This window comes from Parabacteroides sp. AF27-14, from assembly GCF_003635425.1.
Classification (GTDB): domain Bacteria; phylum Bacteroidota; class Bacteroidia; order Bacteroidales; family Tannerellaceae; genus Parabacteroides; species Parabacteroides distasonis.
The window spans coordinates 151360-209030 of record NZ_QTLZ01000002.1 but is presented as its reverse complement, the minus strand read 5'-3'; the positions used below and the strand labels follow the sequence as shown (position 1 = coordinate 209030).

Annotated in this window: 62 protein-coding genes (2 of these 62 only partly in view); 24 read left to right on the top strand and 38 right to left on the bottom strand. The window is 45.0% G+C overall.

Annotation, left to right across the window (positions count from 1 at the left end; translation table 11 throughout):
* The 3 genes from DWY79_RS03160 to DWY79_RS03150 all read right to left on the bottom strand — a co-directional run.
* Positions 1–711, bottom strand: partial view of a TolC family protein gene (locus tag DWY79_RS03160; protein ID WP_005854697.1) — the beginning only. The gene continues 774 nt to the left of window position 1, outside the view; 711 of the gene's 1485 nt are visible here — the first part of the coding sequence; it begins with the start codon at positions 709–711; its stop codon lies off the left edge, out of view.
* A 125-nt stretch (positions 712–836) separates the two neighbouring features.
* Entirely contained in the window at positions 837–1541 is a 705-nt protein-coding gene (locus tag DWY79_RS03155) for a LytTR family DNA-binding domain-containing protein (protein WP_005864793.1), read from the bottom strand.
* Position 1542: 1 nt separating this feature from the next.
* On the bottom strand, positions 1543–2583 hold the full coding sequence (locus DWY79_RS03150) for a sensor histidine kinase (protein WP_122368838.1): 1041 nt from the start codon (positions 2581–2583) through the stop codon (positions 1543–1545).
* A gap of 218 nt (positions 2584–2801) precedes the next feature.
* Between DWY79_RS03150 and DWY79_RS03145 the strand changes: the two genes are divergently transcribed.
* Positions 2802–3179: a diacylglycerol kinase family protein gene (locus DWY79_RS03145; protein ID WP_005854690.1), complete on the top strand. Its 378-nt coding sequence runs from the start codon at positions 2802–2804 to the stop codon at positions 3177–3179.
* Positions 3180–3183: 4 nt separating this feature from the next.
* Complete coding sequence (locus DWY79_RS03140; RefSeq protein ID WP_008773430.1) at positions 3184–3741, top strand: phosphatase PAP2 family protein; 558 nt, start codon at positions 3184–3186, stop codon at positions 3739–3741.
* Between the two features lie 98 nt (positions 3742–3839).
* On the opposite strand, the gene DWY79_RS03135 is transcribed toward DWY79_RS03140, so the two are convergent.
* The 6 genes from DWY79_RS03135 to DWY79_RS03110 form a co-directional block, all read right to left on the bottom strand.
* Entirely contained in the window at positions 3840–5102 is a 1263-nt protein-coding gene (locus DWY79_RS03135) for an ABC transporter permease (protein ID WP_122368837.1), read from the bottom strand.
* A 43-nt stretch (positions 5103–5145) separates the two neighbouring features.
* The gene (locus DWY79_RS03130; RefSeq protein ID WP_122368836.1) at positions 5146–6435 is read right to left on the bottom strand and encodes an ABC transporter permease; all 1290 of its coding nucleotides are present in this window, start codon (positions 6433–6435) and stop codon (positions 5146–5148) included.
* A gap of 53 nt (positions 6436–6488) precedes the next feature.
* Complete coding sequence (locus tag DWY79_RS03125) at positions 6489–7787, bottom strand: ABC transporter permease (protein ID WP_048927622.1); 1299 nt, start codon at positions 7785–7787, stop codon at positions 6489–6491.
* A gap of 17 nt (positions 7788–7804) precedes the next feature.
* A complete protein-coding gene (locus DWY79_RS03120) occupies positions 7805–9124 on the bottom strand; it encodes an ABC transporter permease (protein WP_008778171.1) in 1320 nt (439 codons plus the stop codon).
* Between the two features lie 77 nt (positions 9125–9201).
* Positions 9202–10470 carry an ABC transporter permease gene (locus DWY79_RS03115; protein ID WP_122368835.1) on the bottom strand — a complete coding sequence of 423 codons (1269 nt, stop codon included), beginning with the start codon at positions 10468–10470 and terminating at the stop codon, positions 9202–9204.
* A gap of 9 nt (positions 10471–10479) precedes the next feature.
* A complete protein-coding gene (locus tag DWY79_RS03110; protein ID WP_005864774.1) occupies positions 10480–11781 on the bottom strand; it encodes an ABC transporter permease in 1302 nt (433 codons plus the stop codon).
* Between the two features lie 141 nt (positions 11782–11922).
* On the opposite strand from DWY79_RS03110, the gene DWY79_RS03105 reads away from it, so the two are divergent.
* Positions 11923–12258 (top strand): DNA-binding domain-containing protein, encoded by a 336-nt coding sequence (locus DWY79_RS03105; protein ID WP_005864772.1) that lies wholly within the window; start codon positions 11923–11925, stop codon positions 12256–12258.
* 121 nt (positions 12259–12379) lie between these two features.
* Here the strand turns inward: DWY79_RS03105 and DWY79_RS03100 are convergent, their stop codons facing one another.
* From DWY79_RS03100 to DWY79_RS03055, 10 genes are all read right to left on the bottom strand, one after another.
* Complete coding sequence (locus DWY79_RS03100) at positions 12380–13045, bottom strand: ABC transporter ATP-binding protein (protein ID WP_005854666.1); 666 nt, start codon at positions 13043–13045, stop codon at positions 12380–12382.
* A gap of 227 nt (positions 13046–13272) precedes the next feature.
* Positions 13273–14544 carry an ABC transporter permease gene (locus DWY79_RS03095; protein ID WP_122368892.1) on the bottom strand — a complete coding sequence of 424 codons (1272 nt, stop codon included), beginning with the start codon at positions 14542–14544 and terminating at the stop codon, positions 13273–13275.
* A gap of 4 nt (positions 14545–14548) precedes the next feature.
* Positions 14549–15811: an ABC transporter permease gene (locus DWY79_RS03090; RefSeq protein WP_005864764.1), complete on the bottom strand. Its 1263-nt coding sequence runs from the start codon at positions 15809–15811 to the stop codon at positions 14549–14551.
* A gap of 198 nt (positions 15812–16009) precedes the next feature.
* Positions 16010–16288: a hypothetical protein gene (locus DWY79_RS03085; RefSeq protein WP_005864762.1), complete on the bottom strand. Its 279-nt coding sequence runs from the start codon at positions 16286–16288 to the stop codon at positions 16010–16012.
* A gap of 61 nt (positions 16289–16349) precedes the next feature.
* Positions 16350–16631 carry a hypothetical protein gene (locus DWY79_RS03080; RefSeq protein ID WP_005864759.1) on the bottom strand — a complete coding sequence of 94 codons (282 nt, stop codon included), beginning with the start codon at positions 16629–16631 and terminating at the stop codon, positions 16350–16352.
* A 50-nt stretch (positions 16632–16681) separates the two neighbouring features.
* The gene (locus tag DWY79_RS03075) at positions 16682–17950 is read right to left on the bottom strand and encodes an ABC transporter permease (protein ID WP_005864757.1); all 1269 of its coding nucleotides are present in this window, start codon (positions 17948–17950) and stop codon (positions 16682–16684) included.
* A gap of 62 nt (positions 17951–18012) precedes the next feature.
* Positions 18013–19284, bottom strand: a complete 1272-nt coding sequence (locus DWY79_RS03070) for an ABC transporter permease (protein ID WP_005864755.1) — start codon at positions 19282–19284, stop codon at positions 18013–18015.
* Between the two features lie 30 nt (positions 19285–19314).
* Entirely contained in the window at positions 19315–20568 is a 1254-nt protein-coding gene (locus DWY79_RS03065; RefSeq protein ID WP_005864752.1) for an ABC transporter permease, read from the bottom strand.
* A gap of 25 nt (positions 20569–20593) precedes the next feature.
* Complete coding sequence (locus tag DWY79_RS03060) at positions 20594–21865, bottom strand: ABC transporter permease (protein ID WP_005864750.1); 1272 nt, start codon at positions 21863–21865, stop codon at positions 20594–20596.
* Between the two features lie 3 nt (positions 21866–21868).
* A complete protein-coding gene (locus DWY79_RS03055) occupies positions 21869–23113 on the bottom strand; it encodes an efflux RND transporter periplasmic adaptor subunit (RefSeq protein WP_122368834.1) in 1245 nt (414 codons plus the stop codon).
* A 183-nt stretch (positions 23114–23296) separates the two neighbouring features.
* On the opposite strand from DWY79_RS03055, the gene DWY79_RS03050 reads away from it, so the two are divergent.
* Positions 23297–24130, top strand: a complete 834-nt coding sequence (locus DWY79_RS03050; protein ID WP_122368833.1) for a PepSY-like domain-containing protein — start codon at positions 23297–23299, stop codon at positions 24128–24130.
* Positions 24131–24198: 68 nt separating this feature from the next.
* Here DWY79_RS03050 and galB read toward each other — a convergent pair whose 3' ends face one another.
* Positions 24199–26703: a beta-galactosidase GalB gene (gene galB / locus DWY79_RS03045; RefSeq protein ID WP_121961154.1), complete on the bottom strand. Its 2505-nt coding sequence runs from the start codon at positions 26701–26703 to the stop codon at positions 24199–24201.
* Between the two features lie 87 nt (positions 26704–26790).
* On the opposite strand from galB, the gene DWY79_RS03040 reads away from it, so the two are divergent.
* Positions 26791–28101: an anaerobic C4-dicarboxylate transporter family protein gene (locus DWY79_RS03040; protein WP_122368832.1), complete on the top strand. Its 1311-nt coding sequence runs from the start codon at positions 26791–26793 to the stop codon at positions 28099–28101.
* A gap of 70 nt (positions 28102–28171) precedes the next feature.
* Here DWY79_RS03040 and DWY79_RS03035 read toward each other — a convergent pair whose 3' ends face one another.
* Positions 28172–28531, bottom strand: a complete 360-nt coding sequence (locus tag DWY79_RS03035; protein ID WP_122368831.1) for a thioredoxin domain-containing protein — start codon at positions 28529–28531, stop codon at positions 28172–28174.
* A 97-nt stretch (positions 28532–28628) separates the two neighbouring features.
* Here DWY79_RS03035 and ilvA point away from each other — a divergent pair, with 97 nt between their 5' ends.
* The gene (gene ilvA, locus DWY79_RS03030; protein ID WP_008773447.1) at positions 28629–29828 is read left to right on the top strand and encodes a threonine ammonia-lyase; all 1200 of its coding nucleotides are present in this window, start codon (positions 28629–28631) and stop codon (positions 29826–29828) included.
* Between the two features lie 162 nt (positions 29829–29990).
* Here ilvA and DWY79_RS03025 read toward each other — a convergent pair whose 3' ends face one another.
* Genes DWY79_RS03025 through DWY79_RS03010 form a run of 4 tightly spaced genes read right to left on the bottom strand, consistent with a single transcriptional unit; the run spans position 29991 to position 33662 of the window.
* Entirely contained in the window at positions 29991–30275 is a 285-nt protein-coding gene (locus DWY79_RS03025) for a transcriptional regulator (RefSeq protein WP_005864739.1), read from the bottom strand.
* Positions 30260–30889, bottom strand: a complete 630-nt coding sequence (locus DWY79_RS03020) for a hypothetical protein (protein ID WP_005864737.1) — start codon at positions 30887–30889, stop codon at positions 30260–30262. The genes DWY79_RS03025 and DWY79_RS03020 overlap by 16 nt, the downstream gene beginning before the upstream one ends.
* A gap of 18 nt (positions 30890–30907) precedes the next feature.
* Positions 30908–33286 (bottom strand): outer membrane beta-barrel family protein, encoded by a 2379-nt coding sequence (locus DWY79_RS03015; RefSeq protein ID WP_122368830.1) that lies wholly within the window; start codon positions 33284–33286, stop codon positions 30908–30910.
* Positions 33287–33290: 4 nt separating this feature from the next.
* Positions 33291–33662: a DUF2141 domain-containing protein gene (locus DWY79_RS03010; RefSeq protein WP_008773449.1), complete on the bottom strand. Its 372-nt coding sequence runs from the start codon at positions 33660–33662 to the stop codon at positions 33291–33293.
* Positions 33663–33996: 334 nt separating this feature from the next.
* Between DWY79_RS03010 and DWY79_RS03005 the strand changes: the two genes are divergently transcribed.
* Positions 33997–34524 carry an O-acetyl-ADP-ribose deacetylase gene (locus DWY79_RS03005; protein WP_057329027.1) on the top strand — a complete coding sequence of 176 codons (528 nt, stop codon included), beginning with the start codon at positions 33997–33999 and terminating at the stop codon, positions 34522–34524.
* Here the strand turns inward: DWY79_RS03005 and DWY79_RS03000 are convergent.
* The gene (locus tag DWY79_RS03000) at positions 34505–35164 is read right to left on the bottom strand and encodes a DUF5715 family protein (RefSeq protein WP_008773450.1); all 660 of its coding nucleotides are present in this window, start codon (positions 35162–35164) and stop codon (positions 34505–34507) included. The genes DWY79_RS03005 and DWY79_RS03000 overlap by 20 nt on opposite strands.
* A 226-nt stretch (positions 35165–35390) precedes the next feature.
* Here DWY79_RS03000 and DWY79_RS02995 point away from each other — a divergent pair, with 226 nt between their 5' ends.
* Genes DWY79_RS02995 through DWY79_RS02980 form a run of 4 tightly spaced genes read left to right on the top strand, consistent with a single transcriptional unit; the run spans position 35391 to position 38857 of the window.
* The gene (locus DWY79_RS02995) at positions 35391–36383 is read left to right on the top strand and encodes a PhoH family protein (RefSeq protein WP_005854625.1); all 993 of its coding nucleotides are present in this window, start codon (positions 35391–35393) and stop codon (positions 36381–36383) included.
* A gap of 11 nt (positions 36384–36394) precedes the next feature.
* Entirely contained in the window at positions 36395–37345 is a 951-nt protein-coding gene (locus tag DWY79_RS02990; protein WP_005864727.1) for a phosphoribosylaminoimidazolesuccinocarboxamide synthase, read from the top strand.
* 10 nt (positions 37346–37355) lie between these two features.
* On the top strand, positions 37356–38099 hold the full coding sequence (gene ubiE, locus DWY79_RS02985; RefSeq protein ID WP_008773451.1) for a bifunctional demethylmenaquinone methyltransferase/2-methoxy-6-polyprenyl-1,4-benzoquinol methylase UbiE: 744 nt from the start codon (positions 37356–37358) through the stop codon (positions 38097–38099).
* Between the two features lie 14 nt (positions 38100–38113).
* A complete protein-coding gene (locus DWY79_RS02980; RefSeq protein WP_005854619.1) occupies positions 38114–38857 on the top strand; it encodes a shikimate dehydrogenase in 744 nt (247 codons plus the stop codon).
* A gap of 87 nt (positions 38858–38944) precedes the next feature.
* Here the strand turns inward: DWY79_RS02980 and DWY79_RS02975 are convergent, their stop codons facing one another.
* Genes DWY79_RS02975 through DWY79_RS02960 form a run of 4 tightly spaced genes read right to left on the bottom strand, consistent with a single transcriptional unit; the run spans position 38945 to position 42039 of the window.
* On the bottom strand, positions 38945–39562 hold the full coding sequence (locus tag DWY79_RS02975) for a 4'-phosphopantetheinyl transferase superfamily protein (RefSeq protein WP_005864721.1): 618 nt from the start codon (positions 39560–39562) through the stop codon (positions 38945–38947).
* A gap of 1 nt (position 39563) precedes the next feature.
* Positions 39564–40145: a hypothetical protein gene (locus tag DWY79_RS02970; protein WP_005864719.1), complete on the bottom strand. Its 582-nt coding sequence runs from the start codon at positions 40143–40145 to the stop codon at positions 39564–39566.
* Positions 40146–40151: 6 nt separating this feature from the next.
* Complete coding sequence (gene gldE / locus DWY79_RS02965) at positions 40152–41504, bottom strand: gliding motility-associated protein GldE (RefSeq protein ID WP_122368829.1); 1353 nt, start codon at positions 41502–41504, stop codon at positions 40152–40154.
* 25 nt (positions 41505–41529) lie between these two features.
* A complete protein-coding gene (locus DWY79_RS02960) occupies positions 41530–42039 on the bottom strand; it encodes a single-stranded DNA-binding protein (RefSeq protein WP_005864715.1) in 510 nt (169 codons plus the stop codon).
* 208 nt (positions 42040–42247) lie between these two features.
* On the opposite strand from DWY79_RS02960, the gene DWY79_RS02955 reads away from it, so the two are divergent.
* On the top strand, positions 42248–44032 hold the full coding sequence (locus DWY79_RS02955; RefSeq protein ID WP_122145252.1) for a tyrosine-type recombinase/integrase: 1785 nt from the start codon (positions 42248–42250) through the stop codon (positions 44030–44032).
* Between the two features lie 84 nt (positions 44033–44116).
* On the opposite strand, the gene DWY79_RS02950 is transcribed toward DWY79_RS02955, so the two are convergent.
* The 5 genes from DWY79_RS02950 to DWY79_RS02935 all read right to left on the bottom strand — a co-directional run bounded on the left by DWY79_RS02950 (position 44117) and on the right by DWY79_RS02935 (position 48516).
* Complete coding sequence (locus DWY79_RS02950; RefSeq protein ID WP_122145253.1) at positions 44117–44593, bottom strand: hypothetical protein; 477 nt, start codon at positions 44591–44593, stop codon at positions 44117–44119.
* 93 nt (positions 44594–44686) lie between these two features.
* Entirely contained in the window at positions 44687–44821 is a 135-nt protein-coding gene (locus DWY79_RS23265; protein ID WP_255420369.1) for a hypothetical protein, read from the bottom strand.
* Positions 44822–45418: 597 nt separating this feature from the next.
* Positions 45419–45760, bottom strand: a complete 342-nt coding sequence (locus tag DWY79_RS02945; RefSeq protein ID WP_122145650.1) for a hypothetical protein — start codon at positions 45758–45760, stop codon at positions 45419–45421.
* Between the two features lie 3 nt (positions 45761–45763).
* On the bottom strand, positions 45764–47548 hold the full coding sequence (locus DWY79_RS02940; RefSeq protein ID WP_122145649.1) for a DEAD/DEAH box helicase family protein: 1785 nt from the start codon (positions 47546–47548) through the stop codon (positions 45764–45766).
* 476 nt (positions 47549–48024) lie between these two features.
* Complete coding sequence (locus DWY79_RS02935) at positions 48025–48516, bottom strand: helix-turn-helix domain-containing protein (protein ID WP_122145648.1); 492 nt, start codon at positions 48514–48516, stop codon at positions 48025–48027.
* 65 nt (positions 48517–48581) lie between these two features.
* On the opposite strand from DWY79_RS02935, the gene DWY79_RS02930 reads away from it, so the two are divergent.
* The gene (locus tag DWY79_RS02930; protein ID WP_147431801.1) at positions 48582–49286 is read left to right on the top strand and encodes a hypothetical protein; all 705 of its coding nucleotides are present in this window, start codon (positions 48582–48584) and stop codon (positions 49284–49286) included.
* On the opposite strand, the gene DWY79_RS22955 is transcribed toward DWY79_RS02930, so the two are convergent.
* The 3 genes from DWY79_RS22955 to DWY79_RS02915 all read right to left on the bottom strand — a co-directional run bounded on the left by DWY79_RS22955 (position 49273) and on the right by DWY79_RS02915 (position 50321).
* Entirely contained in the window at positions 49273–49464 is a 192-nt protein-coding gene (locus tag DWY79_RS22955; RefSeq protein ID WP_229055196.1) for an HNH endonuclease, read from the bottom strand. The two genes, DWY79_RS02930 and DWY79_RS22955, sit on opposite strands and share 14 nt — an antisense overlap.
* Positions 49465–49549: 85 nt before the next feature.
* The gene (locus DWY79_RS02920; RefSeq protein ID WP_122145645.1) at positions 49550–50053 is read right to left on the bottom strand and encodes a hypothetical protein; all 504 of its coding nucleotides are present in this window, start codon (positions 50051–50053) and stop codon (positions 49550–49552) included.
* Positions 50037–50321 carry a hypothetical protein gene (locus DWY79_RS02915; protein WP_122145644.1) on the bottom strand — a complete coding sequence of 95 codons (285 nt, stop codon included), beginning with the start codon at positions 50319–50321 and terminating at the stop codon, positions 50037–50039. Before DWY79_RS02915 ends, DWY79_RS02920 begins: the two co-directional genes overlap by 17 nt.
* Before the next feature lie 154 nt (positions 50322–50475).
* Between DWY79_RS02915 and DWY79_RS02910 the strand changes: the two genes are divergently transcribed.
* The 11 genes in view from DWY79_RS02910 to DWY79_RS02860 are tightly spaced (at most 28 nt apart) and all read left to right on the top strand, a layout consistent with a single transcriptional unit that may run on beyond the window.
* The gene (locus tag DWY79_RS02910) at positions 50476–50853 is read left to right on the top strand and encodes a phage terminase small subunit P27 family (RefSeq protein ID WP_122145643.1); all 378 of its coding nucleotides are present in this window, start codon (positions 50476–50478) and stop codon (positions 50851–50853) included.
* The gene (locus DWY79_RS02905) at positions 50853–52481 is read left to right on the top strand and encodes a terminase large subunit (RefSeq protein ID WP_122368828.1); all 1629 of its coding nucleotides are present in this window, start codon (positions 50853–50855) and stop codon (positions 52479–52481) included. Before DWY79_RS02910 ends, DWY79_RS02905 begins: the two co-directional genes overlap by 1 nt.
* A complete protein-coding gene (locus DWY79_RS02900; protein WP_122145642.1) occupies positions 52481–53713 on the top strand; it encodes a phage portal protein in 1233 nt (410 codons plus the stop codon). The genes DWY79_RS02905 and DWY79_RS02900 overlap by 1 nt, the downstream gene beginning before the upstream one ends.
* Positions 53685–54026: a hypothetical protein gene (locus DWY79_RS02895; protein ID WP_008780130.1), complete on the top strand. Its 342-nt coding sequence runs from the start codon at positions 53685–53687 to the stop codon at positions 54024–54026. Before DWY79_RS02900 ends, DWY79_RS02895 begins: the two co-directional genes overlap by 29 nt.
* Positions 54026–54526: a hypothetical protein gene (locus DWY79_RS02890; protein WP_008780129.1), complete on the top strand. Its 501-nt coding sequence runs from the start codon at positions 54026–54028 to the stop codon at positions 54524–54526. Before DWY79_RS02895 ends, DWY79_RS02890 begins: the two co-directional genes overlap by 1 nt.
* A 7-nt stretch (positions 54527–54533) precedes the next feature.
* On the top strand, positions 54534–55097 hold the full coding sequence (locus DWY79_RS02885) for an HK97 family phage prohead protease (protein ID WP_122368827.1): 564 nt from the start codon (positions 54534–54536) through the stop codon (positions 55095–55097).
* On the top strand, positions 55097–56284 hold the full coding sequence (locus DWY79_RS02880; RefSeq protein ID WP_122368826.1) for a phage major capsid protein: 1188 nt from the start codon (positions 55097–55099) through the stop codon (positions 56282–56284). The genes DWY79_RS02885 and DWY79_RS02880 overlap by 1 nt, the downstream gene beginning before the upstream one ends.
* 28 nt (positions 56285–56312) lie before the next feature.
* Entirely contained in the window at positions 56313–56615 is a 303-nt protein-coding gene (locus DWY79_RS02875) for a head-tail connector protein (protein WP_122368825.1), read from the top strand.
* Complete coding sequence (locus DWY79_RS02870) at positions 56612–56929, top strand: phage head closure protein (RefSeq protein ID WP_122368824.1); 318 nt, start codon at positions 56612–56614, stop codon at positions 56927–56929. Before DWY79_RS02875 ends, DWY79_RS02870 begins: the two co-directional genes overlap by 4 nt.
* On the top strand, positions 56922–57422 hold the full coding sequence (locus tag DWY79_RS02865; RefSeq protein ID WP_122368823.1) for a hypothetical protein: 501 nt from the start codon (positions 56922–56924) through the stop codon (positions 57420–57422). Before DWY79_RS02870 ends, DWY79_RS02865 begins: the two co-directional genes overlap by 8 nt.
* A protein-coding gene (locus DWY79_RS02860) for a DUF3168 domain-containing protein (protein WP_122145636.1) crosses the window boundary here: on the top strand, positions 57419–57671 show its 5' portion. 149 nt of this gene lie beyond the right edge of the window; the window shows 253 of its 402 coding nt (coding positions 1–253); the start codon lies at positions 57419–57421; its stop codon lies beyond the right edge, outside the window. Before DWY79_RS02865 ends, DWY79_RS02860 begins: the two co-directional genes overlap by 4 nt.

The following is a 57671-nucleotide window of genomic DNA, read 5'->3' as shown; positions in this document are numbered from 1 at the left end:
TTTCAAACGCATCAACTCGCTCTCCGAGATATGCCCGATCTTACGCTTCGCTACCGCTATGTCATAGAGTTTATTGGCGTTCAGCAAGTTCTGATTACAGATATCCAGATTATCTTCCGCCAACAGTAAGTTGAAGTAATTCGTGATGGTAGCGATCGTTACATTCTCCACGTTCTCCATATAAGCGGCCTTAGCCTCTTGGTAACGAACAGGCTCGATACGACGTTTCCATTTTTGGTCATTCACGCCGAAGATCGGTTGCGTCAATGTCAAACTAACAGGTACGCTCATAAACTCGTTGTAAGCGCCACTACCTAGCTGACGGGTAAAATCCAAAGAGGTATTCAAGGCGATCTTACCTCCGGTCAAGGCTATGTTCTGGGCGATAGAGATCTCTCCATTTAAGCCTAAGGCATTGTTTTGCACATAGGTATAAGAACCATCCGATTGCTGGTACTTCGAGTATTGCTTGCTATATGAAGGCAGAGTCCCCGTAAATATCACTTCCGGCAACTGATCCGCCCGATGCGTACGGAATTCCCAATAGGCCGTTCGCAACTCATTGAGCGCCACGGCAGCGTCTACGGATTGAAGCTGTGCGATCTGGATCGCTTGCCGCAGGGTTATTCGAACTTTATTCGTATTGTCTTGGGCACATACTCCCGAAATCCCCGCCCACAGACAACACATCGCTATATAGATCCTTCTCATCTTAGTATAAGTTTTTTTATCCTGCCTAAGGCAAAAGGCATGCCAAAAACATATACTATTGATAATCCGACAAATAGGAATATTTAAAGTGTTCGATAATGAACAGTGTGTCCGTTTTTGGATACTTATCTTTGAATGAGTTGATTATTGACGATCGATTTATAGACCTCTTCCCGTAAAGGGCGCGACACCGGTATTTTATGCTCCCCAATGATTAATAGATTTCCTTCTATCGCTTGTACATAAGAAAGATTCACGATGAAAGAGCGGTGCACTTGCATAAAAATTTGTGCCGGCAACGTTTCCAATATACTCTTCAACCGGAGATGAACGATCTCTTTGGAAGTGAGGGTATGGATAACAATATAGTTCTCCATGCCCTCTATAAATTGAATCTCCTTTAAATAAAGCCTTTTAAGTTGCTTCTCCGTCTTGACAAAGATATAAGCAGGCTCCTCGCTTTTCGATGTAGATTCCATCAACGCATGTGCTTTATTGACCGATTTCAGGAAACGGGAAAAAGAGATTGGTTTCAATAAATAGTCCACCACGTCAAACTCATATCCTCTCAACGCATACCGCTCGTATGCCGAGGTGATAATTACCTTAGGAGCGTTCTGAGCACTCTCCAAAAAGTCCAGTCCAGACATATCCGGCATCTCTATATCCAGAAAAAGCAAATCCGCTTGAACCGAATTCAGCATATTATTGAGTTGTATAGCGTCCTCACATTCTCCGACGATGGTCAGAAAATCAATTTTACCGATGTGTCGCCGAAGTCCTTTTCTGGCGATTGGCTCATCATCCGTTATGATACACTTTATTTCCATATTATTCTGATAAATCAATACATAACTCAACCCTAAAACGGGTATTGTCTTTTTTTATACGTAGCTCATGTTTATCCGGGTACAATAGCTCCAATCGTTTTCTCAGATTGTCGATCCCAATGCCTTTCCCCTTTCTTTGTTCCAAGGAGTCCGGATTGAAAGTATTGCTTACTCCAAAGCAGACCTTTGACCTCTCTTTCCGCATAGATACTTGTATCCAATACGCTTCGCCCACATATTTAAACGCATTCTCCAATAATGGAAGGAAAAGCAACGGATGTATTTTTTGTCCGGTCAATTCCGGGTCAAAGGACTCCTCGAACTGTAAGCGTTTCGTCATACGAAGTCGCTGGAATTGAATATATGTTCGCAAATAATCAATCTCCTCTTCGATCGTCACTTTCGTATTTATATCATATAATTGATAACGGAGTAAGTCCGAAAGTAACTCTACAGCCTCAATCGCTTCCTCATTTTCCTCATCAATCAAGAAATAGATCGTATTCAAGGCATTAAACAGGAAATGGGGATGGTATTGCATCTTCAGCAACTTTAATTGGGTTTCCAATTGATCTACTTTCATTTTCTCCAATTGGACGATTTTCTCCGAATAGCGTTTGGCTAATATATTATTACGGATCAAGAAATAGTATAGGAGAAAGATCGGCACAGCTACCGCATTGATCATTAACGCCTCTCCCCACCGATAGGTCGTTCCATTTATAGAATAGATCACGATATACAAGCCGATATTGAGCACGACTAAATTAAACAAGACCACCCACAGATATTCCCGGAACACCGGACGGGACCTCCGCTCTTTATTCCTATCTAAAAAAGTATTAACCAAGTAATTAAAAAACAAATAAGATAAGCTAACGCCGATCAATATAATAGCAAGGGCCTTGATACGCCCGATCCACGCATCCACTCCCAGTTCCCACATGCGAACACCATAAGCGACATCCGTAACAATCCACAGGCAACAGATCGCCAATATCGCCATTAGCAACGGACTTAGAAAGTTATATTTTATCTTCATATCTGATTTCAAGCCATAAATTTATTCTTTTACTTTGATCTATGCTCGTATCACGGGCACTTTTTTAATCAACGAAGTTATCGTTCCAGATAAAAACCAACAAGTAATCTTGACGAATTGCGGAATATGAAAGGTGAATATCCTGTTTGTTCGTCAGGATATGCGATAAAGGCAAAAAATACCTATATTTGCCCTCCTCAATAAGAGATGCTATAAAAATGAAGAATGACGGTTTCACATTTCGAAAGAGAGCCAGAAGCTTTAAATTCGCTTTCAACGGAATCAAGCTATTGATCACGAAGGAGCATAACGCTTGGATCCATTGTTTCGCGGCTGTTTGTGTACTTATAGCCGGGGTGGTATTCGGACTTTCCCGCATGGAATGGATCGCAGTAACGATCGTGATCGGAGCGGTATTAGCTGCCGAGGCGGTCAATTCATCCATCGAGGCCCTAGCAGATTTGGTCTCCCCTGAGTATAATGAGGCTATCAAGCGAACGAAAGACTTGGCGGCGGGAGCCGTATTATTGATGGCGATAGCGGCAGCCATCGTCGGGTTTATCATTTTTATACCTAAAATAGCAACTATATTTTAAATCTATGAGACATATCCTTTTCGCAATTACAATGCTCATGCTGTGTCTGTCCGTTAACGGACAAGAATTGAAGGTGACCGGTAGCCGGAAAGCCATACGGACCTCGGGAGACGTATTGGTGTTTATCACTCCGGTGGCGAGTCTAGCAACCGTATTGGCAACCCAAGACTGGCAAGGGCTGAAACAAGGCGTATTCACCGGGGTTACGACATTGGGCGTAACCTATGCGCTGAAATACCTAGTGAAGAAAGAGCGGCCCGACTTCAGCGATAATCATTCGTTCCCATCCATGCATACCTCCGTATCCTTCGCGGGAGCCGCTTTTATCCAAAGGCGTTATGGATGGAAATGGGGTATTCCGGCTTATGCCGTGTCTACCTACGTGGGTTGGAGCCGGGTCTATGGAAAGAAGCATGATTGGTGGGACGTGGCGGCGGGAGCCGTTATCGGCGCCGGTAGCGCCTATATCTTTACCCGCCCGTTCGCAAAGAAACATAACCTGTCTATCAGCCCGGTAGCGGGAGACGGGCATTATGGGGTATATGCGTCAATGACGTTTTAACTAGCGGATTTTTGCCAAGCACGAAAACAGCCCGGCCATGTATCACTACAAGACCGGGCTTTCAATTGTGTGTATGTGTGAAATATGTAAGTTAACTCTTATTCATAATGCAACGCCTCCGCTGGCTCCAAGCGGGCTGTCGAGCGGGCGGGATACCATACGCCACAGATGATCATGAGGACGATCAAGACAAACGTAATCCCTCCGCAAATCGCAAAGCGCAGCCACGTGAACGAAAGCTGATAGGTATCTATCAAATCCATATGGGCGATGTTGAAGCTGATGACTAAGGACGGGATGAACGCCAAGACCAGCAATAGGACACCCTCTCCCACCATGATCGAGTTCAACTGACGGCGGGTAGAGCCTAAGGCCATCCTAAGCCCCATCTCGCCTTTGCGATATTCCGTACGGAACCAGAAGGTACCGATGATACCGAGGAATATATTCGCCAATAGGAAGCAGGCTACCGCCACACGGGTTTTCACCTCGTTCTCTACGCCGATCGAACGGATATAACCGTCGCGAATATATGACAAGGGCTGTACGTCTAGCAGATAGAGGTTGCCTAGCCGAAGCTGTTCGGCCATATCCTTGCGGAAGCGTGCGGGGAAATCAGCATTATCGACATCCGGACGGACACGTACGCAGAGTCGCACGGCATCTATCATCCCCTCATAGTATCCTTCCTCCATCCGGCTTAGCCGCAGGGCCCTATAGACGTTGGGTTCCGCCTTGGTGTACTCATGACGGCGGATGGGGACACTGATACCACGGATCGTCTCCTCGATCTCGTCGGTCACATTCCCCCGGTACGCCTTTTGCCCGAGTAGGGAAAGGCCGGGATTCATCGTCTCCACGTCGGCGGAGATTACGATGGAGTTGTTATCCTCGATGGCCCGTTTCAAGGAAGCCGTCTTGCCGTCCTTATCATAGATACGGAACACGTCGAAGAACTCCGGGGTGACGAAAGCATAGCGGCAGGGCACCTGCAATGTATCAATCCGCCAAACGAGGTTACGGCTTCCCATATAATAAGGCATCCCCCCATCCGTAAGGCAGGCCGATTCCACGCCGGGATAGGTGCGGATGCGATCCAACGCCGTCAGCAGATGAACACCATCCGGCCGCTCCCGCTTCTCCTTCGGGATATAATCCGGGCTTCTTTCCGAGAGGCTGCTGATCACGATGCTGTACGTATGCCGGATATCGAAGCCCAGAGGAGCCGTATACGTGCGCCCCATCACATACAGGTAGTCCACAAGGAACCAAAGGAAGACCGAAACCAGCAATAACTCAGCCCACAACCAAGTGTTTTGCTTGCGCTGGTTCCAGATCAATTGTAATAAATGTCGTATCATATCTTTCTATTATTTTAGTATAGCTATCATCCAATGCGGGAGATTAATGAACATTCTCGTTGAGAGCCGAGATGATACGCATCCGTGAGGCTCGCCAAGCCGGGATTCCGGCGCTCAGCAGGTTCAACGCGAGACAAGCAAGGAACGCGTAAAGGAAGATCACCGGATTGAACATCATCTCCGCATTGACGAAGGTGCGACCGATACCCATCGATGCCGTGCCCGTATCTAGCAACCAATCGGACAAGAGCAATACGGAGGCGTATGAGAAAAACAGACCTAACACACCTCCCAGCAAGGTCTGCAACAGATTCCCGTAGAGTACCTGCGTCAGTAATTCCGAGCGTGTCGCCCCGAACGCCTTCCTCACCCCGATCTCCGCCATACGTTTACGCATCCGGCTTTGCGTGATACCGCTCATGTTGATGGCAGGGATCAGCAAAAGGACAAGAACGATGATAACATATTTCATGACCAGTTCCCGTACATTCGGCTCAGAGAAAGCATCCTCGCGAGCCAAATCGCCCAAATGGGTATCAGGTCCTCCTCCAATTTTCAGTAGGTGCGTGCTTTGCGATTCGTTAAGGCGAGCGATATTCGCCTCAGCCTCGGAGTGGATCGCATCAAAGTCGGCGGACGAACTTGCGAGGATATAACAACGGAAGCCCCCGACGAGACGGTCGGAACCATTATCATACAGGGAATTGTCGGTGGTATAAGGCAACCAGACATCGCCATAGGCAGACTCGGCTAGCAGGGAGACATCCCGCACGACGGCACGGATGGTATAGGGCACGTAGCTGATCTCGACGGTACGGCCTACAACCTCGGTCGTGCCATACAACCGGCGTGCCACGGACTCGCTTACCACAGCATCCATGATGCCACTTTGTACTTCTTCCTCGCCATAAGGCTTACCGGAGAGGAAACGAAAGTTGAAGATATTCCAGAACGCCGCATCCGTAAAGGTCACGTCGCACTTGAACTCCACCGTATGATCCGCCACTGCCGCCAAGCGTTGCACGCCATGATAGGCCATGCCTACCTTCTCGGCAGAGCGCAAGGGATAGAAACAATCTTTCACCACACGGGAAGCAAGAAAGTAGCAGTCGTTATAAGATTCGTTCTCTTTGTAGGAGGCACGGGTATCACTGACGTACATCATCCGGTCTCGATAGTCTTCCGGTGAGTAATTGGCGGTACGCATCTGCCATACGATCACGATCACCATGATCATGCAAATCGCCAAGGCCGTACCGAAGATAGAGACTCCGGAAAGGAGCTTGTTCTCTTTCAATAAGGCCCAGGCTTGTTTTAGATAGATCTTGTACATATTCATTTGATTTAATTATACGATTCAGTCGGTGGGAGACGGGGCATTATCTGTTATCCGTCATACCGCAGCGCCTCGGCCGGCTCCATCTCGGCGGCCTTGCTGGCGGGAAGCCAGACGGCGAGCAGGATGACGATAGCCAGCAGTATCCATGTCAGGATATTCACCAGCAAGAAACGGAGCGGCAGGATCGCCGGCCAGTAAAGCTCCGGCAAGGTCCCTTTGGGGATGTCCAAGAAGCCGACCATCACGAATTGGGCCTCTATCAACAAGGCGAGCGGGGTAGCCATGAGTAACAGGCATATGCCCTCACGAGCCATCTGGCTACGTATCTCTTCACGGGGCGAACCGATCGCCATGCGCAACCCGATCTCTCCCCGGCGCATCCGCACCCGGTACCAGAACGTACCCATCACGCAAAGCAGGATATTCAAGCCCAAGAAGGCCATCAACGCCATACGGACCCGGTAATCGTAGGTAACGCCAAAGGAATAATCGGTATCGGCCTTGATCCGTTCATAGGAGGTCAGGCGTTTCAGGTAGAAGTTCCCCACCCGAAGCTCACGGCTCATCTTCTCCCGGAACGTATCGGCGAAACGAGGGCCTGCCACGGCAGGATCGATCCGTATGAAATAATTCATCTCGGGGATCTCCTCCGCCGAGGGACGGATCGCCAAGAAGGCGGCACCTTGGGGTAGGCTATTGTCAAAACGCTTGATATCCTCTAATACGCCCTTTACGATATAAGTCGGGCCCTCCTCGTCGAAAGGGTCTTTCACCTCACGCCCAACGGCGGATGCCTCTCCAAATACCTTTCGCTCCACCATCCGGGTGGTTACTATAGCGCGGGGGTCTCCCCAATCAAAATCGGATGTAGATACCGGACAGCCGTCTTTGGCGTACGAATGGTTGAAGACCGACAGGAAATCCGTGGTAGGATCCATCTCATACCTCATGACCGCTTCCCGCTTGCTCGTATCGGCCGCGTTCGCCAAACCGATACCGTAATAACAGCCCGTATAAGGCGTGGAGTAACAGCCCGAGGCCGCGCCCATCGCCTGCACTCCCGGATAATCACGCAAGCGGTCTTTTATCCGCTCATAATTTCCCAGCATGGCGATCGAGTCGCTCTCGGTGGCTCGATAGTCGGGGGAGGTTTCCGGCAAGAGGCCCATTTCTACCTGCCAGACATCGGCGTAGTCGCGCCCGGAGGGGAGGCTACGGTTATAGATCTCCACGAAGAAGTAATCCACCATGTACCACGCCAAGCAAAAGGCGAGCAGCAACTCCACGCACACCCACACGTTGCTACGCCAGCGGTTCATCAATTGTATCCAAGTCATTTTCCACATATCTTTCTTCCCTCCATTTAAGCGTTCAACGAATCAACGATAGGCCGTCTTGACGCACGCCAAGCGGGCCACAACGCCGACATCAGGTTTAACAGGAAACATACGCACAAGGCGATCAAGAAGACCCACGGGTTGAACAGCATCCCCATGGAGAGCGATACGTCCACGCCATCCGGGGCGGCATCCGAGAAGCCGTTGCCGATCTTGAAGACCCACGAGCTGGCGAACGTCACCAGCAGGAAGGAGGACAGCAGTCCCACCAAGCCGCCCAGCAGCGTATACAGGAAGTTCTCCATCAAGACCTGCCCGATCAACGCCCCCTTGGGAGCCCCGAAAGCACGCCGCACGCCCAGCTCGCCCAGACGCCGCTCCATACGGGAATCGGCCATGCCCGAGAGGCTGACGGCGGGGACGAGCAGCAGGAGCAGGAAAATCACCCCATAACGGCTCAAGTCTCCCACGATATCCGGCTCCACGTTCGACCAATACCGGAAGATACTCTCCCAATGGCGATCCGGCTGCCCAAGAAGGGAGAACTCACGTTTGCCATCCACGTTCAACGATTGGTTGAAGCGACGCACGTTATCCGCCACCGCCTCCCGCACCTTGCCGATATCGGCCTTGTCCTTCACGAGCATATAGACCTTCAAGGGGCCTAGCCCGGGCATACGCGCCTCCGAGTATCGGACCCGCTCCTCGAAGTCGGGCACTTGGGTATATGGGTACCAGACCTGCGAGAAAACCCGATCCATCAGGTAAGATACGTCATCCACCACGCCCACCACACGAAATGAGGTAAAGTCGAGGCTCAAGGTCTGCCCCACGGCACTACCTTCTCCATAAAGCCTCTTGGCCAGTGAGCGGGCGATTACCGCCACGGGCATCCCCGACCGGAAATCGGCCTCGGTGAAAGGCTTGCCCTCCAGGAAACGGAAGGAGAATACTTTCCAGAACCCATCGTTTACCCCCATCTTCATGACCGGTATCTGCACGGGACTGCCCACCGGCTGCACGAAAGCGGAGGCAGCGTCATCGCAACATAGCGCCAACGCCTCCAAGCCGGGCACCCCCGCAAGGCACTCTTCCACGAAGCGGGGCGATACCGGGCCACTGCTCGTGCCCCCTTTCTCATTCTTCAGCGCAGCGCTCTTCACGGTCAGCAACCGGTCCCGGTCCATCTCCGGATAAATAGAGGCCATTTTCACGTAAAACACGATGGACAGCACCATCACCAGCGAGATCGCCAATCCCGTCCCCACGATATAGACCGAGCTGAACAGCCGTTCTTGCCGGATCAGGGCCCATGCTTGTTTTAAGTAGATCTTATACATATTCAGTCGATTTAATTATACGATTCAGTCGGTGAGAGACGGGGCACGCCCCGTCTCTACAACCGGGTGTTACCTGTTTTCTATTATCCGTCATACCGTAATGCGTCAGCCGGTTCCTGCCGGGCCGCCTTACGGGCCGGGTACCAGATAGCCAAGAAGACGATGAGCGCCAAGACACCCCCTGTCAGCAGGCTAATGGCCGTGAAGCGGATCACGCCGCAGGGCACGATATCGGCCACCGCCAGATTCAGGCAGATCAGCAAGCCCGGCACGGAAGCGATCGCCAGCAGCAACAAGCCCTCGCCGATCATCAGCCCCTCTATACCCTTGCGGGTGGAGCCCATCGCCATACGTAGCCCCAACTCCGAACGGCGACGGCTCACGTGAAACCAGAACGTACCGATCACCGCCAGAAACACGTTCACCAAGAAGAACAATCCCATGGCCGATACCAGCCGATGGGCGCTCGTCCGCTCCGAGTTCTCGAGATAAAAGGCCCGTATCCCTTCGTAGTCCCTCACTTCCGATACCCAGTAATTACCCACCATCAAAGATCTACTCATTTCCTTACGGAACTTGGCGGCGTAGTTGGAGGTAGAGACCTCCGGACGGGTGCGGAACGTGATCTGCACTCGCGTGAGTCCCTTCTCGTCCAACTGGCCCTTGCCAGACATCCCCCGCAAGTCCAGTGGAGAGAAGACACTATGCTGATTCCGGGAATCGTACTCGGAGTTTCGTACCGGCTCCGTAACCGCTATCACGTGACAGGGCACGGTATCGTTGTAATTATAGATCTCGGCCCCGATCACGTCGGTATGGCCGTATAGCTTGCTCGCCAGATCGGCGGAGAGGATCATCTCCCTCCCCTCCCGAAGCCCCGACAGGGTCTGCCCCAGTCTCTCCGGGCTTTCTCCCGTAGCGGAGCGGATGCCGAACACCCGGAAATACCCCGGCGAGACGATCATTGCCCGCACCCGCTGGTTGATCGAGTCTTTCAAGACTCTGCTGCCGATGTTCGAGTCGGTATAAGGCAGCGAATAATACGAGAGCCCTACCACCTCCACGTCGGGATGCCGCTCGATACGCTCCACGATACGCTCGATGTTCCGCACCGGCTCCTCGCTCCCCTCCTCGTAGGCGATGAACGAGGGACTGTCGGACGGCCGTATGGCGAGCGTCACGTTGTACACGTGATCCAGCTTGAAGCCCACCGGCATCCGCGTCAGCATCCCTTGCGCCACGAAGTAGTACATCATGAACCACAGGATCACGAATACGACCAGCAGTTCCACCAGTATCCAGCAGCTTCCTCCCAAACGGGACCTTATCAACTTTAATAGATGTATTACCATAGCCGTATCCTATTTATCGTTCAACGCATCCGTTATACTCACCCGCACGGTACGCCAAGCGGGTATCATCGAAGAGAGCAGGTTCAGCGCCACGCAGACAGCGAACGCATAGGCGAACACCTCCATATTCAGCAGCATCCCCGGCGAGAGGAAGATATCGTTACCCGCCCCGGAGCCCATGCTATGCAAACCGGGGGAAAGAAGGATGCCCCGGAATACGGACACCAGCACGTACGAGAACAGCAATCCCGCCATGCCCCCGGGCAACATCAGCAGCATGTTCTCCCAGAAGACCTGCCCCATCAACGTCTTCCGCGACGCCCCGAAGGCCTTGCGTACGCCTAGCTCAGACACCCGGTCTTGCATCCTCGAGGCGTTCAGGCCCGAGAGGTTCAGCGCCGGGACTAGCAGGAAGAGGAAGAGGGCGACGCCCAAGACGATATACGTCTCCGGCCCGAACAACCGCGACAATAACTGGTCGCCGAACGAGCAGGGCGGCTCCACTCTCACCTGTCCCTCCCGCAAGCCGCTGTTGTAGCGTCTTACTCCCTTCTCCAACTCGGCGGAGAGGGCCGGAAGGTCCGAGGCGTCACGCAGCAGGCAGTTGGCGAGCAGCAGTCCCACCGAGCCTTCCCGCTCCTCCAAGGCGGTATCCATGATACTTGCCATCGAGGTGTAGGGTACCCACGCCTCGGCGTAAACGTCGGAAGCGACGGCGGATATATCCTCCACCACGCCGCTAATCGTATATTCTATATCGTTGATCAAGACGGTCTGACCGGCTACCTCGGTACGCCCGAGCAGGCGGCGTGCCAAGGAACGGTCGAGCACCACGCGGGGCATCCCGGAAAGGAACTCGGCACTGGCGAACGGCTTCCCGTCCAAGAAGCTGAAACGGTAGACTTGCCAGAACGCGTCGTCGCATCCCATCAATTGTACTTTCGGCGACTCGTCGCTACCCGGCGCTTGGATGAAGATGTCCCCCACCTCATAAGGCATGATGGCGGCGTTGGTGGTGACCGCCACTTTCTCGGGTGTCTCGAGGCCGTAGAGGACCTCCTTCACGAACCGGGGCCCGCAACCGCTGTTCAACGAGCCTTTGCCCCCGTTGAACTCATACGATACGTTCGATACGTAGCCCATCCGGTCCCTGCTCACCTCCGGGGCGATATTCGCCGTCCGGATATGGTAGACCACCGCTATGGCCATCACCATCGAGATCGCCAAGCCCGTACCGATGATATAAACGGCGGTGAAGAAGCGATTCTGCCCCATCAAGGCCCAAGCTTGTTTAAGGTATACCTTGTACATCGTTCATTATTTGTTAGTTTGTTTTATGGGTATCTGCCGCCTGCTTTCCGTAATTATTATACGCTTAGCATGTATTTCCAAATACTATTCATGTTATCTTTCTTATCTTTGCCACTTAATCATTCATTAAACCACGAGATCATGGATAAAGAAATACCTAAGTCGGAGCTGCCCAAGCCGTTTCGCAAGCAGAGCATCCGCGTCAGCAAGAGCCACCTGCCCGGTAACACGAGCTACAAGGGAAGCGTCGTATGGCAACGTACGCTCAGCATCGATGACATCGCCGCCCGTGTCGTAGACAAACGGAGCGAGTATCGCAAGGAGACGCTCGTCAACAGCGGGCAGCGGCTCTGCTTCGTCCCCGGCTTCGCTTTCGGGGCAGGCGAGTGGGAAGCCATCGTCTGCACCCAGTTCACCCCTACTTATCACCTTTATAAAGAGCCCCGGTATGGTACGCTTACCTTCACCGTGATGTGAGGTATCGAGACACCACGGGTGATACCTTGCCTCATACGTTTGAGGTATCGTACCTCATAGCTATGAGGCAAGGTGCCACCAGTAGTGCCTCACACATGGAGATCCTCCGTATACGGCTCCCTTACTGCACCTGCCTTCCATCGAAGAAGCGCACGGTGCGGCTGGTTTGCTTGGCCTGCGCCTCGTTGTGGGTTACCATTACGATGGTGCGGCCGTCCTCCTTGTTGAGTTGGTGAAGCAGGTCCATGACCTCGATACCCATCTTGGAGTCCAAGTTACCGGTCGGCTCATCGGCGAGGATGATGTCGGGGTTACCTACGATCGCACGGGCGATGGCCACGCGCTGGCACTGGCCGCCGGAGAGCTGCGTCGGGAAATGGCGCATACGGTGGCTGAGGCCGACCTTCTCCAGCACGGCCTCGGCCAGCTTGCGGCGCTCCGAGGAAGAGACCTTGCGATAGAGCAAGGGAAGCTCCACGTTGTCCAGCACGTTCAGGGAATTGATCAAGTGGAAGCTCTGGAACACGAAACCCAGTTGCTTGTTACGGAAAGCGGCCAACTCCTTGTCGCTCATGCCCACCGTGTTCACGCCGTTGATCTCGACCGTGCCGGAGGTAGGCAAGTCCAGCAGGCCCATGATGTTCAATAAGGTGGATTTCCCGCATCCGGAGGGTCCCATAATGCTGAGAAACTCGCCTTGCTGTACCTCTAGGTTCACGTTTTCCAACGCGACTGTCTCTATCTCTTTCGTACGGTAAATCTTCTGTAAATTCGTTAGTTTGATCATGACTGTAATATTTTAATTGTTATTGTTTGACTCTTGTTATTGTTAAACTCTTGCTATCGCTAGGCTTTGCCACCTAAAAGCAAATTACGTGCCAGAAACGTATCTCATTGATTCCATGACATCTCCATAAAAAAGTACTGTCCGTTATCGAACAGTCGATTCATTTCCGAACAGTCGGTTCGTTTCCGGACACGGATGCCCGTGCCATCCGTGCCGTCCGTGTCCGATCATTCCTGCCGCAAGGCGTCCGCCGGATGCATCCGCATGGCCCGGTAAGACGGGAAACTAATTCCCACGACAATCATCGCGGCCATCACCGCATACGAGAACACGAAGCCGAACAACAGGCGTGAGGCCATGTCGGGCGGTATCTCCGAGCCTTGCGTCACCTCCATATACAGCAGGTTGGCGAAGATGGCGGCGGAGGGGATGAAAGCGATGGTGAGTAGCGCCAAGCCCTCCTTCACCAATTGCCAGAATATGCCCTTGCGGGTGGCTCCCATCGCCATGCGGAGGCCGATCTCGGCGCTCCTTTGTTGCGTACGATACCAGAAGGTTCCCACCACGCCGAGCAGGACATTCAGCAGGAAGAAGGCGATGCCCGCCACGTAAAGGCGGACTTGATCCAACCAACGCTCAAGGAACTGGTCCCGGTAATGGGACATCGGGAAAACATCCTTCAAATAGATATTACCCACGCGCAATTGCTGCTCCATCTCCTTCCGGAAATCGGCGGCGAAAGCGGCGCCGTCCGCGCCGGGCTTCACCCGGATGAAGGTATTCAAGCCCTCTCCGACCCAATCGCCCTCCTCGGCCACCTTGTTCTCGTCCACCAGCTTATAGTAAGCGTAATCATAGCCGGTGAACTCGCAGTAACGTTGTTTCTCGCAGACACCACCGATACGGTAGGCCACGCTATCACGAGAGCCTTGGTCGGTGATATAGATCTCTTGGCGCACGGCCGCCGCAAGATCGCCGAAGAAGCTGTCGGCGACCGTACCCGTCACCACCACTTGGTTGTCACGCAGGGCGTCCACCAACTCCGAGGGGGACCCGCCTTGTGCCGTCTTTACGTCGAACACCTCGAAATAGGTGGGCGATACGTAACGCACGAAGCCATTACGGATCAACGAGTCCTTCCGGAACGTGGCGTATTGGTTCGATCCCCGGTAATGGAAATGCACGCCGGTGGTGAAACAGATTGATTCCACGGAGGGGTTCCGGCGGATGCGATCCATCAAGGTCAGATAATCCCCGCCTCCCCGTTCGCTATGCACGGAGGTCGTGTCATAATCGGGACTTTCCTCCGGGATCACGCCGAAACTCACATGATACGTATGCTCGATGTTAAAGCCCAAGGGCTGCGAGTAGAGTCTGTACATCACGAACAAGGCGTCCGCCGCATACCAAAGGAAGATAGAGACCACGAGCATTTCCAACCAGATAAACAAGTTCCCCTTGCGCTCGTTCCAGAGTTGTTTTAGAATCATCTTATACATAGCGTCAACCATTTATAGAGTCCGTAATATTCAATCTTGACATTCGCCAAGCCGGGAGGCCGGCGGAAAACAGGTTCAGCACGAGGCAGAACAGGAAGGCGGCGATAAAGACCGCCCCGTTAAACATCCCGGTGGAAAGCCCCGTCTTCCCCAGCGAGGTGACCAGCAACCAGTCCCTCAGCAACAACATGGCGCCGTACGACATCGCCAATCCCAGCAGTCCGCCGAGCAGGGTCAAGACCATGTTCTCGGACAGCACTTGCCAGAGGATGGTGCCTTGCGTGGCCCCGAAAGCCCGACGTACGCCAAGCTCGGCCATCCGGCGGCGCATCCTCGACAGGGTGATGCCCGATAGGTTCAAGGCCGGAACCAGCAGGAGGATGAAAAGGATGATGCCGTAACGGACGTAGAGATAGAAGAGGTTCGCCCCGAACTCGCTACCGCCGCCGATCCATTCCTCGATCTGGGTGGAGGGCTGGTGAAGGATATCGGCCTTGACATCCCGGGTCTTGGCGTTGAACTCCTCGACCTTCCGCAACGCCTCGGTCCTCAACTCCTCCCTCGTGACGCCCGGTTTCAGCAGGACGCAACAGCTATACGAGCCGTTGATACCCTCTTGGTATCCCCCGTCGTCCCGCACCGTGTAAGGGATCCAGACCTCCGCCCACGCTTTCGAGGCGAACCGGGATACGTCCTTCACGACCCCGCAGATATTGTAGACGATGAAATCGAGCTTCATCTCCCGCCCCACGACTTGGTCCGTGCCGAAAAGGGCCAAGGCCACGCTCTCGCTGATCACGGCGTCGCGGATACCGCTCGTGAAAGCCGCCGGGCTGAAGGGGCCTCCTTGCAGGAAATCGAACTGGAAGATCTTCCAGAAGGCGGTATCCGTATAAGAGATGTAACTCGTCCGGTTCTTAAGCCCGTCCATGGACGAGGCGGTCAACGGCCTGTAGCGATCCATATTGATGGCGGTAACGGCCTCCGCCCCTTTCAGCGGATAGCAGCATTCCTTCACCAAGGGCAGTCCCAGCGACGAGTAGGAGATGCGCCGGTTATCATCCTTGCCATTGCTCATGACGGTCGTTATGTAGCAGGTGCGGCCACGGTTTACCTCCGGCTTGAAACTCGCCGTATTCACGACATACAGGATGACGATCACCATGATCATGCAAATGGCCAAGGCGGTACCGAGTATCGAGATCACGCTCAACAGCTTGTTCTCCCCGATCATCCTCAACGCTTGTTTAATGTATTGCTTTATCATAAACCTTTGTATTATAAATTATCTATTACCCGACCTAAACAGCGATTGTTTGTTATCATCCGACTTTGTGCCCCTACGGAGGCAAATAACGTGCCAAAAACGTAACCACCTGATTCCTAACATCACCCCGTAAAAAAAGCTGTCCGATAACGAACACTTGATTCGTTATCGGACAGCGATTATGGACAGTTTCAGATTTTATAATTCCCAACGTAAGGATCTCAGCAGTTCATCGATCTCGGCTGCCGAAATGGAGTCACGGTCGGCCTTATCGTAGATCGTGAGGAGAACAACCGTACCCTCATTATCTGCGCAGACAATGGCCTCCGTGTAAGTAATCACTCTCGCCCCATGGCTCTTTCCTTTTCCCTTGGAGGCGATGGCCATGCGTACCTTGCGAACGCCTTTGCCTAAGCTCGTCCCTTGATCGGGGTTCTCGCTCAAAGACTTACCCAAAGCCGATAAATCAGCCTTCAATGAGCTATACTTCTTACAGAGACGTTTGAACTCTTTATCGAAGTCTTAATGGGTTTTTATCCTATACCTCATTGAGCAACTCACTTAAGTCTCTAAACTTATGCCCCACATCCTTGCCCTCACGCAAATCCTTCACGTCTTGCAGGGCATTCCTTAGCCCCGCCAAGATCTCCTCCTTGGTAGGCTCCACGTAATCGTCTGCCGGCTTCTCTACCGGGGTTGCCTTACCGAAGGCAGCCATCTTCATACGGCGGACACTGTCGAGGGCCTTCTTGATCAACTGTTCATCCTCCAAAGACATCACCTCTTGCAGTAACGACATTTTTAATTCTATAGCTGTCATAAGCTTGCTCCTTTCTCATTAATAAATTGACAGACGCAAAGATAGACAATTTATTCGTAATGCAACGCCTCCGCCGGAGCCATCTTTACCGCCTTGCGGACAGGGAACCAGATTCCCATGCAGATCATGCCGGCCATCAGGAGGTAGGAGACGCTGAGGGTTACTAGAAAGCGGAGGATGGAGAGGGGCTCGCGGTAGGAATCCAGCTTATCCAAAAAGGCCATATTGAAGACGAAGACCAGTAGAATCGGAACAGTGATCGCCAAGAGACCCAGACCTTCCAGATACATGTACTCGCCCAGCCTGCCCCGGCTGGAACCGATCGCCATGCGGAGACCGATCTCGCTACGCCGCCGCTCGGTACGCAACCAGAACGTGCCTACGATACCGAAGAATACGTTCACGAGCAGGAAGGCCATCATGGAGAGTTTCTTGCTGTTCTCGTTCTTGGTAAACCGGAGTTGGTCATCACGCTGGTCGGCAAGGAGGGTGACACCGTGGACGAAGATGTTATTTACCGTCATCCGATCCGCTGTTTTCTCCAAGAAAGCGTACATCTCATCCTCGGTCATCGGGCGTTTCGTACGTACCGATAGTTCAGCGCTCCTTACGCCGAAATTCTTCACGAACTCCCGCAAGGACTCACCTTTCAATATCGTGAAAGCGCAGTTCTCCGGACGGTCGAAGTCATTGCTACGGAAGGTAGGAAGGACAGCGGCGATCGTGAAAGGCTCGGAAAGGTCGTCATTCTCCGAGATCTGCCGGCCTATGGCGGACTGCCCCCCGAAGAAGAAATCCTCCGCCTCCGCCGTCACGACGAGCGGGCGGTAAGCGTTCTCCACCAGCGGGGTGATGGCACGGCCCTCCTTATCCTTCATACGGAATACATCGAAATAAGAAGGAGATACTTTCAGCTTGTGGTAGTTCTGTCCTACCGCCTTCGAGGTATCAGCGCCCAAGGGAAGGAGCGTACCCCACGAACTTCCGTTTGAATAAGGCATGGACCAATACGTAACACATACTTCCTCGACCTCCTGCTCTTGGCGGATACGTTCCATAAGCTTCAACAAATCCTGTGTTGCGTTCGAGTCGTAAAGTGAGTCGGGCACATAACCCGGGGCGTTCGACGAGAGCGTGGAAAGCTTGAAACGCCACGTATTCGAGATATCATATCCCATCGGGGCGTTATAGCAGCGCACATCCACCCATAACTTATCCATCATAAACCAAAGGGCGCACATCACGATAACCAACTCGCCCAGTATCCAGCCGTTGCTCTTGCGCTGGGCCCATATTATTTTAAATATATGCTTAATCATAATTTGATAGTTGATAGTTGATAGTTGACAATTGACAACTCATTGTTCATTATTCATTGGATTCACTCATTCCCCTTTAACGCTTCTACGATCGGTTGCCGTGTCGTACGCCATGCCGGTATCCCGGCGCTTAATATATTCAGCAAGAACGTAAAGATAAGGGCGGAGATAAATAAGCCCGGTTTAATAAGCATAGGCGCCGTAAGGCTCACGTTCTCGCTCAACATGAAAGGCTTCCCTACCACCAGCAACACCATCGAGAGACCGATACCGATCACGCCACCGATCAAGGTCAGCACAAAGTTCTCCGATAAGATCTGCATCAAAAGATTCTGCCCCGTAGCCCCGAAAGCCTTACGTAAACCGATCTCTTCTTTCCGCTTCTGCACGGACGATTGGATCACGCCCGTTAAGTTCAGCGCCGGGACCAAGAGCAAAAAGAATAGGAAAGCGCCCGATCCGGCCAAGAAGGTAGGCCAGTCCACCTTTTGAAAAGCGCCGCTTCCCATGGCCGTATCCAACTGGGAAAGTAGCCCGGAAGGGAAACCTACGTTATAATCGGTCTTGCTGTCATTGTAGCGACGGACCTGTTGGTCTAGCTCCGAGCGTATGGCATCGAAGTCGGAAGAGGAACGAGCCAATAAGGCCACGCTGAAATAACCGGCCATATTCTCCCCATACTCCCCATTTACACGGGTCAGGGCCTCATTGCTGCTATAGGGTATCCATACCTGAGCGTAGGAGCTCATCAATGAAGAAGGTACGTCACGCACCACACCGCAGACGGTGAAAGTGATAAAATCCATCACGACCTGCCGCCCGACGGCCTGTCCCGTTCCGAACAAATCGGTCGCCACTTGTTCCGACAGCACCATCTTCGGTATACCGGATTGAAAATCAGCCTCGCTAAAGGGGCCCCCTTCCAAGAAAGGATGGTCGAATATTTTCCAATGGCCCGCGTCCGTATAACAAATCTCATACTCCTTGAAGAGCCGTCTATTGGGCAATGACAAGGAATGGCTATCACTACAATAGCCGGATACGGCCTCTGGTTTCCGCAAGGTGTAGAAACATTCCTTCACGACCTCGCTGGACATACCTCCACGGTTATACTCCGGGCCATTGGGATTTTTCGTACCGACTTCCGTACCCCAGACATACATAAACCTAGACCGATTGGACTCAGGGGCATATCCCGTGGATTTAATCTGGAACACCAATACCATCACCAACACCATGGCGATCGCAAGGGCCGTTCCCGAAATAGAGATTACGCTTACGAGCGTATTTTCACGCAGCATTTGAACCGCTTGTTTGATGTACTGCTTATACATAAATCTAATCGTTTGTTATTATTCTACATATTATTCGTAATGCAACGCCTCCGCCGGGACCATTCGGGTAACCTTGCGCACAGGCAACCAGATACCGAGGCAGATCATGCCGCTCATCATTAAATAAGTTATACCGAAAGAGATAGCGAAACGCCCCGTCGTAAACGGCAGGCGATAGGTATCTATAGCATCCGTCGCCACCATATTGATAGCGAAGAGGGCGATAAACGGAAGGGTTAACGCCAATAGGCAAAGACCTTCCAGATACAGATACCGCCGTAACGTGCCATCGTAAGCACCCAGCGCCATCCTCAAGCCGATCTCTCCCCGGCGATTCTGCGCACGGAGCCAGAACGTACCGATAATGCCGAAAAAGACGTTTACCAGCATGAAGGCCATCAAGGAGAACTTATTGCTCATCTCACGCCCCTTACCATCCAGATGAATATCCCGGAACTCCCTGATATTGCTGATGCCATAGACAAATAGATTGTCCGCCGCCAACCGGTCTCCCATCTCATTCAGAAAACGATTCATGTCGTCCCGTGTATAGTTTCTTTTCATCCGGACGCAAAGCTCCGCATTCCGGGCTCCAAACTGATTGACAGTCTCGTTAAACAATTCCCCCTCAAGGCTCTGGAAAAAACATGGCTCCGGAGATTTATACTCGTCGGTCCGGATAGAGGTTGATACGGAGGCGACCGTAAAGGTATTATCCAATTTACTATGCCTCACCTTCCTTCCACGAGCCAGCCGGCCATGATAAAACACGTCTGCCATCTCCTTGGACAAGACCAAGGCGTTATGTATCCCGGCGATCTCGTCCGCTACAGGTTTCCCCTCCGGAGTCTTGATCCGGAAAAGCTTGAAATATTCCGGGGTGACATTCCGGATCTGGAAATTCTCCCCAGATGTTAAGCTCGTGTCACCATCCAGAGGCTCTATCTCCCTCCAAGAATTTCCCATCGAGTAGGGACAGGAGTAATAAGTAGCGCAAACTTCCTCCACCTCGGACCATTGGCGTATTTGCGACATCAAGCGGGTCAGCTTCTCCGGCTCGGATAGCCCGGGAAGCGAATCCGAAGGGTTCCGTTCCTGCTCGCTTAACTTGAAACGCCATACGTTCGTGATATCGAATCCGAGGGGAGAGTAATAGGTTCGCGTGTCCACATAAAACATATCGACCATCAGCCAGAACACACCGGCCACCACCAACAACTCCGCGAATATCCAACCGTTACTTCGGCGCTGGTTCCATATTATACTTAGTATATGCTTGATCATATCATTCCTTTTCAGTAGTTATTTTTCACACGTTCGCATCCTTCAACGATTCCACGATCCGCTCCCTCGCTATCCGGAATGCGGGTAATCCCGAGCTTAGTACATTCAATACCAACGTAAAGAACAGGGCCGCCACAAACAACAAGGGCTGGAAAAGCATGCCAAAAGTTATCACCGTATCTTTTGTCAGCAAGAACGACCGGCCTACATAGAGCAATACGACCGACAAACCTACCCCCAAAACACCTCCTATCAACGTAATGATCAGGTTCTCGCAAACAACCTGCGTAAACAGACGTTCACCGGTAGCCCCAAAAGCCTTGCGAAGCCCCATCTCCGGCCGCCTTTTCTGTACGGCGGATTGTACGATCCCTGTCAGGTTCAAGGTCGGTACCAGCAGCAGGAACAGAAGCACCCAGCCAGTTGTCTTCAGGTATTCGCCCCAACCTACCCGGTTATAGCCATACCGACTACCGGAACCTAAGGCCAGTTCCAGATGGGTGAAAGGCTTGGGAATCGTCAAGATGAAATCCGCTTTGCCGGCGTTGTAGCGGGCTACCCCTTGCTGGATCTCCGCATATATGGAATCGATGTCCGAGAGCTTATGCGCCAAGATCTCCGCCCCGAAAGGGCCACACATCCCGTCGCAACCTCCGCTATTGGTGTACAGGGTATTCGCCGTATAAGGCATCCATACATCGGCGAATGCCTCGCTGGCCGCTTTCGACGGGCGCTTTACCACTCCCGCGATCGTGCAAGGCATCACGTTATTTACCAAGATATCACGACCGACCACGTCTTGGGTACCGAACAGGATACCCGCCAACTTATCGGAAATAACCACGTGAGGCAGACCGGAATTGAAATCGGCCTCCGTAAAAGGCTTGCCGGAAAGGAACTTGAAGTCAAATACTTTCCAAAAGGCGGGATCGGTATAATAGACAGTATATTCCTCGAACAATCGTTTACCCGGAATGGAGATAACGTGGCTATTCTGTGCCGTCACGGTTACGGCCTCGGGCTTTTTCAGCGTATAGAGGCATTCACGTATCGTCTCGGCGGAAAGGCCCGTATTGTTATTCTCGCTCCCATCCTTCGATTTAGTGTTCACGGAGTAGATATAAAGCATCCGGTCTCGCTTCGATACGGGGCTATAACCTACCAGCTTGATTTGGAATTGCAACACGACAACCAAGATCATGGCCACCGACAGCATCGTACCCAAGATAGAAACCACGCTTGTAAGACGATTCTCTCTCAGCGCATGGATGGCTTGTTTAAAGTATTGCTTGAACATCCTTTATTTCAATTTCAGTTTATTCTTTTCCTTGAAGCTTGTCATATCGGAAACGACTACCTCGTCGCCCGGTTCCAAGCCATTGACTACTTCGACATACTCAAAGTTGCTGTCTCCCAGCTGTACCTTCCGCTTGATCAATTGGTTTCCGTTGACAACAAACAACTCATACTCTCCTTTCCCGACGTAGAACGAGGCGTTGGAAATACGCAGCACATCGTCCTTGATGGCATTCATCACGTATACATCGGTCTTCAAACCGGAGCGCAAGCGGCGATGATTATCCTCCTCCAACTGTACCGTGAAAGAGATTACACCGTTCTTCGATAAGGGGGTAACATCGCTAACCACCCCATCCTGTTTATCGTTGCCGATCTTTACAACGGCTTTGCTACCGGCGGCGATCCGGTCACCATAGGTATCGGCGATCTCCCCCTCTATCTTGAAATGGGACAAGTCGGAGACGATAGCGACACGACTGCCTTGAGAGACTTGGGCACCTACCTCGTTGTTCACGTAGGTCAGGATCGCCTTGCGGGGAGAGCGTATCTGGGCGTCTTCCAAGGTACGCTTCGTCTCGGCTAGGCTCTTTCGGAAGATGTTCAGGTCGAGTTCTTTCACTTTATAATCGGCATCCGTCAAGGATTTCTCGTTCTCATATTTTTGCTCATCCTCTTTCAGTTTCAAGACGCTAACGTTATAGTCCAGTTCCACTTGACGGACCTTATCGGTCGTTCCGGCGCCTAGGCTATCCAGATAACGCTCGTTGCGCAACTCCACTTCCTTTCGGTTCAGTTCCATGCGAGAGACTTTCAATTGCATCTCCATCTCGGAAAGCTTATTGCGGTTTTGGATACGGAGTTGATCCAATTGGAGGCGTTTCATTTGCTCCTCGTCCAATTGTTTCTTATAATCCGTCTCGGCGCTGAGCAAGTCCAGTTTCAAGATCGGAGTACCTACATCCACGGAATCGCCTCCCTTTTTATAAATCTCGACGATACGGGAGTTGATCGGTGAGTTGATGATTTCCTCGAAAGCAGGAACCACCTTGCCTGACGCGCTAACGGAAACCTCGATCACTCCTTTATCTACCGTTGAAAAAACCAAGTCCTTCCGTTGCAGGCTGGTTTGCATGAAACCGATCACCCCGCCTATTAAGACAACGGCAATACCAATCCCCGCCCCCAGCTTTATAAACTGTTTACGCTGCTCCTTCTGCCGAACCTCTTTTGATATCTCTCTGTCCATATTTCGTTTGTTTTTATTTTCCACCCTCCAAAGAGCAAACCCCGTGCCAAAAACGTAAGTAACTGATTCTATGAGAATATCCATTTTTAGTACTGTTCGATTTCGGACACTGTGTTCGGTTTCGCTCAAAACTTTTCCGATAGGCCTGTTGTTCTATGCCCAAAACTTATAAACGCAAAATGTATGAACACAAGACTTATCCTATTCACATGTATAGCCGGTCTGACTCTCTTTTTCTCTGGCTGTAGCAAAAATGATGATGATCATCAAGGTATTATCCCTCTCCCCCCGGTAGAGAACGCTTTTCAAGAGAAATATCCCGATGCCAAGAACCCTGTTTTTGAGATCGAAGGTAACTATTATGTGGTAGATTTCAATAATGAAGGTTCCGAGACAACCGCTTGGTTCACGGATCAAGGCGTATGGATGATGGAAAAGATAGACATCTCTTTCGCCCAATTACCGGCAGCGGTATCCACCGCCTTCAAACAAGGCTTTTACTCAAATTGGACCGTGGATGACACGTACGCCATCAATCGCCTAAATATGGGAATCGTTTACAAGATCGAGGCGGAGCAGTCCAATAGCGAAGTAGACCTGTATTATTCACAGTATGGAAACCTGATCAAAGCCGTGGACGATGAGATCAATAATGACGCGCCGATCGTTATCCCGAAAGAGGTCAGCAACCTGATGGAGATCACTTTCGCCAACGCCGAGTTGCTGGATATCCAACAGAACAGCCTAGGTTACGAGCTGGATATGATCGATAACCAGATTTATAAAGTGGCGCAATTGAATAAGGATTACAGGTGGCAAAGTACCACATGGGCCATGTCCGAGCAAGAGGTTCCGCAGATCGTGATGCAAGGCTTCGAATCCTCCGCTTACGCTAGCGACAAGGTACAGTCCATATATACGTTATTGAATGCCAATGGCACCTTCTACCTATTCAAGGTTTCACATAACGGGCAGGACGAGACGATTACCTTTGATGTATTCGGGAATATCGTATAAAAAAGCCGCGCGATTCACAGCCGTCTCCGGACTTGAATCGCGCGGTTTGCGTTATATGATAATCAAGCTTATTTACTGATCAATTCCAAGGTCGCCCCTTTTACTCCCGGTGCGGAAGCCTCGAAATAGATCGTTCCCGGTTCCTCGGCCGTCTGCACGATAGCGGTAAGTTGCCCGCTAAACAGTTTCATTTCCGGAAGATGGAAGAGTTCCAGACTGGCGCTATTTCCATTTGCCGCCGCACGGTAGGCTCCGGCACCACGAACCTTAAACTGGATCTGTCGGGTATCATCCGGACAAAGGTTACCGTTCTTGTCTACGACTCTAACATTGATGAAAGAAAGGTCTTTTCCGTCAGCCGTCAATTGGTTACGATCGGCGGATAACTCAATATGATGCGGCTTCCCTGCGGTATGAACCTCCTCCTCGGCCACAGCGTTACCCTCCTTATCATAAGCGACCACCTTCAAAGTTCCCGGCTCGTATTTGGTATCCATCCACATCAAGCGATACCGTTTCTGGCGCTCGAAACTCTTTTGAGCCGCTTCGGTATAACTACTATCGATACCGATGCTTAGATCTTTCGTACGTTTCCCTTGGCTCTTTCCGTTGATAAACAATTCGGCGGAAGGATAATTGGTATAAACGAATACGGGTGTCACCTCGCCCTCACGTCCCGGCCATGTCCAATGCGGCAGGATATGCAAGGTCTTGGCGCTTTTGTTCCAATGACTACGGTATAGATAGTAACGATCCTTGGGGATACCCGCCAAATCGATAATACCGAACAAGGAGCTATGGCTTGGCCAATTCGTATAATAAGGAGTAGGCTCGCCCAGATAATCAAATCCTGTCCATACGAATTCCCCGATACAATACGGAAGGTCCTCATGCTGGATAAAATCGTCTTCCGGCAGATTAGACCAGTTGCAATGCTCCACGTCGTACGAGGAACTTTGGTGATCCTCATAGACAGCCATCGCCTTACGCTCTACCGGGAATTTATAAACCCCTCGTGAGCTAACTGTGGAGGCCGTCTCGCTTCCCAAGATTATTTGCTGAGGCAGTTTCTTATAATTCACTTGATAACGGAACGGACGATAATTGAATCCAGCCACATCCATCACCGCCGCCATATTATTATTCACGACGGCATCCGGGGCATCCATACCTTGCGTCACCGGACGAGTCGGGTCTTCCCGATGGCAGATATCCTGCAAGAACCTAGAGATCTTACAACCGCTCTCATCCCATTGGTTAGGCACCTCGTTACCGACGCACCACATCACGACGCTCGGGTTATTCCGGTAATGATGTACCAAATTCACGAGGTCTTTCTCCACCCATTCGTCGAAAATCAAATTATAGCCGTTCGCGCATTTCGCCTTGTTCCATTCGTCGAAGCTCTCTGCCATCAACATCATACCCATCTCATCGCAAGCCTTTACCAACTCGGGAGCCGGCATATTATGGGAAGTACGGATAGCGTTGCATCCCATGTCCTTCAAGATCCGGATCTGACGACGGATAGCGGCATCATTGACGGCAGCCCCTAACGGGCCTAAGTCATGGTGATTACAAACGCCTTTGAATACCGTCTTCTCACCATTCAAGAAAAAGCCTTTATTCGGAATGATCTCGATCGAACGGATACCGAATGGGGTCGTATAGAGATCTTTCAGTTGATCGCCCTCATATAAACGAGTCTCCGCAGAATACAAGGCAGGCATATCCGGCGACCATAAAGTCGGGGTCTGGATGATAAACTCTTGGGAGAGGCTATTATCATTGTACTTAATCTGTGAGAGAGGCGTAGTCTGCTCCGTCAACTTTTGCCCGTTCGGATTCCATACACTGGTTTTCACGCTATACTTGCTGGCATCGGCCCCTTCCGGCAGTACGATTTTCGTCTGTACATTGACTTTCGCAAATTCCTTCGTGGCGGTCGGGGTCGTAATATAAGTTCCCCAGACCGGGATATAGGCGTTTTCCGTCACGATTACATGTACATTCCTATATAGTCCCGCTCCCGGATACCAACGGGAGGATTCCGGCAAGTTCTCAAGGCGAACCGCCAAGGTGTTCTTTTTCCCCGGGATGAGCTGTTTCGTGATATCGAAATAGAAAGAATTATAGCCATACGGCCAATATCCAACCTCTTGCCCGTTCACGTAGACCTTGGCATGGCTCATCGCACCGTCGAACAGGATCGTGGCACGCTTCCCATCCGTAAATTGAGGAACCTCAAACTCGGTCCGGTACCAGCCGACTCCCACGAAAGGCAAACCTCCGGTTCGGCCGGCATGTTCCATGGCCTCCGTTTGTCCGTCTTGGGCGATAGCGACCTCTTGCTTATCATTCTGAGAGCTGAAAGGGCCGTAAATCGCCCAATCATGCGGAACGGTCACCGATTGCCACTTACTATCATTGAAAGTAGGATTGATAAACTCCGGGCGGTCTTCCCGGGTGAACTTCCAATTCTTTTCCAACAGGAACTCACTGCGTACTTGCGAGAAAAGCGCAGGGAAAAGGCAAAACAAACCGATCAAAATAGCGAAACTTGTTCTTTTCATTCGTTTTTTGTGTTTTTGTTATTCATAGCGGAACAAAAATAAGTATTTTTGTCTCCAATACAAACTAAATCAAAAGAATTGCACAGCATGTTGTTACAATTAGCTTTCGTTTTAATAGCCATTATTATAGGTGCCCGTATCGGTGGTATCGGATTAGGCGTGTTAGGAGGTCTCGGACTCGGTATACTCACCTTTGGATTCGGGCTCCAGCCCACTTCCCCTCCTATCGATGTCATGCTTATGATCGTTGCCGTAATAGCGGCAGCTAGTTGTATGCAAGCCGCTGGCGGACTTGATCTGATGGTTAAGTGGGCGGAGAAATTGCTTCGCAAGAATCCTCAACGAATCACGATATTAAGCCCGCTCGTCACCTATTTGTTTACCTTCATAGCCGGAACGGGGCATGTGGCTTATTCGGTCCTTCCGGTAATCGCCGAGGTCGCTACGGAAACGAAGATCCGTCCCGAACGTCCGATGGCGATCGCCGTGATCGCTTCCCAGCAGGCTATTACGGCCAGTCCGATATCGGCGGCTACGGTAGCCATGCTTAGTATGTTATCCGGATATCATATTTCCTTGATGAATATCCTTATGATATCTGTTCCTTGTACCTTATTGGGGGTATTGGCGGGAGCGATCTATTCTTTAAGGGTTGGTAAAGAATTGGATCAAGATCCGGAATACTTAAAGCGGGTAGCGAACCATGAGTTCAGCACGAAGCATTACGAGGCGAAAGGCGTTGAAAACCAAATGAAAGCGGCCTTATCGGTCTCTATATTTGTTCTCGCTACGATAGCGATCGTTATTTTTGGTTCTATGGAGTCCCTACGTCCGGTCTTTACCGTCGGCACGGAAAAGGTCTCGATGCAGATGTCACATATTATTGAGGTATTAATGTTGACAGCCTCCGCTTTCATCTTATTATTTACAAAAACAGATGGTATCAAGGCCGCACAGGGTTCCGTTTTTTCCGCAGGCATGCAAGCGGTGGTAGCGATCTTCGGTATCGCTTGGATGGGAGATACATTTATCGCCGGCAATATGACTGAATTAAAGGGATCTATCGAGCATATAGTTACACAGATGCCTTGGTTATTCGGATTGGCCCTTTTCGTAATGTCCATTTTATTATTTAGCCAAGCGGCTACCATTCGTGCGTTATTGCCGCTAGGGATCGCATTGGGAATCTCACCCTATATGTTGATCGCTTTATTCCCCGCCGTAAACGGTTATTTCTTCATCCCAAACTACCCGACAGTCGTAGCCGCCATCAACTTCGATCGTACAGGCACGACCCGCATCGGTAAATACATCTTGAACCATTCTTTCATGATGCCGGGATTGATAGCGACCGGGGTTTCTGTAGGATTGGGGTTACTATTCATTCAATTCATATAATAAGAAAGCAAAAATAGAGACGCAGCATACACGCTACGTCTCTACACCCCACACCATATATCATATTATATTACTTCAACAATTTTTCCTGAATCAACTGCTTTAACTCCAGTTTTCCCATCGTGCCGATCATCATCTCACGGGGGCCGTCTAGCGGGCAAAACATCAAAGTGGGAATCGTTCGGATATTAAAGGCTGTCTCGAGTGCCTCCTCTTGATCTACATCCACCTTATAAATATAAATCTTCCCATCAAATTCTTTGGCAAACTCATCCAATATAGGGCTTAAGCGTTTGCAATAACCGCACCAAGGAGCGTGAAAATCTATGAGGCAAGGACGACTTCCTATATATTTCCAATCTTTGGGATTCGCCTCAAAATCACCGACATTGGCGATAAAACCATCTTTCATTAAATCGATCACTACCATACTTCTCTATATTTTGATTTATAATATAACAAAGATAAGTATGAATAGGTTGCGGTATTTTTTATACTTTCGCGGCATCGTTTTAACAACAGACAGAATGCTCACACTTGATAAAATTTATCAGGCATCATATGCCTTGAAGACAGTCATCAGACGCACTGATTTAATCAGCGCTCCCAATATCAATCCGGAATCCCATATTTTTCTAAAACCAGAGAACTTACAAGTAACCGGATCGTTTAAAGTGCGCGGCGCTTGTTTCAAGATCGCCCAGCTTACGGAAGAAGAGAAATCGCATGGCGTAGTGGCTTGCTCGGCAGGAAACCATGCCCAAGGTGTGGCATTAGCGGCTACCGCTCATGGTATCAAGTCCTTAATCTGCTTGCCCGATAACGCTCCTATCTCTAAAGTCGAGGCTACTAAATCTTATGGGGCAGATGTATGCCTTGTCGAAGGTGTTTACGATGACGCCTATAACAAGGCTTTACAATTGAAGGATGAGAAAGGATACACATTTATCCATCCGTTTGATGATGAGGATGTGATCGCCGGACAAGGGACCATCGGTTTGGAGTTATTGGAACAACTCCCGGAAGTAGAGGCCGTAATCATTCCGATCGGAGGGGGTGGGCTGATCTCCGGAGTCGCCTATGCCATCAAGAACTTGAACCCGAATATCAGAGTTTACGGAGTGCAAGCCAAAGGAGCGCCCAGCATGTTAAACTCTATCGAGCATGGGAAAATCGAACGCCTCGAAGGTGTCCGTACCATAGCCGACGGTATCGCCGTAAAAGAACCGGGAATACATACTTTCGATCTTTGCCAGCAATATGTGGACGAGATCGTATCCGTGACAGACGATGAGATTTCCACCGCTATCCTCGCGTTGATCGAGCAACATAAATTAATCGCCGAAGGGGCGGGTGCCGTAGCCGTGGCCGCCGCCATGTTTAATAAAGTACCCATCAAAGGGAAAAAAGTAATCTGTTTGATTTCCGGCGGAAATATCGACGTGAATATCCTTTCCCGGGTAATCGGACGTGGTTTGCAGAAATCCGGCCGCTCTTGTTCCATGACGATCGAATTGGTAGACAAACCCGGACAACTACAGCACGTATCTGAAATCATTGCCTCTACCGGCGCTAACGTAGTATCCGTATATCACGAGCGTGTCAGCCATACGGCTGATATCAATGGCTGTTATCTGCGGTTGGAGATGGAAACAAGGAATCAACAGCAGATTAATGAGATCCGGCAATTACTCACCGTTTCGGGATATAAGATAGTGGAAGGATAAACAATTCGCCCCTAAGCATACAATTGATTGGCAAACCATTACTGTGCCACTACTTTCCATAGGCGTGGCACAGCCGTGCCATCTTAGTGGCACACTTGTGCCATCCTTATGGCATAGCTGTGCCATCACGGTGGCACAAGCGTGCCCTAAGAATGGCACAAGCTAAATATTAATATATTGTCTTAATGTATTCACATACTCCTCCATCGCCAAGCGTCCTTTATCTGTGATCCGGCAAACCGTTCGGGGCTTCTTCCCGGCAAACCCCTTCTCGATCTCGATATAACCAGCTTCATTAAGTTTGTCCAATTGGACGCTGAGATTTCCTGCGGTAGCGCTCGTCTTCTCCTTGATATAGACAAACTCCGCCTCCTCCACCGATAGTAAAATGGACATCACCGCTAGCCGGAGTTGGGAATGCAATAAAGGATCTAATTCTTTAAACATTGTTTTTTAGCTTTATTATTAAGAATATGCCCGGGAATAATCATCATTACCACAAATGAAAGGCCAAAATACAAATACCATAAAACCGTGACAGGATCATGATTTATCAAACTCATCAGCATGTGGATAACTAAAACGAAAGCAACCACCGGAGAGTAAATCATCCATTTCTCCCGCAAGATAATGCCATTTATAGATACCCCTAATCCACAATATAATAACGATAAAGGAAGCATCAATATAAAATTGACGGATTGCCCATAAAGCGCACAAAATACCGCGATCAAGACGAACGTCAGTCCAAACATACAGCCAAACACTTGCCATACCTTGGAGATCGTCTTGTCCGTATAAGTCACCACGGCCGGCTCACAACCTCTTTGCTTATATGAAATAACTGGTCCGACAGCAAACATGAGCATCCATCCCCAAGACCAAATATAATTTTGAGTACACAATATCAAGGAGGATATCACGACCGATAAGAGCACGGTAAAATATCCCCAATAAAGTAACACATTGCCACTCCCTACTTTCATGTTTCGCTTACTGGAGTTAATCATCTGAGTGATAATATCCAGACTTTCTTTTTCTGATAATTTTCTATCTTCCATAATTGTATTTATTTTATGTTATTTTTCATTCAGGCGACTCCGTTCGGAACCGGAACCTATCTCAATCTTACTCTTCCTTACTTTCTTTCCGCTATTGAAATTCCATGTCAACGCAACCTTAAAGACCCTTCCAGTAAGTCCGTTTTCATAACGGGATGATGTTCGATAAACATCCAACGTACTGGCGTACTCATTGGCTTGGTTAAAGATATTATCGACTGAAACTGCCAACAATAGCTTATCATTAAATAGTTTCTTTCTCGCCATTACTCCAACCGTATGCCGGGGGGCGACCTCGCTATTACCGGAATATAGCCGGCTCGTTCCACTATACCGGGCCTCCACCGTAAAACCTGCCGGCAATGCAAAGGTAGCGATCGCATTGGCAAACCCTAAATAATGAGACAAGAAAGAAGACAATTCCGTCATCCGGATATCCTGCCGTACGCCTATGAAATTCCCTGTCAAGTTACACCAAGTAAAGGGTTGATACGGCAAGCTGACCGCTACAAACCAATGGTTTTCCCGATCGTGATTTTCATACGTGATATAGGATACATCGGGATTCGCCACATCTTGTTTACAGAACTCCCGGATCAAGTCGTGGTGCAAGTTTCCTCCTACAGTCACCGTATAACGATAATTATAAACCAACGTTACACTGAAACGATTGATATAAGTAGGACGCAGATAGGGATTCCCGATCTGGTAGCTATAGTCCGAACTCTGTATACGATTCGGATTCAAGGTATAGAACGGAGGACGTTCGATATTACGAGCATATTGCCCGACCAGCATCCACCTCTTGATGGGATCGAACGCATAGGTCACGCTCAAGTTCGGAAAAAGATCCAGATAATCCCGACTAAAATCCTCACTTCTATCCGACGTCTTGGAATATTCCGCACGTACCCCCGCAGCAAACGACCAGTTCTTGATCTCCGCAGAGAAAGAGGCGTAAGCTCCTACTATATTTTCATTATATCTCAAGGTATATCCATATTCCTCATTTGGAATCCAGCTACCACTAGAGGTTACCCCCTCATACAAGGAATGATCATCCATCAATGTATAGGCATATTTGGTCCCGATTTTCAAAGACATTTTTTCACGCAAATTCTTTTGGAAAGAAATATCGGTTGTCGCCATATCATAATCCGCCGCCGCATGACTCCGGTAAACCGTGTCATAGCTCCAACTAGACTGTTCATAACAGATCGTATGGAAATTATCCCCGGTCGATCGCTTACTTACGTAATCGGCTATGACCTTAAATACCGAGCCTCGATCATCCATTTCGCGTAAGTAATTGACCGTAGCGGAAAACGTGTTATAATCATCCTTCTGTCGATAATTCCCCGTACTCTTCATAGGATAAGAGTTCTTTACTAAATCCGTTTGACTCCAAGATGTTCCATCCGAAGCTTGATTGATATATTCGATCTCAGCTCCGACACTATTCAGCGAATCGATCTCGAAAATAGCCCCGACACGTCCATTCCCATATTTGGAATCCGTATCATACAAAGATTGAGACACAAACTTATTCCCCACCGTTCCGTATTCCCTGTTGGAGTTGATCTCTCCTTTATCCCGGGGAGTAAAAGTACCCGATACCGCTCCATTCAAGCTCCATTTCCCGACACGTGCATTTACGGACGCCGATGGAATATACCCTTGTAAAGATGGAGACAATGACGTACTTAAAGATACATATCCTTGCATACCGTTATCCGGACGTCGCCGCAATGAGATCTTGATCACTCCACCCTTAGTTGAGGCCTCATACTCAACTCCCGCGATCGGTATTACCTCAATCCTTTTTATATCCTCCGATTTCAAAGACCGCAAATAAGCCAGTAGCTCCTCTCCCGTTAAACGAATCTCACGATCATCCACAAACACCTTCGTTCCTTGCGCCCCGTTTATCGAGATAGTTTCATCCGAGAGCCAGACACCCGGTGCCTGTGATAATAATTCCGTACCATCCTTTCCGGCAGATGGCATGACCGACATGATAAAGCGGTCCGCCTTCCGCTCGATATTCTTCGCTTGAACAACAACTTCCCTCAGAACATGGTTCGATAGATCTAGAATCAAGGAATCCCGCCGTTTTATCGGCAAGATCAGCTCTTTCCGTAAAGGCTCGTATCCGAGGCATTGAACAACAAGCCTATACTTCCCAGCCTCCGCCTCCATGCTAAAATCGCCATCACTATTGGCCACGGCACCCCCTACCTGTTTTTCTCCCGATAAAAGCACAGCGGTCGCATATTCCACGGCATTTCCCTCCGCATCGGAAACATGGGCTTTATAAACCGTTTGTCCCGAGATCTTTTGAGCACGACCCCCGCCTATCGCCAAAATCCAGAGCGATAGTAGTAAAAACCGTACCATGGCTCTATTGATTTACCGGATAATACAGTTTTAATTTGAAAGTCGCTTCCTCATCCTTCACCTCGCAACTTTTCAACACATATCCTTCCGCAGGCCCTTTTCCTTCCAGCATATCCATTTGCCAATTCTCGTTCTCGTCATGGAATACGGACAGATCAAACTTTTCCCAATCCACGTTTTCCAGCCGGATCGTAACCTTTCCTTTCTCAGACTTCGCCATGCCATAAACAGGCTTGGTATCTTTTCCTGACTGAGCCATAACTAGGATATTCCCATGGTTACCACGTATATTTCCAATCTCTACAATAATAGTACGTGCCTCTATGCAACCACATACCAACATGAATAAAGATAATATGAATAAAACTCGTCTCATTTTAGTATCCTCCTCTTAATTATTATCACTGTTACTACAAACAAGTTTATTTTATAAACCATCCATGGATAAAAAAATGCAAAGGAGCTGCGCATCACTCTTTGCACATCACAAATATAGACAAGTTTATTTTATAAACCAAATAATATTATAAAATATTCCAATAAAAATTTGACTCTGCAAAATACAGCCAAAATCCCCCACTAACCCTCCTAGAAAACACGTACATGCTTTCAAAACAACTATTTTAAGTTTGAAACAAAGCAACTTTTTCGCTACATTGCGCACATTTAGAATATATATGAACAGGACCAACATACAAATAACTAAAGATATGAACGAACGAATAATTGCTATACAAGCAGATATTACGACATTGGATGTAGACGCCATCGTAAATGCCGCGAACAATAGCTTATTGGGAGGTGGCGGCGTAGACGGTGCCATCCATTGGGCCGCCGGTCCGGAACTCCTTGACGAATGCCGGACTTTACAAGGATGCCCGACCGGAGAGGCGAAGATAACGAAAGGTTATCGATTGAAAGCCCGTCATGTCATACACACCGTCGGTCCCATCTACCGAAACGGACAACACGGAGAGCCGGAGCTACTGGAAAATTGTTATCGAAACTCCTTGCGATTGGCGAAAGAGAACAGACTGAGAACAATCGCTTTCCCATCAATAAGCACCGGCGTATATGGCTATCCTATCGAGGAGGCGGCACGGATAGCGATCCGCACGATCGATTCCTTCCTAAAAGAGAATCCGGAAATCCAGCAAGTCACGATGTGCTGTTTCTCCGGATACGACAAATCGGTTTATACGAAAGCGCTGGAACAAATCACAACTCACGAGCCGTAATGTGGAAACACCCTTGCTTGCGTTCGTGCTTGATATAGCAACGATCCGCCCTGCGCAAATCACGAAGCACGGAGGCAAGCACCATTTTCAAGCGGTCCTTATCAATATTTAAGGTATCTTTCTCATCTATCTTAGTATAGCGTACCCATGATACATCGAACGTAGTTCCGTATTGGTGGGCAGAGTTGAGAGAAGAGTTCGTATTCCTTTTTCTCAATTTCTTGACATCGGCAACCGTACGGGTTACACTGGTTACCTTTATTTTATAGATGGAAGCATTCAAGTTTTTCAATGAGTCTTGGAAGTTTTTCCCGATATCCTCCAGCAGATTAGCGGCTTCCGGCACCAAATACGGAATAGAGTGCGTCAACTCCTCTACCTCGTAATAGTCATTCGTCTTGATCTCCACCATATCCCGGGAGGCGTGCTCCGCTCCTTCCCTCGAAGAGACAGGCTCTATGCCGATCTTCTTCGCGACGGACAAATGAACGTCATTCAAATCATTAAAATCACGATTATAGCTTCCATTGTACCAAATCTTCTTCAATTCACCTCTTTTCTCCTTACAAGAAGAAAAAGCCGTCGCCGACACGATCACGACCAGCAACAACATCACATTAAACACAGTCTTCATCTTCATTACCTTCGTTTTGCCTGACAAACATACGGAAAAATCCGAAATTACCCCTTAACTCCAATTAGTTTTTCTCTAAATGGTAGACGGACGGCTGAAAGATGTGTTCCCGTGAAATAAAACTTCTCCCTTTGCATCAATGGATAAAGAATATTACTAATTTTGTAACTTGATTCGAATAATAAAAAATAGCACATCTTTTTGAAGCGTAATTTAATAAAAGGAATAGCGGATGATTGAAAGAATTTATATTCTTGAAAGCGTAGACCCGGTAATTTTCTACGGTGTGAATAACTCTAATATGCAATTGATCAAGACATTGTTTCCGAAATTGCGTATCGTTGCCCGTGGAAATGTGATGAAAGTGATTGGAGATGAGGATGAGTCCGAGCTTTTTCTCAAGAAAATCCGTGAGGTGGAAAAATACTGTGAGGAGTTTAACTCGCTCTCCGAAGACGTGATTCTGGATATTATCAAAGGAAAAGGTCCCACGGTCGTGAAGCAGGAGAACCTGATCATCCACGGCATGAATGGCAAGCCGATTACCGCACGTACCGAGAATCAACAGTTATTGGTAAAGGCTTTCGAGAACAACGATCTGGTTTTCGCCACAGGACCCGCCGGTTCGGGCAAAACATTCGTCGCTATCGCCCTAGCCGTAAAAGCATTAAAGAATAAGGAAGTACGGAAGATCATCTTAAGCCGTCCCGCCGTGGAAGCCGGAGAAAAACTGGGTTTCTTGCCGGGTGAGATGAAAGATAAGCTAGATCCCTATCTGCAACCGCTTTACGATGCCTTGCAGGATATGATACCGGCAGCTAAGCTGAAGGAATATATGGAGAATAACGTGATACAGATCGCCCCGCTAGCGTTTATGCGCGGTCGTACCTTAAACGACGCCGTCATTATATTGGACGAGGCGCAAAACACGACGACGCATCAAATCAAGATGTTCTTGACCCGCTTGGGTATGAACGCCAAGATGATCGTCACCGGAGATGTCACGCAGATAGACCTTCCGCCTTCTACCACGTCCGGATTGATACAGGCCATGCAAATATTGAAGGGCGTAAACGGGATCGGTAAGATCGAGTTCACCAAGAAAGATATTGTCCGGCATAAACTTGTCCAACGAATCGTAGAGGCTTATGATAAGTTCGATGATAAACGGAAGAAAGAGATCAAAGAGGCAAAAGAGAAGAAAACGAATATAGACAACAACTAAAAGTAAGAGTCATGAAGAAGGCATTAGTTAAAACAGACTTCAATTTCCCGCGACAAAAGAGCGTATACCATGGGAAAGTACGCGACGTATACAACATCAATGACGAGGTATTGGTAATGGTCGCTACAGACCGTATTTCCGCTTTCGATGTTATCTTGCCGGAAGGTATTCCTTACAAGGGACAAATGTTAAACCAGATCGCCGCCAAGTTCCTTGACGCTACGACTGATATTTGTCCGAACTGGAAAATGGCTACTCCGGACCCGATGGTAACGGTTGGCGTTCAATGCCAAGGTTTCCCGGTTGAGATGATCGTACGCGGTTATCTGTGCGGAAGCGCATGGCGTGCTTATAAGAGCGGCGTGCGTGAGATCTGCGGCGTGAAACTACCGGAGGGTATGCGTGAGAACCAACGTTTCCCCGAACCCATCATCACCCCGACCACAAAGGCTGAGATCGGAGAGCATGATCAAGATATCTCTAAAGAGGAGATTCTCGCTAAAGGTTTGGTCTCTAAAGAGGACTACGAGGTTCTTGAGAAATATACGATGGCCTTGTTTAAACGCGGTACCGAGATCGCTAAGGAACGTGGCTTGATCTTGGTTGACACGAAATATGAGTTCGGTCATCGTGACGGCAAGATCTATTTGATCGACGAGATCCATACTCCGGATTCCTCCCGTTATTTCTACTCAGAAGGATACGAGGATCGTTTTGCCAAAGGGGAACCGCAGAAGCAACTTTCCAAGGAGTTCGTCCGCGAATGGTTGATGGAAAATGGCTTCCAAGGTAAATCCGGACAGAAAGTTCCTGAAATGACACCGGAGATCGTAGAAGGAATCAGCAACCGATATATCGAATTGTTCGAGCATATCACAGGGGAGACTTTCGTAAAAGGCGAGACTGATAACTTGCTGAACCGCATCGAGAAAAACGTTACCGAATATTTACAGAATAAATAAGATACCGCACATGACACAGTATGGTTCAGAGACAATACTTCCTTATAACAAAGAGGAACAAAAGGGCACGCAAGTCAAACGTATGTTCGACTCGATAGCCGAAACGTATGATCAACTCAACCATACTCTCTCATTTGGTATCGACAAGATATGGCGCAGGAAAGGGATCGCTTTCCTGCGTCCTTTCTCTCCTAAAACGATACTGGATATCGCTACCGGTACCGGAGACTTGGCTATCTCCATGTACAAAAAGCTGCGACCCGACCATATCGTCGGTGCCGACATCTCGTTAGGCATGATGGAAGTGGGACGGAAAAAAGTAGCTGCCGCCGGTTATTCGGAGTATATATCCTTCGAGCAACAGGACTGTACGGCCTTGACCTACGAGGAAAACTCGTTCGATGCCGTAACCGCCGCTTTCGGGGTTCGTAATTTTGAGAACATAGAGCAAGGTATCTCAGAGATGTACCGGGTGCTGAAACCCGGTGGGCATATCATGATCTTGGAACTTTCCACACCGGAACATTTTCCCATGAGACAACTCTACCAGATCTATTCAAAGACCGTCATCCCCTTTATCGGACGTCTACTCTCTAAAGAAAAAGTCGCGTATAATTATTTGCCGGCTTCCATCAAGGTAGTTCCTCAGGGAAAGGTCATGACGGATTTACTCACCCGCCAAGGCTTCAAGCAGGCCCGTGTACGGACCTTTACCTTCGGGATCTGTTCATTATATACAGGATCTAAAGAATAAACAATAAAAAGGTTATGCAGAAATATGGCTTACTGGGATATCCCCTCGGACATTCGTTTTCTAAAACGTATTTCAACCAGAAGTTTGAGGCGGAGAAGATCGACGCTGAGTACTTGAATTTCGAGATTCCCTCTATCAAGGAGATTAAGAACGTAATCAAAGAAAACCCTGAACTTAACGGTTTAAACGTGACCATTCCTTATAAGGAACAAGTAATCCCATATTTAGACGATTTGGATGACGATGCCCGTCAGATCGGAGCGGTAAATGTCATCAAGTTCACAAAAGGTCTTTTCGGCAAACTTAAACTGAAAGGATATAACTCGGATATTATCGGATTCAAGCAATCGATTGATCCTTTATTGAAAGAAACGCACCGGAAAGCGTTGATCCTTGGTACGGGAGGGGCGTCGAAGGCAGTCTTCCACGGACTGAAACAGCTAGGCGTTGGTGCCACGCTGGTTTCTCGCAAACCGAAAGAATTTTGTATCACGTACGATGAGATTACTCCGAAAACCATGGAGCAATATACGGTGATCGTAAACACGACTCCCTTAGGCATGTTCCCTAATATAGACTCATGTCCGGATATCCCGTACGATTTACTTACGCCGAATCATCTATTGTATGATTTACTTTACAATCCGGATGAGACCCTTTTCATGAAGAAAGGAAAAGAAAAAGGCGCCGTCGTGAAAAATGGTCTGGAAATGCTTCTATTACAGGCTTTCGCCGCTTGGGAGATCTGGCAGAAATAGATCGAACGATATCTTTCCAACCACATGATTTGATGAAGCTAGCTTCGTGAGCCAATGAAGTTAGCTTCGTTAGTCAATGAAGTTAACTTACTTCAACCAAGTCAATACATAGTCCGGTGTAACTTGATATGCCAACTCATATTCCCGGCATGCCTCGGTCCGGGTTTCTCGTCCCTTAAACGTCCCACTCGATAAATAAGGAAAAGGATTCACGTGAAGATGCTTTTGAAAGTCCACTCCTTCCTGCCCGATTATCTTGAACAAGGTTTCTTTGGCGCACCAATGGATTAATAGATGCTCGACCTCATGCTCCAGATCGATACCCGCCTCTTCCTCCGGATTCATAAAGCGACTTCGTATTTTCAAGATCCGGTCCGAACGATACTCGATATCGATCCCTGTCGGACGCTTATCCAAGATTACCGCCACATAATCTTTCGTATGAGATATACTTATATATAAAGGTACGCACGCGAGGAACGGGGCACCCGTAGAATGATAGTCAACCCTTACCTCCTCTCCTAAAAGCTCTTTTAAAAGCACCCGGCTGGCGAAACGTTCCTGCCTCCGCTTCTCTGCCGATACCCGCTCCAAAAAAGAAGAATAGTCCGCTTTATGCTCAAGCATCCCCAAAAGCTCATCAGAACTTTCTTCCATTTTCCAGACTCCATGCAGCGGCGAGAGTTGTTTATATAGCAAGGCCATATTATTCTTTCCAACTAAAAGTTTGTATAAGTTCTATGATATCTTCCCGGATATATTGGATAGCGGGAGCTAATGAATCCGCATTGGGTTTACAGTCAAAATACAAGGCTCCCCGGAAGAAATTCGATACACTATCTGTCAACAGGAATTGTATGGGAGAAGCCGATTCTCCATCCAGAAGAAACAGCGAGCCATAAACGTTTGCGGCAGGGTTGGAATACGCTTTCTCCGATATCCGATTCTCCGACTTTATTTGGCGGGCGACGAAAGAGCGGCTTTCCGTCTCCACCGTCACCAAGGACGCGGGAGTAATTGGCAAATAGCTGCAATAAAGCTTAGCCTCTAACTCCGGATACGAGATATTCAAGCCCGTAACACCCTTCTTTTGATCCGGCACCTCTATGACCGCAGTCTGAGAGACATCAAAATTAAAAGGCAGGTAACTGAGATCAAGCGGTTTATATTGTGCCTTCGAAGGTTCGATACGAACATAGCCCCGTGGCTTCGGCGTATATTCCACACACGAAATACAGCATATCCCTAAAAACAGAGACCCTCCTATGACAGCAGCTATCCATTTCATAAACATTTACTTCGTATCTTTCCCATTCTCATCATTCCCTGTACCTTCAAGGATACGGTTAAATTTAACCTTTAATATCCTCCTGTTATCCACTTCCAGCACTTGGAAACGATATTCCTTAAAATCTATAATCTCCCTACGGCGTGGAAAATCCCCTTTTATCTCCAACAAAAGACCGGCCAAAGTTTCCACTTCTTCCGTCAATTTACCAAAATCTGAGGGATCGGCATCGATAACCCGGAAGAAATCCGTCAATAATATCTTTGCCTCAAAGATCAAGCTACCGTCTGCTAAACGGATGAATTGTTGCTCATCCTCATCATACTCATCGGAGATCTCTCCGACAATTTCCTCTAGGATATCTTCCATCGTCACGATACCGGAGGTACCGCCAAACTCATCGACTACGATCGCCATATGAATTTTATTGGTACGGAACTCTTCCAGCAAATCATCGATCTTCTTGGTTTCCGGCACGAAATAGGCCGGTCTGATCAAGCTCTGCCAACGGAATGTATCGGGCTTGTCAATATAGGGCAATAAGTCCTTGATATATAAGATACCTTTTATATTATCCTCAGTCTCGGAATATACCGGAATACGCGAATAGCCGGATTTGATAATAAAATCAACCACCTCACGGAAACTGATCTTGATCTCGATATCTTCCATATCCAGACGAGGAGTCATGATCTCATCAGCGGTCTTATTATAAAACTTGATAATCTCCGCCAGCATCTCCTTCTCCTCCGGGATCTCGGTAGAGGTTAGCTCTAACGCTTTAGAAAGCTCATCTACAGAGATATCATATTTCTTTTTCGCTAACGCTTTATTGATGACCGATGTGGAATTAACCAAGATTTTCGAGAATGGGCGGCAGAAGCGTTCCAAACCACTTAATACGGAGGCTGAAAAACGAACAAAACGCAAAGAATTCTTCTGTGCGTAAATCTTAGGCATGATCTCCCCAAAAAGTAAAAGCAAGAAAGTCAGTAGAATCGTCTCAAGTACAAAGCCTAGAAGAGGAGCGGCCGAGAAATTAATCCAAGCGTTAATCGCATAGGTACACAACATAACGACCGCCACATTTACGAAATTATTAGCGATCAATATAGATGCCAATAGATACTCCGAACGTTCAAGGAGACGTTTGATAACAGGATCTGCCGGGCGATTCTCTTCCCCGATCTCATTTAGGTCGCCCGGGGTTAGAGAAAAGAATGCCACTTCAGAGGCCGACACGAAGCCGGAAACAAACAGCAGTAAAAAGGCAAGGCTTAATGCGATCACAGGACCCGCTGTCAGCGCCTGCACCGTTACGTTTTCAAATAAGCCCGATAAATAATAGTCCGAGTCCAAGGGAAACAGTATTAGTTAAACAATATCAGAACGGGAGATCATCCGCGTCACTGGATTCTGAGAATGCGCTAGGCTGCGAGGCGGCTGGCTGTTGATAAGCGGTATTTGGCGCCGTAGTCGGTTGAGCCGATTGTCCTTGCCCCACATTGGGCTGCATACTACCGCCTTGTGCAGTCGTATTTCCACCATCGGCCGGACGGGAACCCGTACTGTAAAACTCGATACGATCCGCATGGATCTCCGTAACATATCGTTTCACGCCGCTTTGGTCATCATAATTACGAGTACGAATCTTGCCTTCCACATATACACCGGAACCTTTACGTACCCATTTTTCCACGAAAGGAACCAAATCCCGACGAACTACGATATTATGCCACTCCGTACGTTCCGGAACCACCGTTCCATTTGCCAACGTATACCCACGTTCCGAGGTTGCCAGCGGGAAATTAGCGACAGCGGCACCACTGTCAAAATAGCGAACGTCAGGATCTTTGCCTACGTTGCCGATCAATATAACCTTATTCAATGACATAATTCAAATTCTTAATAACCATACAAAGAAACACAAATTCAATCATTCTCACAAGTTTCCGTTTAATTTCTCTAAATCAGATAGTGAAATTTCACCTATGTGAGTTTCAAGACTATAGAAGAGACAGTTGTAGAGATCTCATTCACAGATGGTATCTAAAAGAACCAAATTGAAGAACGAATTTGAAGAACCAAATTAAAGAACCGATATGATGGAACAACAGATATTCATTAACGAGATACAGACATCTTTTGTATTGAGGCAACCAAAGTCAACTAAGCCGACCAATATCTATTTAGTATGTCGGATACAAGGGAAGCAAGTTAAACTAGCTACAGGGGTTAAAGTGTATCCAGAGCACTGGAACACAAAGAAACAAGAAGCCTATATAAGTGTTCGTCTAACAGAACTAGATAATCAGAATAATGAAATCGCCAATAAAAAAATTAAAGCACTTAGAGACAGTGTAGCGTCTTATAAAGAGTATCTTTGTGATAATCCCGACAAGATCACGAACAGCTTAAACATCCTGCGGGAGTATATCTATAAAGACTATAAGCATATAAATAGAATTAGTAAAATGAAACAGCAGATCAGCGCAACATTAGAAATGAAGCAACTTATAGATAGGCAAAGCACAAAAGAATCTACCAAGAAGGGGAATATTGGTGCTATAGGATACCTAGAAACATTCCTAAAAGCATCCAAAATTGATAACACTTGGAATAACATAAACCTTGAAACACTAGAGCAGTTCAAACAATATTATATAAATAAGAAGACTAACGCTACTACGATCAATGCTTATATCAAGAGGATACTTGCAGTATGCAGAATTGCTAACAAATCTAGCAAAATTCAATTTAGCTTTGAGGGTAACAACTTACACTTATTAGAATTAATTAAGGATAACACTAATAAAACTAAGCGTAAGAATAAACAAGTGGCACTAACGGAGGAACAAGTAATGTCACTATACAGCTACACCCCAAAAGGAAGGAAAGCTACAGAGTTAGAAGAGATTAGAGACATATTTATACTTCAATGTTTAGTTGGGCAACGTATATCAGATATGCCTAAATTCTTTAATGGAGACTACAAGTATGATAGCAAGACGAACACCATAACTATAACACAACAAAAAACTAATGAAATGGCTATCATACCATTACTTCCATTGGCTAGAGAGATATTAAACAAGTACAATAATAAAAAGATGATAGTAGATATAAATACTATTAAAGACTTTAGAATGAATAAAGATATTAAACGTATTGCCGAGGCTGTAGGACTTAATGAACCTATAGAATACCAAGAGCAGAAAGGTACTGATATATTGAATATTACCAAACCATTACACCAGATGATACATTCACACACGGCAAGGCATACATTTGTCACAATTATGTGTCGTATGGGAATACCTAAAGACGCTGTGATTATAGCAACTGGACACGAAGATACAACTATGATAGATGCAGTATATGAACATCTTAATGAACAGGACAAAGCCAACAAGGTACATTCCGCATTCAATAAACTAGATGGTAAACTATTTAAAATGGATCAAGTAGCCACTCCAATTATAGCTAAAGATGAGAATAAGCCCCCGAAACCCAAGACTAATATATTAGATTATTTATTTGCGGAAACTACTTTATTGAGACTTGACCAACTACATAGTAGGGATGTCAATATTTATGAGTTGCCAGATATATCTAAAGCAATCAGAGTTATTAAAGACCTATCTACTATAAGTAAAGCTCAATCATTCTTAAATGGCATTGACAAAACTATACTATATGGACGTATTAATAAGATCTCAGAAATATTATGGTATATAGGTAAACATTATGCAGATGCTACATTATATCAGTTATACGAACAAAAGGTTATTGAGCTAGGTTTATCAGATAGCATTAATCAGATCACGAGTGAGGATATATTACACCATCTTTGGCAGCAGGAGATAAGTAATGAAGAGCTAGACTGAAACTCCAACACAAAATTAAGCCTAATCCTTTAACAATAAACCCCAGCCCACCAATTAAGGCAAGCTGGGGTTTATAATTAAAATTTAGGTAGAAATCTTAGACCATCTACCATTTACTAAGGTAAATCTTTGAGCCTTATTAGAAGGAATCATAATAACCTTCTTATAGTAGCTACCGTTATCGGCTGCTGTAGTAGTCGGACAGTATTTATAATCTATAGTACCAAAGTTCCTAACAGTATTAGTACTATACCAATAGGCATTAACTTTAGTTCCATCTGTAAAGAAGTTAATGTAGTATGCTGTATCTGACTGGCTATCTTTCTTATCCTTCACTAAGGACTTATATTTAGATACTTCCATTAAGTGAGTATCATAGCCTTCATACTTAATATCTCTTACCTTTATTTCGGCTACTACCTTCTTATCATTATAAGTAAAATAGTAGTCCACTGGTGCATATTTATCTTCTGTAGGATACAGATTAGTAGCACCCACTTGTATTAAAAATGATTCTAGTAGTTTCCTTCCATTTAGTTCTAATTCATTAAATTTGTCCATTTAAGCTAGTAGTTTGTACTAGCCTGTATTCCATTATACATAAATCATTAGCCATTCACATTAACCATATACCATTTACAGGCTAATGGGTTATTATTCTTTAGCAGGTTCTTCTTTAGTTTGTAAATCCTGCTGTACCATCTGTAACAGTCCAGCTACATCTTTATAAGGCTGCTGGACTAAGTAGTTAATAATTGCGTTAATAGTTTGTTCTGACATACGTTTCATTCACTTAGTATATTTAATGCTTCATCTGATTCTGATATAACTGCATTTCCTTCTTCATCTACCCACATAGTTCTTATCTTTAATAGCCTTAATAACCCTATCTGTTTCTTCTGTGATATGTTGTTTAATCTCATTTACTACAATCCTAATAAGGAAATACATTAGAACTGCTAAGAATGTTAGTAATACATAGGTTGTAAACATAGTATATATAGTTTAAGTAGTTAATAATCAAAGTAAAGTAAGGCTATCTTCACAGACTACCTTACTAAATGAATAACGAATCTCAATAATAATCTTTATGTTTGGATAATCTATAAGATAGTAAATCTAAATACAGAATTTGGTGTGTAAATAAATAGATATAATCTTTGTGGTGTGATAATCTATAAGGGAAATCTTTGTATTAGAAGTGTCTGTAATCTTATTACTTTGATTAGTAGTAAAATAGAACTAAATTACTCACTAACCAGACCGATAAAGCCATTCCCATATAACTCTTTATCGTATTACAAATATAATAATATTATTTTACATATTAAAACTAAGTTACAATATTTTTAATATTTCATTTAAACACTATCTTAGGTGTGATTATTACAATTGAGAATAAAGGTTTAGTAGTATATCTGTAAGGAAATCATTTTCTTCTACAGTTTTAAATCTTTTCCTGTCTTTAAGTTTAGTAGCATTATAATAAAGAGAGAAATTAGCTGTTAGTTCATTAGTGCCAGCTAGTAAACCTGCCATCATTATACATTTAGAACCTTTGTAAAACTTAATACAACCACCTTCTTTATAAAGTCGGATGATATATTTAATTCCTATGCTGTTTAAAATTTCCTTAGCTTTAATACCAGCTTCTACTGCATCTTCCTTTAGCTTTAATATTCTAGCTTCTTCTGATTCCTTTGTACTGGGTGTAAAGTCAATAACCATAGCTTACTTAATTTTAATGTACTGAATAATATAACCTCTTACCTGCTTACCATCTATTCTTTTCCTAGCTTCCTTAATCTTAGCATAATCTTCAAAGTCTTTAATGCTAGCTTTTCCTTTGATTCCTAATGTACCATAAATACTATTCAAGCAATCTTTAATATCAGCAGAAGGAATAAATTCACCGATTCTAAATGCAGGAATAGTAAGCAGTAACTTAGCTACCTTAGCATTATTATCCATCTTTTCAGAGATACTAATAAGAAGTCTTTGAATATGTGAAGTATGATATTTAAGTTCCCTAATCTGTTCCATACCTAGTAGTTCATAAGCATCTTTGATATAGCTATATTTCTTCTTTAATAAGGCTAATCTATCATTATCTGTAAGACTGAATACCATACCTTCCTTTCTTTGCATTATAGAATCATATTCTTCTATAGCATCCTTAAAGGTAGTTCTGGCTGAATCATTCTTTAATAGCTTATCAGAAGTCTTATCTGTACTGCATCCTACAGCCATACCAGCCTTATTATATTCAGTGCTTAAATTAACCTGTAAACTGTATGTATGGTTAAGTACCTTGAAGTTATAAATATCCAGCTTCATCCTATTAGGATCAAATATAAATTCACCAGTATCTTCATCCTTCCAAATGTAATGATAGATGCTTTCTTTAGTTCCTTCCTTAATTTCCTTATCACTATTAACCTTAGTAATATATGATTTAGCTTTCTGTTCTTCTTCCAGAACAACCTGCTTATATTCTTCATAAGTAAGGTCTGTATTGTATCTGGTAGCTTTATAAAGATGTGTGATAGAATCTGCATACTGGGTATCTCTAATTCTACCAGCTATCTGTCTTACCTGTGTACTAATATCCATTAAGGTCTGTGCCTTAGTGCTTTCTGATATAATATAAATTTTACCTTCTATATCAAACAAGTCACAGCCTTCAAAGCAGGTGGAAGTATAAAAGTTTATCTTCTTCACAGGATCAGTAGTTTCACCATTGGTAACACCTTGACAAGTATGCTTATAGGTTTCATTATTCTTACTAAAGATGATTCTGGTATTCTCATTAGTAAGGTTACAGTTCTTAATCATAGTGGCTATAAATTCCACCGAGTTTACAAAGAAGTGAGCATTACCGAATACTTTACCTTCTAAGAAGTCATTGATAACTTTCTTCACTGTAGCACCTACATACTTACATTGTACCGCATTTACCTTTACTTCGGTCTTATCTTCCCAGTCTATCTTAAAGGTCGGAATATCCTTTAGTTCTTCCAGCATTAAATCATATTCAATAGGGGTAGCTGTTAAGAATGACCATTCTTTGAATTTAGTATATTCATCTAGTACAGTCCTTACAGCCTTGTTCCTAAATACATACTGAATAAATAACAGGTGTAGTTCATCTATTAGTAAGAAGAAGTTATAACCAGTAATACCAGCAACTTTAGCTAAACTATCATAAGTACACATAATCTTTTTAGCACCTTTCTTAGTATTCAGATACTCTTTAATCTCGTATGTAGTAACACCTTCATAAACACCTAGTACATTAACCTTACCATCTGTATTATATTTCTGCATCTTATTCTTAATTAGTGATACAAAGGGAACACATATAATAGTATCTTTACCATCTTCTAAAGCTATAGATGTTCCACCGCATCCTACTTTACCTTTATCTATTAAATATCCTACTGGTAAACCATTCTCTTTGAATAATGGATATTCACCTAAATACTTGTACTCTTTAGTAATAATAATGTTTGTCATAATTGTAAATTGTTTGTTTAGTTAGTTGGTTTAAAATCTGGAGTTTAGAAGCATCTGTAGTTTGAATTATGGGGTGTGACATTTTTGGGTATTCTTTCTATAGAAGATTGAGGTTTCATTACCAAAATTTGTCACACTTGAAATAAAATAATAAGCGTATCACTACGCTTACTATTCCTTGTTAAACTAACTCAAACTCACAAATTATGAATGAATAATTAACTTCAATACCTAAAATATGCTCAAAAGGTACTTATGGTAATAACTTTGTGATTCTTAGATGTGAATTAAGTGGAAGAACTGGCTAATCAGCTAGCCAGTCCACTTAGATAATCGAATTAAAATCTATGTTTCAGTATGATAGTTTCCTTCATTTATTGTAAGACAAAGATAGTGAAATATTTTGACATACGCAAATTAATTATAACAAATTTTAAAATTTATATTGAGGCTGCTATAACAGCTATATTCTTGTATTACAGTACGCAAAGTGATGGATGAATGAACTTAAAGTAAAGTTTCTTATCGCTTCTTTCCACTAGACCAGCTTCTAAAGCTGAATATACTGTATTATGTTGTACTCCTATTTCGTGAACTATTCTATTCAGAGATAAATCTACTATATTTGATGCTATTCTAGTCCAGCACTTGAATCGGATTAGGAAACCTATTACATTCCTATCTACATCTGTATCTAATAGGCTACTATCTATGGTTACAAAGAACTTGGTAGGTTCTGTATAGCTATACTTATTACCGCATCCAGTTCTATCTATGGTTAGGTTGGCTACTTCTTCAAACTTCTTTAGATGGTTAAAGATGGTAGTTTCACTAACACCTGTTATTCTTACTATATCTTTAATAGTACTATCTGGATTCTTACTAATGGCTACTAGGGCGCAGAAGTAAGTAAATGCTTCATTATTAGTAAGAGATTGTAGTATAGGTATGCTTAATTTGATATTCATTGCTTAGGGTGTTTGATAATTGATAGAGGTTATCTATATTTGTATATTATTTAATCTATATGGCTATGTCGGAGGATCAGAAGGAATGCTTTGTAATAATGCCCATTAGTGATGCAGAAGGCTATGATAAAGGACATTTTACTAGAGTATATTATGATATTATTAAACCAGCAGTAGAAAGCGCTGGTCACAAACCTATTAGGGCAGATGAAGTTGTTTCATCAAATCTAATTCAATTAGATATAGTAGAAAGACTTATTTATGCACCTTTAGCTATATGTGATATTAGCAGTCGTAATCCTAATGTGTTTTATGAACTGGGGATTAGACACGCATTTAATAAGCCTGTAGTTCTGATGAAAGATAATGTTACACCTAATGCTTTTGATATAAGTTCTTTTCGATATATTGAATATACAAAAGAGATGGGCTATAGAGATGTAACATCTGCTATTAAACAATTAAAAGAATTTATACTAAGTACAGTTAACGATTGGAATATAGACAAAGGTGTAAACTCTATTATTAAATTATTACCCGATAATAAGGAAAATCCAACTAATCTTATTTCCGAATTTATATTACAAGAAGCACAGCAATTATGTAAAGATCTTAATTCCAAGAATCTTTTCCTATTAGAAGATTTATTTAAGGATCGCTTAAACTCACTTGAACAGTTATGTATTACAAAGTCCGATAAATTAGTATGTGAGTATTTGAGATCTAAATTTCATTTTCAATATAAGAACCAAATATTTATAAGCGAATAGAATTATGGATATTCTGATGGCATTTCTTACAAAGAGACATTAAATTCTTTGGATTATACGCCAAGCTTCTCCTTTTCAAATGGTCTGTAGTAGACATAAAACTAGTAATATGATGTACATCTACTGCTAATACTACTTTATCTTCTTTCAAACATAGTTCACATAATGGCTGCTGCATTAGCTTAGCTAGCCTTAATTCTTTCCATTTGGTAGATTGGTATATCTTCTGTCTTTCTTCCCTGTTAAATGTTCTGGAAGGTTGCTTATTCGGTTTCTTTAGATATGGCATATAGTTCTGCTGGTATTATGTATTCACCTTCTTCATTCTGTACTTCCAATGGTGCTAATTTACTATTCATTGTATAGTTGGACTTCTTAGCATAGCATCTTATAGTATTGAATTGCACTCTTAGTAGTTCTAATACAGATTCTTCTGTTACATCTTCCAGCCCTACTTCCATACATCTTATTACTGCTTTCTGTAGGAAATCTTCTACAGTTTGGGACATATAGATAGTATCTTTATAATAAGTAGTGTATTGCTTTACTAATTCGGGATAATGCTTAGCTATTATATCAGCTATCTTAGAAGCATTTCTATGAAGTGGCTTATCTATTACTGTATTGTAGCTGTACTGGTCATATTGTGGCTTCCAGTTAATTATCTTATCTGCTGTTTCTATATCAATGTGAAATAGTGCAGCTGCTTTGTCTAGTCCGTAATCATAAACATACTGTAGAAGGACTGATTTAGGAGGTCTTATCATTTTTGAATTTAATGTATTGGTTAATAGTTTCTCTATTGTAATCGAAGAAGTCCTTTAGTATGGATTCTATCAGTGGTGCTTTATCTGATTTGTGGTTAGTATGTTCATCTATAAGGTCTAGATTCCTGTTGAAGAAATCTGCTAATATCAATCTTAGTAGTTTAGACCTGTCTTTACCTAGTAATTGCTGTAGTTCTGTTAGCAGCAGGTCGGTATTCAAGTCTATTTTAGCTTTAATTTCTATTGGGTAATTACTTCTTCTTTCCATAGTTTAGCCTTTAATTGTATTACAAATTTACTAATACCTTAACAGACTTCCAAATAAATAATTCACATTCTTTAATAATTATATTGCAATGATTATAAGCCTATTAGAGCCATTATATAGCTTTATAAATCATAAAAATTAAATAGGCTATAATATGATAAATTACACTATTCCAAAGGACATTGAAAAGGATGCTAAGGTATATATGCAGAATGTACTGGAACAGCTAGATAGTACTGGTATGTTAGAGAATGTGGATAGTGCAGCTTTAACAATGCTGGCTAGAAACTATAGTATGTTCATTAAGGCATCCAAACAGTTAGAAGATGAAGGTTTGACTGTTACCAGTGATAGAGGTAACATAGCACCGCACCCAGCTATTAAGATTGCTAAAGATGCACAAACACAAGCTATGAAAGTTATGCTGGAGTTCGGACTAACAGCTAAAGCTAGAACTAAATTGCCTAAAGTAGAGCAGGACGGATATAGCCCGTTTGAGCAATTTATAAAGGAAGGAAAGGAAGTTAGATAATGAATACCAAACTTTACTATGATTACTGTAGTAAGGTTCTTAATGGTGAAATAATAGCTGGTGAGACTATTAAGCTGGCTTGTAAGAGATTCCAGAATGACCTTAAAAGGGATGATTTGGAATTTAAAGAGGATAAGGTAGATAGAGCCATTCTATTCATTAGCACATTGAAGCATTATACAGGTAAACATTCTGGTAAACCATTCACCTTAGAAGGATGGCAGCAATTTATAATAGCTAATATAGTTGGATTCTACTGGAAGGGAACTACTACCAGAAGATATACTAGCAGCTATATAGAAGTAAGTAGAAAGCAGGGTAAGACAGCTTTAGCTGCTGCTTTATGCTTGTATTATTTAATAGCTGATGGTGAAGATGGTGCAGAAGTATTATTGGCTGCTAATAGCAAGGAACAGGCTAAAATTGCATTCGATATGTGTAGCAAGTTTAGTAAGGGACTGGATTCTAAAGGTAAGTATCTTACCGCTTATAGGGCTGATATTCTGTTTAACCTTACTAATTCCAAGTTGAAAGTATTGGCTGCTGATGATAGTAAGTTAGATGGTTTTAATGCCAGTTTTGGGTTGTTGGATGAATATCACGCCGCTAAGAATAGTAAGGTTAGGGATGTTATCAAGTCTAGTATGGGAATGAGAATGAACCCACATCTTTGTACTATTACTACCGCTGGATTTGACAAGACCTTACCCTGTTATCAATTAAGAACCGTAGCTATAGAGGTGCTGAACGGCTTAAAGATAGATGATGAAATGTTTATAGCTATCTATTCTTTAGATACTGCTGATGATTGGAGAGATGAAATGAATTGGGTTAAATGTGCACCAAACTTAGATATTACAGTTACTTCCAAATACATTAGGGGGCAGGTACAGCAAGCTATTAATAACCCTGCTGATGAAGTCGGAGTTAAAACTAAGACTTTGAATCTATGGTGTGACAGTTCTAATGTGTGGCTTCCAGAAGATTATATAGTTAAGTCCAGTAAAGAAGTTGAGCTTAATAAGTTCGCTGGTATGGATTGCTATGTAGGTGTGGATTTGGCTGCTACTTCGGATTTGACTGCTGTAGCTTACTTAGTAGTACTGGATGGTACTTACTACTTCAAAACACATTACTATCTTCCAGAATCAGCATTAAAGGATAAGGCAGATAAGGAACTTTACAAATACTGGAAGCAGCAGGGTTATCTTACTGTTACCAGTGGTAATGTTACTGATTATGACTATATAACCGCTGATATGCTTAGATATGCTGATGTGGTTAATATCCAGTCTGTAGGATATGACAAGTATAATGCTACACAATGGGCTATAGATTCTACAGAGCAGGGACTACCATTAGAAGAATATCCGCAAACACTAGGTAACTTTAATATGCCTACTAGAGAACTGGAAAGGCTAATACTATCTGGTAAGGCAGTTATTGATAACAATGAAATAAATAGGTACTGCTTTAGAAATGTTACTTTGAAGTCTGATTATAATGGCAATGTTAAACCGAATAAGGCAGTAGACAAGAAGAAGATAGATGGAACTATAGCAATGATACAGGCTTTAGGTATGTTTTTGCGAAACCCTAGATTTAGCAATGAAATAATCACAATATAATGGGACTCTTTACTAATTGGTTTAAAAAGAAAGAACCAGCGCAGGAAACCAGAGGGTTATTCTGTGATTCATTGATGTATAATATGAATGGTGGCTACACTACTAATAAGGCTATGCTTCTTAGTACTGTTTACAGATGCGTGGATGTTATTAGTGACGCAGTGGCACAATTACCATTAGAGCCATACTACATTAATGATTCTGGTTATAAGGAGAAATTTATTAAGCATCCTACCTATTATTTACTGAACAAAGAACCTAATCAGAAGATGAGTAGGTTTACTTTTATAAAGACTTTGATAGTAAGTACACTGCTTAAAGGCAATGGATATGCTTATATAGAAAGAGATACTAAAGGAGATGCAGTAGCACTTCATTATTTACAGCCAGATTATGTTACTATTACTGAACAGAAGGACGGAATTAGATATAGTGTTGTAGGTATTAAAGGACTTGTAGAGCCTTGTAATATGATTCATATACTGAACTTTAGTTATAATGGTATTACAGGTATAAGCACTTTAGAACACGCTAGGCAGACTTTAGGACTGGCTACAGATTCAGAATCACACGCACAAGGATTCTTTAAAGGCGGTGCTAATCTGGCTGGAATCTTAAAGGTACAATCTACTTTAACTGGTAAGCAGAAGGTAGATTTAAAAACTAGCTGGCAGACAGCATTCAGCCCTACTACTGGTACACCTAATGGAGTGGCTGTATTAGAAGGAAATATGGACTTCCAGCCTATTACGGTGAATCCTTCTGATGCGCAGCTATTAGAAACCAGACAGTTTAACGTAATTGATATATGCAGGTTCTTCGGGGTATCACCTGTAAAGGCATTTGACTTATCTAAGAGCAGCTATAGTACTGTTGAGGCTACCCAGTTAGCTTTCCTTACTGATACATTGTCACCATTACTAGAGAAGATCGAATTGGAGTTTGAGCGTAAGCTATATAAGCCTTCTGAAAGAAGTAGAATAGATGTAAGATTTGATACATCTGTATTACTAAGAGCGGATAAACAATCTTTAGCAAACTACTACAATACACTATTTAATATCGGTGTGGTTAGTGCCAATGAGATCAGAAAGCAATTGGATTTACCTGCTGTAGATGGAGGTGATTCCCACTTTGTACAAGTAAACCTTATGGAACTAAAGAACGCTGCTAACAATATACCCACCAATAACGCAATAGACAATGATACAGACAATTTACAAGGGGACTGACTTAGTATTTAATATTAAGTTGGAAGATAAGGACGGTATTCCCTTTAGGGTAAGAAACACTTCTGAATTTATACTTAGACTTTACACCACAAACCCAGCAGAGTTTATAGAATGTAGTTTTAAGGATGGTGATTTGACTGGTATAATTGAGGAGGATAGAATAGATAAGGCGGTTATTAATTCATCTGACCTAGATAAGCTACAATCTGGACTAATCTATTACAGCTACAGCTTTAAAAGTCCTAATGCTATGTTCAATGATGCTTATTATGACGAGGTAGTTAAAGGGCAGACTAATTATTATTTGAAGTAATGGAACTACAGAGAGCAACTAAAGAAGGAGTATTAGAACTGGATAGAATCAGTGCCAAGATTGGTAGTACTGTTAATGCTGTATGGGGAACTGTAGAAGGTGATATTACTAAGCAGACAGACTTACAACTAGAATTGCAAGGTATTAAGGATTCAATACCAGTTACAGTACCCGCTGACGGTGGTAATGCAGATACTGTAAACGGACATACAGTGGAATGTGATGTACCTGCTGATGCCAAGTTTACTGATACTATATATAATGATTCCGCTTTAAAAGCCACTGTAGCCAACAAGGTGGATAAAGTATCTGGCAAAGGTTTGTCTACTAATGATTACACCAATCCAGAGAAGCAGAAATTGGCTGGACTTAGTAACTATGATGATTCAACACTAAGGCAATATATCACGTCTTTAGAGGAACAGAACAAGCTATTAAAGGAGCAAGTGGAAGCACTACAGGCTAGGGTTAATAATAAAGGTTGGATTCTATTAGAATAATAACACGATGAGAGAACTAAGAAACTGTAATGAAATCGTAAAGATGGATTCCAGAACAGTAGAAGGCTATGCTTTAGTATTCGGTAAGCAGTCTAGGGATTTAGGTGGCTTTACTGAAGTAATAGAACCTACAGCCTTAGAAGGTATATTAGAAAGGTCTGATATACTTTGTTTACTGAATCACAATGAGGACAGAGGTATATTAGCTAGGTCTAAATATGGTACTGGAAGCCTAGAATTAACTATAGATGATACTGGACTTAAATACAGGTTTGAAGCACCTAACACTGTTTTAGGTGATGAACTGTTAGAAGGTCTTAGAAGGGGTGACATTAGTACTTCTTCATTTGCCTTTACTATCGGTAAAGATACTTGGACTAAGAAGGAAGATGGTAGTTATTTAAGGACTATCAATAGCTTCAAAGAATTATTCGATGTATCACCTGTATATAGACCTGCGTATGATGATACTAGTGTTAAGATTGACACACGAAGTTTTGAAGCATTTAAAGAGCAGGAGAAGAAAGAACTAGATGCTTACTATGAAGAACTTAGGAGTAAGTTAAACTAATGAACACCTTAGAACTACTGGACAAGAAGGAACTGCTTAAAAAGAGAGCAGAGGAAATTATATCTGGTGCTGAGAAGGAAGTAAGAAAACTAAATGCTGGCGAGCAGGTAGAATTTGATACTCTTACTAAGGAAGTAGCAGATATAGATATTCAGATTAGAAAGATAGAGGAAGATAACCTTAAACAAACAACACATACAACTAATACTATGAAGGAAAAGTTTTCACTTTTAAAGGCTATCAATGATGTAGCCAATAACAGACAATTAGATGAGAGGGCACAAGAGGTAGTAGGTGCTGGTATAGCAGAAATGCGTAAGGCAGGACAATCCTATAGCGGTCAAATTGTATTGCCTATTGAGGAAAGAGCGGATATTCAAGCCACTGTAGCTACAGCAGGACAAGAGAATGTAGCAGAGGATAAATTGGGTATTTTAGAGCCATTGAGAGCTAGTCTAGTATTGGCACAAGCTGGTGCTTCTTATATGACTGGTTTAGTGGGTAATGTATCTATTCCTGTTTATTCTGGTTCTAATGTTAAATGGGCTGGTGAAAACAGTGATGCAGAAGATGGTGCAGGTACATTCAGTGAAGTAAACCTAGAGCCTAAAAGACTGACTGCATATATCGACGTATCTAAGCAGTTCTTAATTCAAGATTCTAACAGTGCAGAAGAAATGTTGAAACGTGATATTGTATCAGCTATTTCTAATAAGTTGGAAGCTACTATTTTGGGTACTGCTGCTGGTTCTGCTACACAACCTGCTGGTTTGCTTAATGGTGTAACTGCTGATACTGCTGCTGTTACTTATACAGACTTTGTAAATATGGAAGCTACATTGGAAAAGGCTAACGTAAGAGGTGATATTAAATTTATCGTATCTCCATCTGCTAAGGCTGTATTAAAGACAACTGCCGTAGGTGGTACGAAGTCTGATTTTAATATGATAATGAAGGATGGCGAAGTAAATGGTTATCCTGTGCTTTGCACATCTGCTGTAGCTGATAAAGGCATTGTTTACGGTAACTTTAGTGATCTGGTAATTGGTCAATGGGGCGGAATCGACTTAACAGTAGATCCATATACACAGGCTGCTAAAGGTAAAGTAAGACTTGTTATCAATGCTTACTTTGATGCTAAGCCTAGAAGAGCAGAAGCATTTGTTAAGAAGGTTCTTAAAGCCTAATTATAGTCTATTTAATAAGTAGTAAGCTATGTATATAACTTTAGAACAAGCTAAGAAACACCTGCTAGTAGATGAGGATTTTAGGGCAGATGATATGTACATTCTGGACTTAATTACTGTAGCAGAGGATTCAGTATCTAAACATTTAGACATAGCTTTAGATGAATTAGAAACAGGTGGTACTTTACCACCTGCTATAATTCACGCTATGTTACTAATGATAGGTAACTTATATGCAAATAGAGAGCCTGTAGCATTTGGTACAGTAGTTAAACTGCCTTATAGTTATGAATACCTTATAGGACTTTATAAACACTATGAAATAAAATGAGAGCAGGACTATTAAATTATCTGATTAGCATTCAAGCACCTGTAGTAGTTAAAGATGTATATGGGGCTAATGGTATAGATTGGAGAGATATTATAAGTACCAGAGCGCAGGTTACATATAATACTGGAAACAGACAGAACCAGAATAATGAAATAATCCACTGCTATACAGTTACCTTTACCATAAGGTTATATCACAAGGTTAATGAACAAATGCGAATTATTTGGAATGGTAATAAGTATAGGATTCTTAGTATTAACCGAGAATTATATAAGCAATCAATAACCATAGTAACTGAATTGATAAATGAATAATATAGAGGTAGATGCCAGACAGGTTACTTCTATGTTCGCTGATTTGACAAGCAGACAGCAAAGGCAGGTCTATAGAAATGCTTTAAGAAAGGGTGCTGGTATCTTAGTCGGTGAAACTAAAAGACAGCTAAGGCAGACTTTAGGCAGGGCAGCTTCTAGTAGAAACTGGTGGAATGGTAAGACCTTAATAAGTGGAATCAAAGCTAATGCTGATAGAAACGGAGAAGAAGCTAAAGTACATATTATGGGTGACTTTAGATTGAAGTTCTTTGAACTTGGTACCAGAGTTAGAAGAACCACTGGTAGTAATACTGCATCTGTTAGAGGGAGGAATCCTATTAGAAGGCAGAGAGTAGCAGCTAATAGAGGTAATATCAATGCAGCACATTTCTTTAGAACAGCTAAAACCAATAAGGAAAGAGAAATCTTTGATAATATGGATAACCTTATAAGCCAATCAATTCAGAGAATAGCAAATAGAACCAGACGATGAGTTTACAAGTAGGCAAAGCAATATATAACTTGCTTAGTAATGATGCTAATGTTACTGGCAGGGTACAAAATAAAATATATCCCTTAATTGCTGATACAGGTACTACATTTCCATTCATTGTTTATAGAAGAACAGGTATAGAACCATCTGATAGTAAAGATAGGTTTATCTATAAAGAAGATACTTATGTAGAAGTAGCTATAGCTTCTGATAAGTATAATGAAAGTATAGAAATAGCTGATTCGGTAA

Bases quoted from the DNA above. Each gene is read 5' to 3' on its own strand.
- DWY79_RS03155 (WP_005864793.1), bottom strand. From the start codon at position 1,541: ATGGAAATAAAGTGTATCATAACGGATGATGAGCCAATCGCCAGAAAA.
- DWY79_RS03150 (WP_122368838.1), bottom strand. From the start codon at position 2,583: ATGAAGATAAAATATAACTTTCTAAGTCCGTTGCTAATGGCGATATTG.
- DWY79_RS03145 (WP_005854690.1), top strand. From the start codon at position 2,802: ATGAAGAATGACGGTTTCACATTTCGAAAGAGAGCCAGAAGCTTTAAA.
- DWY79_RS03140 (WP_008773430.1), top strand. From the start codon at position 3,184: ATGAGACATATCCTTTTCGCAATTACAATGCTCATGCTGTGTCTGTCC.
- DWY79_RS03135 (WP_122368837.1), bottom strand. From the start codon at position 5,102: ATGATACGACATTTATTACAATTGATCTGGAACCAGCGCAAGCAAAAC.
- DWY79_RS03130 (WP_122368836.1), bottom strand. From the start codon at position 6,435: ATGTACAAGATCTATCTAAAACAAGCCTGGGCCTTATTGAAAGAGAAC.
- DWY79_RS03125 (WP_048927622.1), bottom strand. From the start codon at position 7,787: ATGTGGAAAATGACTTGGATACAATTGATGAACCGCTGGCGTAGCAAC.
- DWY79_RS03115 (WP_122368835.1), bottom strand. From the start codon at position 10,470: ATGGTAATACATCTATTAAAGTTGATAAGGTCCCGTTTGGGAGGAAGC.
- DWY79_RS03110 (WP_005864774.1), bottom strand. From the start codon at position 11,781: ATGTACAAGGTATACCTTAAACAAGCTTGGGCCTTGATGGGGCAGAAT.
- DWY79_RS03105 (WP_005864772.1), top strand. From the start codon at position 11,923: ATGGATAAAGAAATACCTAAGTCGGAGCTGCCCAAGCCGTTTCGCAAG.
- DWY79_RS03100 (WP_005854666.1), bottom strand. From the start codon at position 13,045: ATGATCAAACTAACGAATTTACAGAAGATTTACCGTACGAAAGAGATA.
- DWY79_RS03095 (WP_122368892.1), bottom strand. From the start codon at position 14,544: ATGTATAAGATGATTCTAAAACAACTCTGGAACGAGCGCAAGGGGAAC.
- DWY79_RS03090 (WP_005864764.1), bottom strand. From the start codon at position 15,811: ATGATAAAGCAATACATTAAACAAGCGTTGAGGATGATCGGGGAGAAC.
- DWY79_RS03080 (WP_005864759.1), bottom strand. From the start codon at position 16,631: ATGACAGCTATAGAATTAAAAATGTCGTTACTGCAAGAGGTGATGTCT.
- DWY79_RS03075 (WP_005864757.1), bottom strand. From the start codon at position 17,950: ATGATTAAGCATATATTTAAAATAATATGGGCCCAGCGCAAGAGCAAC.
- DWY79_RS03070 (WP_005864755.1), bottom strand. From the start codon at position 19,284: ATGTATAAGCAGTACATCAAACAAGCGGTTCAAATGCTGCGTGAAAAT.
- DWY79_RS03065 (WP_005864752.1), bottom strand. From the start codon at position 20,568: ATGATCAAGCATATACTAAGTATAATATGGAACCAGCGCCGAAGTAAC.
- DWY79_RS03060 (WP_005864750.1), bottom strand. From the start codon at position 21,865: ATGTTCAAGCAATACTTTAAACAAGCCATCCATGCGCTGAGAGAGAAT.
- DWY79_RS03055 (WP_122368834.1), bottom strand. From the start codon at position 23,113: ATGGACAGAGAGATATCAAAAGAGGTTCGGCAGAAGGAGCAGCGTAAA.
- DWY79_RS03050 (WP_122368833.1), top strand. From the start codon at position 23,297: ATGAACACAAGACTTATCCTATTCACATGTATAGCCGGTCTGACTCTC.
- galB (WP_121961154.1), bottom strand. From the start codon at position 26,703: ATGAAAAGAACAAGTTTCGCTATTTTGATCGGTTTGTTTTGCCTTTTC.
- DWY79_RS03040 (WP_122368832.1), top strand. From the start codon at position 26,791: ATGTTGTTACAATTAGCTTTCGTTTTAATAGCCATTATTATAGGTGCC.
- DWY79_RS03035 (WP_122368831.1), bottom strand. From the start codon at position 28,531: ATGGTAGTGATCGATTTAATGAAAGATGGTTTTATCGCCAATGTCGGT.
- ilvA (WP_008773447.1), top strand. From the start codon at position 28,629: ATGCTCACACTTGATAAAATTTATCAGGCATCATATGCCTTGAAGACA.
- DWY79_RS03025 (WP_005864739.1), bottom strand. From the start codon at position 30,275: ATGTTTAAAGAATTAGATCCTTTATTGCATTCCCAACTCCGGCTAGCG.
- DWY79_RS03020 (WP_005864737.1), bottom strand. From the start codon at position 30,889: ATGGAAGATAGAAAATTATCAGAAAAAGAAAGTCTGGATATTATCACT.
- DWY79_RS03015 (WP_122368830.1), bottom strand. From the start codon at position 33,286: ATGGTACGGTTTTTACTACTATCGCTCTGGATTTTGGCGATAGGCGGG.
- DWY79_RS03010 (WP_008773449.1), bottom strand. From the start codon at position 33,662: ATGAGACGAGTTTTATTCATATTATCTTTATTCATGTTGGTATGTGGT.
- DWY79_RS03005 (WP_057329027.1), top strand. From the start codon at position 33,997: ATGAACGAACGAATAATTGCTATACAAGCAGATATTACGACATTGGAT.
- DWY79_RS03000 (WP_008773450.1), bottom strand. From the start codon at position 35,164: ATGAAGATGAAGACTGTGTTTAATGTGATGTTGTTGCTGGTCGTGATC.
- DWY79_RS02995 (WP_005854625.1), top strand. From the start codon at position 35,391: ATGATTGAAAGAATTTATATTCTTGAAAGCGTAGACCCGGTAATTTTC.
- DWY79_RS02990 (WP_005864727.1), top strand. From the start codon at position 36,395: ATGAAGAAGGCATTAGTTAAAACAGACTTCAATTTCCCGCGACAAAAG.
- ubiE (WP_008773451.1), top strand. From the start codon at position 37,356: ATGACACAGTATGGTTCAGAGACAATACTTCCTTATAACAAAGAGGAA.
- DWY79_RS02980 (WP_005854619.1), top strand. From the start codon at position 38,114: ATGCAGAAATATGGCTTACTGGGATATCCCCTCGGACATTCGTTTTCT.
- DWY79_RS02975 (WP_005864721.1), bottom strand. From the start codon at position 39,562: ATGGCCTTGCTATATAAACAACTCTCGCCGCTGCATGGAGTCTGGAAA.
- DWY79_RS02970 (WP_005864719.1), bottom strand. From the start codon at position 40,145: ATGAAATGGATAGCTGCTGTCATAGGAGGGTCTCTGTTTTTAGGGATA.
- DWY79_RS02960 (WP_005864715.1), bottom strand. From the start codon at position 42,039: ATGTCATTGAATAAGGTTATATTGATCGGCAACGTAGGCAAAGATCCT.
- DWY79_RS02955 (WP_122145252.1), top strand. From the start codon at position 42,248: ATGATGGAACAACAGATATTCATTAACGAGATACAGACATCTTTTGTA.
- DWY79_RS02950 (WP_122145253.1), bottom strand. From the start codon at position 44,593: ATGGACAAATTTAATGAATTAGAACTAAATGGAAGGAAACTACTAGAA.
- DWY79_RS23265 (WP_255420369.1), bottom strand. From the start codon at position 44,821: ATGAAACGTATGTCAGAACAAACTATTAACGCAATTATTAACTACTTA.
- DWY79_RS02945 (WP_122145650.1), bottom strand. From the start codon at position 45,760: ATGGTTATTGACTTTACACCCAGTACAAAGGAATCAGAAGAAGCTAGA.
- DWY79_RS02940 (WP_122145649.1), bottom strand. From the start codon at position 47,548: ATGACAAACATTATTATTACTAAAGAGTACAAGTATTTAGGTGAATAT.
- DWY79_RS02935 (WP_122145648.1), bottom strand. From the start codon at position 48,516: ATGAATATCAAATTAAGCATACCTATACTACAATCTCTTACTAATAAT.
- DWY79_RS02930 (WP_147431801.1), top strand. From the start codon at position 48,582: ATGTCGGAGGATCAGAAGGAATGCTTTGTAATAATGCCCATTAGTGAT.
- DWY79_RS22955 (WP_229055196.1), bottom strand. From the start codon at position 49,464: ATGCAGCAGCCATTATGTGAACTATGTTTGAAAGAAGATAAAGTAGTA.
- DWY79_RS02920 (WP_122145645.1), bottom strand. From the start codon at position 50,053: ATGATAAGACCTCCTAAATCAGTCCTTCTACAGTATGTTTATGATTAC.
- DWY79_RS02915 (WP_122145644.1), bottom strand. From the start codon at position 50,321: ATGGAAAGAAGAAGTAATTACCCAATAGAAATTAAAGCTAAAATAGAC.
- DWY79_RS02910 (WP_122145643.1), top strand. From the start codon at position 50,476: ATGATAAATTACACTATTCCAAAGGACATTGAAAAGGATGCTAAGGTA.
- DWY79_RS02905 (WP_122368828.1), top strand. From the start codon at position 50,853: ATGAATACCAAACTTTACTATGATTACTGTAGTAAGGTTCTTAATGGT.
- DWY79_RS02900 (WP_122145642.1), top strand. From the start codon at position 52,481: ATGGGACTCTTTACTAATTGGTTTAAAAAGAAAGAACCAGCGCAGGAA.
- DWY79_RS02895 (WP_008780130.1), top strand. From the start codon at position 53,685: ATGATACAGACAATTTACAAGGGGACTGACTTAGTATTTAATATTAAG.
- DWY79_RS02890 (WP_008780129.1), top strand. From the start codon at position 54,026: ATGGAACTACAGAGAGCAACTAAAGAAGGAGTATTAGAACTGGATAGA.
- DWY79_RS02885 (WP_122368827.1), top strand. From the start codon at position 54,534: ATGAGAGAACTAAGAAACTGTAATGAAATCGTAAAGATGGATTCCAGA.
- DWY79_RS02880 (WP_122368826.1), top strand. From the start codon at position 55,097: ATGAACACCTTAGAACTACTGGACAAGAAGGAACTGCTTAAAAAGAGA.
- DWY79_RS02875 (WP_122368825.1), top strand. From the start codon at position 56,313: ATGTATATAACTTTAGAACAAGCTAAGAAACACCTGCTAGTAGATGAG.
- DWY79_RS02870 (WP_122368824.1), top strand. From the start codon at position 56,612: ATGAGAGCAGGACTATTAAATTATCTGATTAGCATTCAAGCACCTGTA.
- DWY79_RS02865 (WP_122368823.1), top strand. From the start codon at position 56,922: ATGAATAATATAGAGGTAGATGCCAGACAGGTTACTTCTATGTTCGCT.